50 protein-coding genes, 1 other RNA gene and 2 pseudogenes (1 of these 53 running past the window's edge) are annotated in these 57,444 nt (G+C 58.0%); 26 read left to right on the top strand and 27 right to left on the bottom strand.

Translation table 11 applies throughout. The features are described 5' to 3' along the window. The 4 genes from IF199_RS03830 to IF199_RS03845 all read left to right on the top strand — a co-directional run. Positions 1 to 776, top strand: the 3' portion of a protein-coding gene (locus IF199_RS03830; RefSeq protein WP_192559726.1) for a phospholipase C/P1 nuclease family protein. The gene continues 514 nt to the left of window position 1, outside the view; the window shows 776 of its 1,290 coding nt (coding positions 515-1,290); its start codon lies off the left edge, out of view; it ends in the stop codon at positions 774 to 776. 45 nt (positions 777 to 821) lie between these two features. Then, positions 822 to 2,780 carry a DUF1302 domain-containing protein gene (locus tag IF199_RS03835; protein WP_096818761.1) on the top strand — a complete coding sequence of 653 codons (1,959 nt, stop codon included), beginning with the start codon at positions 822 to 824 and terminating at the stop codon, positions 2,778 to 2,780. A 31-nt stretch (positions 2,781 to 2,811) separates the two neighbouring features. Next, positions 2,812 to 4,185, top strand: coding sequence for a DUF1329 domain-containing protein (locus tag IF199_RS03840; protein WP_192559727.1), 1,374 nt, complete (start codon positions 2,812 to 2,814; stop codon positions 4,183 to 4,185). 488 nt (positions 4,186 to 4,673) lie between these two features. Then, positions 4,674 to 4,868: a FitA-like ribbon-helix-helix domain-containing protein gene (locus IF199_RS03845; RefSeq protein WP_192560904.1), complete on the top strand. Its 195-nt coding sequence runs from the start codon at positions 4,674 to 4,676 to the stop codon at positions 4,866 to 4,868. A 107-nt stretch (positions 4,869 to 4,975) separates the two neighbouring features. On the opposite strand, the gene IF199_RS03850 is transcribed toward IF199_RS03845, so the two are convergent. The 3 genes and pseudogenes from IF199_RS03850 to IF199_RS30565 form a co-directional block, all read right to left on the bottom strand. Continuing rightward, a complete protein-coding gene (locus IF199_RS03850; protein WP_192559728.1) occupies positions 4,976 to 5,359 on the bottom strand; it encodes a DUF6124 family protein in 384 nt (127 codons plus the stop codon). A 465-nt stretch (positions 5,360 to 5,824) separates the two neighbouring features. Beyond that, entirely contained in the window at positions 5,825 to 6,688 is an 864-nt protein-coding gene (locus IF199_RS30560; RefSeq protein WP_371858302.1) for a methyl-accepting chemotaxis protein, read from the bottom strand. 42 nt (positions 6,689 to 6,730) lie between these two features. Further along, positions 6,731 to 7,744: pseudogene (locus IF199_RS30565) on the bottom strand (methyl-accepting chemotaxis protein); the annotation flags it as partial. Between the two features lie 253 nt (positions 7,745 to 7,997). On the opposite strand from IF199_RS30565, the gene pmrG reads away from it, so the two are divergent. Then, positions 7,998 to 8,669, top strand: a complete 672-nt coding sequence (gene pmrG, locus IF199_RS03860) for a lipopolysaccharide core heptose(II)-phosphate phosphatase PmrG (protein WP_192559729.1) — start codon at positions 7,998 to 8,000, stop codon at positions 8,667 to 8,669. Continuing rightward, complete coding sequence (locus tag IF199_RS03865; protein ID WP_192559730.1) at positions 8,666 to 9,487, top strand: phosphatase PAP2 family protein; 822 nt, start codon at positions 8,666 to 8,668, stop codon at positions 9,485 to 9,487. Before pmrG ends, IF199_RS03865 begins: the two co-directional genes overlap by 4 nt. 65 nt (positions 9,488 to 9,552) lie before the next feature. Here the strand turns inward: IF199_RS03865 and IF199_RS03870 are convergent, their stop codons facing one another. Together IF199_RS03870 and rimJ are read right to left on the bottom strand one after the other, a co-directional pair. Next, on the bottom strand, positions 9,553 to 11,028 hold the full coding sequence (locus IF199_RS03870) for an ArnT family glycosyltransferase (protein ID WP_425220353.1): 1,476 nt from the start codon (positions 11,026 to 11,028) through the stop codon (positions 9,553 to 9,555). A 30-nt stretch (positions 11,029 to 11,058) separates the two neighbouring features. Beyond that, entirely contained in the window at positions 11,059 to 11,646 is a 588-nt protein-coding gene (gene rimJ / locus IF199_RS03875) for a ribosomal protein S5-alanine N-acetyltransferase (protein ID WP_192559732.1), read from the bottom strand. 156 nt (positions 11,647 to 11,802) lie between these two features. On the opposite strand from rimJ, the gene IF199_RS03880 reads away from it, so the two are divergent. Then, positions 11,803 to 12,381, top strand: a complete 579-nt coding sequence (locus IF199_RS03880) for a GNAT family N-acetyltransferase (RefSeq protein WP_192559733.1) — start codon at positions 11,803 to 11,805, stop codon at positions 12,379 to 12,381. Between the two features lie 95 nt (positions 12,382 to 12,476). On the opposite strand, the gene IF199_RS03885 is transcribed toward IF199_RS03880, so the two are convergent. From IF199_RS03885 to IF199_RS03965, 18 genes and pseudogenes are all read right to left on the bottom strand, one after another. Beyond that, the gene (locus IF199_RS03885) at positions 12,477 to 12,845 is read right to left on the bottom strand and encodes a DUF6124 family protein (protein ID WP_192559734.1); all 369 of its coding nucleotides are present in this window, start codon (positions 12,843 to 12,845) and stop codon (positions 12,477 to 12,479) included. A 138-nt stretch (positions 12,846 to 12,983) separates the two neighbouring features. Beyond that, a pseudogene (locus tag IF199_RS03890) lies at positions 12,984 to 13,467 on the bottom strand (isochorismatase family protein). A 446-nt stretch (positions 13,468 to 13,913) separates the two neighbouring features. After that, positions 13,914 to 16,496, bottom strand: coding sequence for a nucleoside triphosphate pyrophosphohydrolase (locus IF199_RS03895; protein WP_192559735.1), 2,583 nt, complete (start codon positions 16,494 to 16,496; stop codon positions 13,914 to 13,916). 19 nt (positions 16,497 to 16,515) lie between these two features. Further along, positions 16,516 to 17,238: a hypothetical protein gene (locus IF199_RS03900; protein WP_192559736.1), complete on the bottom strand. Its 723-nt coding sequence runs from the start codon at positions 17,236 to 17,238 to the stop codon at positions 16,516 to 16,518. A 16-nt stretch (positions 17,239 to 17,254) separates the two neighbouring features. Beyond that, positions 17,255 to 17,935 carry an HIT family protein gene (locus tag IF199_RS03905; RefSeq protein ID WP_192559737.1) on the bottom strand — a complete coding sequence of 227 codons (681 nt, stop codon included), beginning with the start codon at positions 17,933 to 17,935 and terminating at the stop codon, positions 17,255 to 17,257. A gap of 124 nt (positions 17,936 to 18,059) precedes the next feature. Then, the gene (locus tag IF199_RS03910) at positions 18,060 to 19,013 is read right to left on the bottom strand and encodes a DNA adenine methylase (RefSeq protein WP_192559738.1); all 954 of its coding nucleotides are present in this window, start codon (positions 19,011 to 19,013) and stop codon (positions 18,060 to 18,062) included. Between the two features lie 485 nt (positions 19,014 to 19,498). Further along, on the bottom strand, positions 19,499 to 19,780 hold the full coding sequence (locus IF199_RS30315) for a hypothetical protein (RefSeq protein WP_244142439.1): 282 nt from the start codon (positions 19,778 to 19,780) through the stop codon (positions 19,499 to 19,501). Next, the gene (locus IF199_RS03915; RefSeq protein ID WP_192559739.1) at positions 19,777 to 20,757 is read right to left on the bottom strand and encodes an integrase domain-containing protein; all 981 of its coding nucleotides are present in this window, start codon (positions 20,755 to 20,757) and stop codon (positions 19,777 to 19,779) included. The genes IF199_RS30315 and IF199_RS03915 overlap by 4 nt, the downstream gene beginning before the upstream one ends. After that, positions 20,735 to 21,094: a hypothetical protein gene (locus tag IF199_RS03920; RefSeq protein ID WP_192559740.1), complete on the bottom strand. Its 360-nt coding sequence runs from the start codon at positions 21,092 to 21,094 to the stop codon at positions 20,735 to 20,737. The genes IF199_RS03915 and IF199_RS03920 overlap by 23 nt, the downstream gene beginning before the upstream one ends. Further along, entirely contained in the window at positions 21,078 to 22,478 is a 1,401-nt protein-coding gene (locus IF199_RS03925; RefSeq protein WP_192559741.1) for a YfjI family protein, read from the bottom strand. The genes IF199_RS03920 and IF199_RS03925 overlap by 17 nt, the downstream gene beginning before the upstream one ends. Positions 22,479 to 23,507: 1,029 nt before the next feature. Beyond that, positions 23,508 to 24,764, bottom strand: a complete 1,257-nt coding sequence (locus IF199_RS03930; RefSeq protein ID WP_192559742.1) for an integrase domain-containing protein — start codon at positions 24,762 to 24,764, stop codon at positions 23,508 to 23,510. 187 nt (positions 24,765 to 24,951) lie between these two features. Then, positions 24,952 to 25,341, bottom strand: a transfer-messenger RNA (tmRNA) gene (gene ssrA / locus IF199_RS03935). 96 nt (positions 25,342 to 25,437) lie between these two features. Next, positions 25,438 to 25,716 carry a hypothetical protein gene (locus tag IF199_RS03940; RefSeq protein ID WP_192559743.1) on the bottom strand — a complete coding sequence of 93 codons (279 nt, stop codon included), beginning with the start codon at positions 25,714 to 25,716 and terminating at the stop codon, positions 25,438 to 25,440. Between the two features lie 127 nt (positions 25,717 to 25,843). After that, a complete protein-coding gene (locus tag IF199_RS03945; RefSeq protein ID WP_192559744.1) occupies positions 25,844 to 28,666 on the bottom strand; it encodes an FAD-binding and (Fe-S)-binding domain-containing protein in 2,823 nt (940 codons plus the stop codon). Continuing rightward, entirely contained in the window at positions 28,663 to 29,334 is a 672-nt protein-coding gene (locus tag IF199_RS03950) for a LutC/YkgG family protein (RefSeq protein WP_102687340.1), read from the bottom strand. The genes IF199_RS03945 and IF199_RS03950 overlap by 4 nt, the downstream gene beginning before the upstream one ends. Next, a complete protein-coding gene (locus tag IF199_RS03955; RefSeq protein ID WP_192559745.1) occupies positions 29,334 to 30,788 on the bottom strand; it encodes a LutB/LldF family L-lactate oxidation iron-sulfur protein in 1,455 nt (484 codons plus the stop codon). Before IF199_RS03955 ends, IF199_RS03950 begins: the two co-directional genes overlap by 1 nt. Then, positions 30,785 to 31,609: a (Fe-S)-binding protein gene (locus tag IF199_RS03960; RefSeq protein WP_192559746.1), complete on the bottom strand. Its 825-nt coding sequence runs from the start codon at positions 31,607 to 31,609 to the stop codon at positions 30,785 to 30,787. Before IF199_RS03960 ends, IF199_RS03955 begins: the two co-directional genes overlap by 4 nt. 151 nt (positions 31,610 to 31,760) lie before the next feature. After that, positions 31,761 to 33,455: a lactate permease LctP family transporter gene (locus IF199_RS03965; protein WP_192559747.1), complete on the bottom strand. Its 1,695-nt coding sequence runs from the start codon at positions 33,453 to 33,455 to the stop codon at positions 31,761 to 31,763. Between the two features lie 261 nt (positions 33,456 to 33,716). Between IF199_RS03965 and IF199_RS03970 the strand changes: the two genes are divergently transcribed. Next, the gene (locus IF199_RS03970) at positions 33,717 to 34,484 is read left to right on the top strand and encodes an FCD domain-containing protein (RefSeq protein ID WP_096818803.1); all 768 of its coding nucleotides are present in this window, start codon (positions 33,717 to 33,719) and stop codon (positions 34,482 to 34,484) included. A gap of 56 nt (positions 34,485 to 34,540) precedes the next feature. Here the strand turns inward: IF199_RS03970 and smpB are convergent, their stop codons facing one another. Further along, positions 34,541 to 35,023 carry an SsrA-binding protein SmpB gene (gene smpB / locus IF199_RS03975; protein WP_007915208.1) on the bottom strand — a complete coding sequence of 161 codons (483 nt, stop codon included), beginning with the start codon at positions 35,021 to 35,023 and terminating at the stop codon, positions 34,541 to 34,543. Positions 35,024 to 35,142: 119 nt separating this feature from the next. On the opposite strand from smpB, the gene IF199_RS03980 reads away from it, so the two are divergent. From IF199_RS03980 to IF199_RS03990, 3 genes are read left to right on the top strand one after another with little or no spacing between them, the layout of a single operon-like run. Continuing rightward, the gene (locus IF199_RS03980) at positions 35,143 to 36,546 is read left to right on the top strand and encodes a sodium-dependent transporter (RefSeq protein ID WP_192559748.1); all 1,404 of its coding nucleotides are present in this window, start codon (positions 35,143 to 35,145) and stop codon (positions 36,544 to 36,546) included. 7 nt (positions 36,547 to 36,553) lie between these two features. Then, positions 36,554 to 36,988, top strand: a complete 435-nt coding sequence (locus IF199_RS03985; protein ID WP_003221509.1) for a type II toxin-antitoxin system RatA family toxin — start codon at positions 36,554 to 36,556, stop codon at positions 36,986 to 36,988. After that, on the top strand, positions 36,981 to 37,295 hold the full coding sequence (locus IF199_RS03990; protein WP_192559749.1) for an RnfH family protein: 315 nt from the start codon (positions 36,981 to 36,983) through the stop codon (positions 37,293 to 37,295). The genes IF199_RS03985 and IF199_RS03990 overlap by 8 nt, the downstream gene beginning before the upstream one ends. A gap of 60 nt (positions 37,296 to 37,355) precedes the next feature. Here the strand turns inward: IF199_RS03990 and IF199_RS03995 are convergent, their stop codons facing one another. Continuing rightward, positions 37,356 to 37,883, bottom strand: a complete 528-nt coding sequence (locus IF199_RS03995; RefSeq protein ID WP_096818809.1) for an outer membrane protein assembly factor BamE — start codon at positions 37,881 to 37,883, stop codon at positions 37,356 to 37,358. Positions 37,884 to 37,980: 97 nt separating this feature from the next. Between IF199_RS03995 and fur the strand changes: the two genes are divergently transcribed. Next, positions 37,981 to 38,385, top strand: a complete 405-nt coding sequence (fur, locus tag IF199_RS04000; protein WP_064119476.1) for a ferric iron uptake transcriptional regulator — start codon at positions 37,981 to 37,983, stop codon at positions 38,383 to 38,385. A gap of 75 nt (positions 38,386 to 38,460) precedes the next feature. Here fur and recN read toward each other — a convergent pair whose 3' ends face one another. Beyond that, positions 38,461 to 40,134, bottom strand: coding sequence for a DNA repair protein RecN (gene recN, locus IF199_RS04005; RefSeq protein ID WP_096818812.1), 1,674 nt, complete (start codon positions 40,132 to 40,134; stop codon positions 38,461 to 38,463). Between the two features lie 240 nt (positions 40,135 to 40,374). On the opposite strand from recN, the gene grpE reads away from it, so the two are divergent. The 8 genes from grpE to IF199_RS04045 all read left to right on the top strand — a co-directional run bounded on the left by grpE (position 40,375) and on the right by IF199_RS04045 (position 50,854). Next, the gene (gene grpE, locus IF199_RS04010) at positions 40,375 to 40,944 is read left to right on the top strand and encodes a nucleotide exchange factor GrpE (protein ID WP_096818814.1); all 570 of its coding nucleotides are present in this window, start codon (positions 40,375 to 40,377) and stop codon (positions 40,942 to 40,944) included. A gap of 102 nt (positions 40,945 to 41,046) precedes the next feature. Further along, on the top strand, positions 41,047 to 42,963 hold the full coding sequence (gene dnaK / locus IF199_RS04015) for a molecular chaperone DnaK (RefSeq protein WP_096818817.1): 1,917 nt from the start codon (positions 41,047 to 41,049) through the stop codon (positions 42,961 to 42,963). Between the two features lie 296 nt (positions 42,964 to 43,259). Next, positions 43,260 to 44,384 (top strand): molecular chaperone DnaJ, encoded by a 1,125-nt coding sequence (dnaJ, locus tag IF199_RS04020; RefSeq protein ID WP_085711856.1) that lies wholly within the window; start codon positions 43,260 to 43,262, stop codon positions 44,382 to 44,384. 9 nt (positions 44,385 to 44,393) lie between these two features. After that, positions 44,394 to 45,200 (top strand): 4-hydroxy-tetrahydrodipicolinate reductase, encoded by an 807-nt coding sequence (gene dapB, locus IF199_RS04025; protein WP_085729543.1) that lies wholly within the window; start codon positions 44,394 to 44,396, stop codon positions 45,198 to 45,200. A 257-nt stretch (positions 45,201 to 45,457) separates the two neighbouring features. Next, entirely contained in the window at positions 45,458 to 46,594 is a 1,137-nt protein-coding gene (gene carA / locus IF199_RS04030) for a glutamine-hydrolyzing carbamoyl-phosphate synthase small subunit (RefSeq protein WP_096818820.1), read from the top strand. 126 nt (positions 46,595 to 46,720) lie between these two features. Beyond that, a complete protein-coding gene (gene carB, locus IF199_RS04035) occupies positions 46,721 to 49,942 on the top strand; it encodes a carbamoyl-phosphate synthase large subunit (protein WP_096818824.1) in 3,222 nt (1,073 codons plus the stop codon). A 2-nt stretch (positions 49,943 to 49,944) separates the two neighbouring features. Then, positions 49,945 to 50,421: a transcription elongation factor GreA gene (gene greA, locus IF199_RS04040; protein ID WP_096819323.1), complete on the top strand. Its 477-nt coding sequence runs from the start codon at positions 49,945 to 49,947 to the stop codon at positions 50,419 to 50,421. 28 nt (positions 50,422 to 50,449) lie between these two features. Then, a complete protein-coding gene (locus IF199_RS04045) occupies positions 50,450 to 50,854 on the top strand; it encodes an MFS transporter (protein WP_192559750.1) in 405 nt (134 codons plus the stop codon). A 9-nt stretch (positions 50,855 to 50,863) separates the two neighbouring features. Here IF199_RS04045 and IF199_RS04050 read toward each other — a convergent pair whose 3' ends face one another. Further along, positions 50,864 to 51,172, bottom strand: coding sequence for a YhbY family RNA-binding protein (locus IF199_RS04050; protein WP_085698388.1), 309 nt, complete (start codon positions 51,170 to 51,172; stop codon positions 50,864 to 50,866). 101 nt (positions 51,173 to 51,273) lie between these two features. Between IF199_RS04050 and rlmE the strand changes: the two genes are divergently transcribed. From rlmE to secG, 6 genes are all read left to right on the top strand, one after another. Beyond that, a complete protein-coding gene (gene rlmE, locus IF199_RS04055) occupies positions 51,274 to 51,903 on the top strand; it encodes a 23S rRNA (uridine(2552)-2'-O)-methyltransferase RlmE (RefSeq protein WP_102619397.1) in 630 nt (209 codons plus the stop codon). 202 nt (positions 51,904 to 52,105) lie between these two features. Next, positions 52,106 to 54,016: an ATP-dependent zinc metalloprotease FtsH gene (ftsH, locus tag IF199_RS04060; RefSeq protein WP_085711849.1), complete on the top strand. Its 1,911-nt coding sequence runs from the start codon at positions 52,106 to 52,108 to the stop codon at positions 54,014 to 54,016. A gap of 8 nt (positions 54,017 to 54,024) precedes the next feature. Next, positions 54,025 to 54,876 (top strand): dihydropteroate synthase, encoded by an 852-nt coding sequence (gene folP, locus IF199_RS04065; protein WP_192559751.1) that lies wholly within the window; start codon positions 54,025 to 54,027, stop codon positions 54,874 to 54,876. A 16-nt stretch (positions 54,877 to 54,892) separates the two neighbouring features. Then, positions 54,893 to 56,230 carry a phosphoglucosamine mutase gene (gene glmM, locus IF199_RS04070; protein WP_102619399.1) on the top strand — a complete coding sequence of 446 codons (1,338 nt, stop codon included), beginning with the start codon at positions 54,893 to 54,895 and terminating at the stop codon, positions 56,228 to 56,230. Between the two features lie 65 nt (positions 56,231 to 56,295). Beyond that, positions 56,296 to 57,051: a triose-phosphate isomerase gene (gene tpiA / locus IF199_RS04075; RefSeq protein WP_192559752.1), complete on the top strand. Its 756-nt coding sequence runs from the start codon at positions 56,296 to 56,298 to the stop codon at positions 57,049 to 57,051. A gap of 4 nt (positions 57,052 to 57,055) precedes the next feature. Next, positions 57,056 to 57,439 carry a preprotein translocase subunit SecG gene (secG, locus tag IF199_RS04080; RefSeq protein ID WP_057398830.1) on the top strand — a complete coding sequence of 128 codons (384 nt, stop codon included), beginning with the start codon at positions 57,056 to 57,058 and terminating at the stop codon, positions 57,437 to 57,439. The last annotated feature ends 5 nt before the right edge of the window (positions 57,440 to 57,444 follow it).

Raw genomic sequence — 57,444 nt, forward strand, 5'->3', positions numbered from 1 at the left:
GCCACGACATCAATCTGTTCAGCGACAACCCCGGTGAAGTCGCCGCGATGTACGGCTTCGGCCCGCAGCCGTTTGGCGATGCGCGCTTCCAGTACAGCTCCCAGGCACCGTTCCACATGGGCTTCTTCCATGAGAGCCCGGTGGTGTACGCGGCCGCCGGATTTCTCGAGCGCAGTTGGCCGGACTGGCGCGCCTATCAATATATGGGGTTGGCGCGACTGGCGTTTGCCAGCGGCCATCCTTACTGGGGTTATCGCTTTCTCGGTTGGGGCCTGCACCACGTTCAGGACCTGACCCAGCCGTATCACGCCAAGCCATTGCCGGGCGTCGAACTGCCAAGCCTTCTGCTGCTGGAGGGTAAGGCGCTGGCCGGTTTTGCGGATGACAAACAGGCGTCCATCGAACGCGTCGCGACCCGCCACATGGAGGTCGAGAAATACCAGTCGACCTGGCTGCGCCGTGTGCTGCGCGCCGGTCAGCCGCATCCGATGCTCGACGCCTACGCCGATGCCGTCGGGGACGCGCATTACCCGCCGTACTCCGTGGACTACCTGCGCGAAGTGGTGAGCGCCGAGTCCGTCGACGACTCTGCCGCCTTCGATGAAGCCATCGGCCAGTGGCTGGAAACGGCGCCGGTCACCAGCGATTTCAGCGCGGGCAATCAGTTGCAGCGCGAGACCTTCGAGCACCCGGAACTCAATCGGCAATTGCTCAAATTGCTCGGCCATTTCGGCGCCCACAGCCGGATTTATGTTCGTGCGGGGCTGGCGCCCTAAGCATCGCGGCAACACACAACAATAAGAACAGGGAAGGAGGAACAGATGATCAACACTCGATTGCGCCTGTCTGGCGTAGCGCTCCCCGGTGTCGGTTTGGCAGGGCTGCTGCAACTCTGCGCAGTCGACGCGGTGCAGGCCGCCGAGTTCAGCGTGCTGGACAATCAGGTCACCGGCTCGCTCGACACGACCTTGTCCTATGGCCGCTTGTGGCGGGTGCAGGGCCGGGACAAGAACAACGATGACGTCAACACCAACGACGGCAATCGCAACTTCGACACCGGGCTGGTTTCCGAGGTGTACAAGATCACTTCGGAGCTGGAAGCCAACTACCAGAACTACGGGATGTTCCTGCGCGGCACCGCGTTCTACGACACCCAGTTGATGGACAAGCGTAACGACTACTACCACAACAACAGCCCGTCGCAGCCGAGCCAGAGTTATCCCCAGGACGACCGTTTCACCAGCCAGACCCGCGACATCGCCGGCAGCCGGATCGAGATGCTCGACGCCTACGTCCATGGCAGCTGGGACGTCGCGCAAATGCCGGTCACCGCGCGAGTGGGGCGTCAGGTGTTCAACTGGGGCGAGGGGATTTTCTATCGCGGCGGGGTCAACACCACCAACCCGGTGGACGCCGCCAAGTACCGCTTGCCCGGCGCCGAGGTCAAGGAAGTGCTGATGCCGGTGGAGGCGGTCAGTTTCAACATCGGCCTGACCGACAGCCTGACGATGGAGAGCTTCTACCAGACCAACTGGAAAGAAACCCGCATCGATCCGGTCGGCACGTTCTACTCGCAGACCGACCTGTTCGCCGACGGCGGCAACACCGCTTACAACAACTTCAGCGGCACCGCACTTGATACGCCGGTGCCGGGGTTTGGCAATGTCATCGGTCTGTACAGCGCACTGGGCAACAACCCGTTGCTCGGCCCGGCGCTGAAGTCCACCGGCCTCTACGCCAACGGCGTGACCCCGGCCTACGGCAACACCCTCAAGGTGGCGTCGATCGGCAAGGACTACAACGCGCGCAATGACGGCCAGTTCGGCTTTGCCTTTCGCTACATCGCCGAAGAGCTCAACAGCACCGAGTTCGGCTTGTACATGGTCAACTACCACGCCAAGGAGCCGACCATCGCCGCTGACCTTGGCGGTTACAAGGGCATCGACATGAATGCTCTGACCAACATGCTCTCCAGCGTTGCCGGCAGTCAGGCCGGGGCTCTCGCCAACGGTCTGGCGACCGCCGATGTGATGGGCAACATCCAGGCCCATCGGCGGTATGCCGAAGACATCCGCATGTACGGTTTCAGCTTCAACACCACGCTGGGCAATGCCTCGGTGTTCGGTGAAGTGGCCTATCGACCGAACCTGCCCATCGGCGTCGCGGCCACCAACGATCTGATCGGCGATCTGGCCAACGGTGCTGCCGCAGCAGTGTCCGGCAAGACCATCAACGTCGGCGGGCAAATGGTCACCCTCGACAGCCAGATCAACAACGCCGAGCGGGTGGAAGCGTTCAACACTTCGCTGGGCAGCATCTACAACTTCGGCCCGACGCTGTCGTTCGACTCGATGTTCGGCATCTTCGAACTGGCCTCCGAGCATCTGCGCGGCAGCAGCCTGCAATACACCGCCTACGATGGCAGCACCCGTTACTACGCCGGCACCGGCAACACTTCGTACGTGTCCGGCGGTGATCGCGACGATCAGGTCAACCGCAATTCCTACAGCTACACGGTGATGTTCAACGGTACCTGGAACGACGTGTACGCCGGGATCAACGTCTCGCCCTACGTCGTCTACAAGGACGATTTCAAGGGCAACAGCTACCAGGCCGGCAATGCCATCGAAGGTCGCAAGGCCTACACGCTGGGGGTCAAGGCCAACTACCAGAACAAGCTCGAAGCCGAACTGCAGTACACCGAGTTCTGGGGTGGCGGGCAGAACAACGGCATTCGCGACCGCGACAACGTCGGTTTCAACCTCAAGTATTTCTTGTGAGCCCACAGGTTTTTGAATTCGGAGAACGAACATGTTTCCTGCATCACGACTGACCAAGACCACACTGGCGTTGCTTTTGAGTTTGACCGCTGCAAGTACGCTGGCCGCCATCTCGCCCCAGCAGGCCGAACAACTGAAAACCTCGCTGACCCCCATGGGCGCGGAGCGCGCCGGTAACGCGGCCGGCACCATCCCGGCCTGGACCGGCGGCATCACCCAGGCGCCGGCCGGCTACAAGCCCGGCCAGCATCACCCCGATCCGTACGCGGCGGACAAACCGCTGTTCACCATCACCAAGGCCAATCTCGACCAGTACAAGGCGCACCTCAGCCCCGGCCAGATCGCGCTGTTCAACAGCTACCCCGACACCTTCCAGATGCCGGTCTATCCCTCGCGCCGATCCGGTTCGGCGCCGCAGTGGCTGTATGACAACACCCTGAAGAATGCGACCTCGGCCAAGTTGCTGGAGGGCGGCAGCGGGTTCGCCGATGCCTATGGCGGCGTACCGTTCCCGGTACCCAAGGATGGTGTCGAAGTGCTGTGGAATCACATCACTCGCTATCGCGGCATCTACGTGGTCCGCCGCGCCTCCGAAGCACCTGTGCAGCGCAACGGCAGCTTCGCGCTGGTGACCTCGCAGCAAGAGGGCTTCTTCAATTACTACCGCCCGGGCGGTCAATTCGCCGATCTGAAAAACATCCTGTTCTACTACCTCGCCTTCGTGAAAAGCCCGGCACGCCTCGCCGGTGGTGCAGCGTTGGTGCACGAGACACTGGACCAGCTCAAAGACGCCCGTCAGGCCTGGATCTACGACGCCGGCCAACGCCGCGTCCGCCGCGCACCGAACCTCGCCTACGACACGCCGATCGCCTCCTCCGATGGCCTGCGCACCGCAGACGACACCGACCTGTTCAACGGCTCGCCGGACCGCTTCGACTGGAAGCTCAAAGGCAAACAGGAAATCTACATCCCCTACAACAACTACAAAGTCGGCAGTCCCGACGTGAAATACGCCCAACTGCTCACCCCCGGCCACCTCAACCCGCAATACACCCGCTACGAGCTGCACCGGGTCTGGGTGGTGGAAGGCACACTCAAACCAGGTGCACGGCATATCTACTCCAAACGCGTGCTGTTCCTGGACGAAGACAGCTGGGGCGCCGCACTCGTGGATCAATACGACGGGCGAGGGGAGTTGTGGCGCGTGTCGATGGCCTACCTGAAAAACTTCTACGACCTGCCCACCACCTGGAGCGCACTCGACGTCTTCCACGACTTGCAGGCCCGTCGGTACTACGTGCAGAACCTGGATAACGAAGAGGCCTCGACCGTCGACTTCTCGCAACCGGTGCCGGAGGATTCGTACTTCATGCCGTCGGCGTTGCGGCAGCGGGGGACGCGGTAAACGACGGGAATCAGCTCCCTTTCTCCCTCACCCTTTCGAGAGTGGGCGGAGTGAGGGAGTAGCTCTTTGCGGAGCCAGCGCGCCGATGATTCAGTCATCGGTTAACTGCGCAATAAAGTGTGACGAAGTAGCTGCTGAACCCAGAACAGCATCCGAGATAGATTTCGCCCTCGAATAAGAATGAAGGCGAAAGCATGCAGCGCAATATGCCCGAATCAATGGAACCCAATGCCTCCAGAGCTGATATCGCACAGATGATTGGTGAGCTCGGCGATCAGGTAACAAATTTTCAAAACCTGTTATCTGCCTGTCATGACTCGATAAAGAGCGATGCTGACTTGCAAGGGCGAATGGCGCTGATTGATGAGCTCTACTCGCATGCTGACAGTGAAGATCACGCAGCGGCACGATTTGCAGAGTTGGTGGCTGATCGTGTGTATGAGTACGAGACTGAAACCGTTTTGATTCCTTATCCCTCTCCGTCGGAGATGACAGAGCAACTGCGTATCGCTGCCGCCCAAAACGGCCATTCCATGGAAGACGAAGCGCGGCAGATTCTGGAGAACGCGTTGGCTACGGTTGATCGAGCCGGCGGGTTAGGTACTCGGATACACAATCGATTTGGCGACATGGGTGGTGTCGAACTCGATCTGCCATCACGTTCAGAAAACCTCAGCGGCTGATAAACACCGCTCACAAAAAGCCCGCCGCCACACCAAAACCAGTGTGGCGGCGGGCTTTTTACAGGGCGCAAAAAATGGCGAGTGCACCGCACTCGCCACCTCCCGCATCAATCTGTCGGCACGACCTTGTCCAGCGCACGGTTAACGGCCATTTCGGCGATCATCACGATTTGGGCGATGCCTTGCAGGGTTTTGCGGTGGCTGCCCTCGACCAGCGCCACATGATTGTTGAGCATGACGGTGGCGGAGCCGAGGGATTCGCTGGCGTCCACCAGCAGGGATTCAGTGTTGGCTTCGGGGTGAGCCTGATAGAGGGTGTTGGGTTTGTAGGGCGCGGCCATGATGTGGGCGCTGAGTGGGCCCAGGTGATAATCGAGGGCGCGTTCGGCGGCTTCGTTGAAGCGTTTCGAACCGGGGCATTCGTAGGGGGATGCAGGATCCGGGATGATTGTGGGTTCGGTGAGCGGTGGGTTTGGCGTTACCTTGAACATGGATGTTTACCTTTTATGAGGCTGCATCCATTTCGCCGCTAAGCAAAAGGGAGGCAGCTGTGCGCAAGTTAGCGGACCGGTAAGCATCCAAACCCGGTGCATCCGAAGATGCCATGCGCACAGCCACCATCAAGTGCAGGCGAGTGCCTGACTGGATCGTACTTGTACAACCGAGGATACAACCGAGCCGCTAAGCTCGATCACTGGAAATCAGTGACGCAATCAAGTTACGCAGCCAGCCCAAGGCGCACAAGCCGGCGGATTCTGGCGTAGCCGTAGGCAACGGCGCAAGGTTTTGTGGGCTTCGGGACGTATCACCGCGTGTCCTTAAACACCCATCGCCAACCGCGTGTAATTACGTTTCAGAACCCGTCATCCAATTCCTGAAGATGGCAATTTCAGGACAAAAAAGAAGGGCAGCTTGTCAGCTGCCCTTCTTTGTACATCGGCTTTCGTGTGCAGGGTTTACACGCGGAAATGGCTCACCATCTGCTGCAACTGCCCACCCAACCGCGCCAGTTCAACACTGGACTTGGCCGTCTCATCACTCGCCGCTGCCGTCTGCTCCGACACGTCGCGGACGTTGATGATGCTGCGGCTGATTTCTTCGGCCACGGCGCTTTGCTGTTCGGCGGCTGCGGCGATCTGCTGGTTCATCGACTGGATATTCGACACCGTGCGGGTGATGTTTTCCAGGGACGAACCGGCCTTGCGGGTCAGGGCGACGCTGCTGTCGGTCAGGGCGCGGCTGTTGTTCATCACGGCGGAAACCTGTTGCGTGCCGTTCTGCAGACCGGCCACCAGGCCTTCGATTTCCTCGGTGGATTTCTGTGTGCGCTGGGCCAGGCCACGGACTTCGTCGGCGACCACGGCAAAACCACGACCGGCTTCACCGGCACGGGCGGCTTCGATGGCGGCGTTGAGGGCCAGCAGGTTGGTCTGCTCGGCCACGGCCTTGATCACGTCCATGACGCTGCCGATCTTGTCGCTTTCCTGTTGCAGCACGCTCATGGCTTCGGTGGAACGCACCACTTCGCTGGCCAGACGCTCGATCTGGGCGATGGCTTCGTTCACCACCTTGTCGCCTTCGCGGGCTTCGCCGTCAGCGGCGGCTGCGGCTTGCGAGGCTTCCTCGGCGTTGCGCGCGACTTCCTGCACGGTGGCAGTCATCTCGTGCATGGCGGTGGCCACCTGATCGGTCTCGATCTTCTGGCTGTTCACGCCGGCGCTGGTCTGTTCGGTTACGGCCGACAGTTCTTCGGCGGCGCTGGCGATCTGGGTGACGCCGTCGCGGATGCCGCTGATCAGGTCGCGCAGGGTCACGCCCATGCGCGCGATGCCTTGTTGCAGCACGCCGAGTTCGTCGCGGCGGGTGACGATCACGTTGTGGCTCAGGTCGCCGCTGGCGATGCGCTCCACCACGGCCATGGTTTCCTGCAACGGACGGGTGATCTGGCGGGTGATGATGAAGGCAGCGATGACGCCGACCAGCAAGGCCAGCAGGGTGCTGATCAGTTGCAGGGTGCGGGCCTGAGCGCTTTCCATGTCACGACGGTCGAGCTGGATCTGATACATCTGCTCGCTCAGGGTCACGATGGTGGCGCCCTGATCGGTCATTTCCTTGCGTGCCTGCACCGCATCGGTGTTGGCGTTCTTGTAAGCCTGCAACGCGCTGCGGTAGTTGGTCAGGGCGGTTTCCAGCTGACGCAGGGCGTCTTGCTGGGTGTCGGCGAAATGCGCGTTCAGTTGCTTGAGGCTGGCGATGGCCACGTCCAGCTGACCGACGGCTTTCTGCTCGGTCTCGGCGTTGGTGGTGGCGGTGTAGCCGCGCACTTCGTAGCGCGCCAGGATGAAGGCTTCCTTGGCGGCGGTAATGGCCTGGAACTGCTCGAAACGCTGTTCACTCATGGCCATCTGCTGGACGCGGGTGCTGATCGATTCGATCAGGTCGTACGCGGTCTCGGCATTGACGCTCATGGTGTCGCGCGCCGTGTTGCCGGTGCGGTAGGCGTTGCGCATCTTGTTCAGGGACGTCTGGTATTCGGCGATGGTCGCCGCCTGCGCCTTGAGCAACTTGACGTTTTCCGGGCTCTTGAACTTGCCGATCAGCGCCTGCTGTTGCGCAGCGAAACCGTCGAGGGTGGTCTGCACGTTCTGCGCGGCGGTTTCGTCGCCGTTGGTCAGCATGTATTGCAGGCGCACCACGCGCAGCTTGGTCAGGCCAGAGTTGAGCTGGGTGATGTCGCTCATCCAGTTGCTGCGGTCAATCAGGCCGCCCAGGCTGGTCCAGCCCGTCAGGGCCAGAATGCAGGTCAGGGCCAGGACGAGACCGAATCCCAGCCCCAGTTTGAGGTTCACGCTGATGTTGCCGAACCAGCTATTCATCACAATTCCTCCAGAAACGTTGTGCTTCTTGATCGTCGGTTAGGCTGGAAGATTGTTGTTTTTTTGAGCCAGCAAGGGTGTTAGCAGGACTGTATCGGCCGCAAATCCTGGAGCTGAAAGGATTTTGTCCGACGGAATTTGTAACAAGGGATCCCAAGACTTTTTTCACATGACTTTCACTGGCTGCCCACGGGGGCGTCTGTACCTTCGCCGCATCAAATGACAGTGATATACGCTGGCGAGGCGAATTTTTGTGGAATTGAGACTGAGTCTGTTCGGCGTCAAACGCTCGATCGAGCTGAGTGGTTGGGCCCGCTTTCGAAACGCCGGGGTTGTTCTGGCCGTGTCGGCACTGGTGATTCCGCTGACCTTGTGGCTGCTCGCCCCGGCGGCGGTGCCTGACCTCGCCCACGGCAATGTCGCCGGCGCGCAGGCGTTGGCGACCGGCTGGGCCAAGGGCGACATGATCGTGCTGGTGCGCCATGTCGAGCGCTGCGATCACTCCCCGGCGCCGTGCCTGAGCGGCAATGACGGCATCACCGACCGTTCGCGCAGTGTCGCGGTTGCTGTCGGTGCGCAATTCGAGCGCCTGGGCCTGAACAACGCCGACATCTATAACAGCCCGATGACCCGCACCGTGCAGACCGCCGGTTACATGTTCAACCGGGCGACGGCCGGCGAAGACTGGCTGATCAGTTGCAAGGGCCGCATGTTGCAGGACGCGCTCGCGCACAAGGTCCCGGGGCGTAACCTGATTCTGGTTACCCACAGCGAGTGCATGGCGCAGCTGGAAAAAGATCTCAAGGTGCCGGCCTCGACCCTCGGTTATGGTTCTTCGCTGTTCGTTTCCGCTGCCAGCCTGGCGGCTCCAAAGATGCTCGGCTTCGTCGAGGCCTCTGACTGGCGTACGGTGACCACCCGATGACTTCTCGCTTTTACGCTTACAACTTCGGCATCCCGCTGTTTTGTGCGGCGGTGGTGTTCCTGATGTTCGACATGACTCACATCGACATCGCCTTCAGCAACCTGCTGTTCGATCCGCTGACGAACACCTTCCCGCTCGACAAGATTCACTTCTTTGAAAAGCTGACCCACAAGTGGGCGCGGATCATCCCGAACTGGACCGCTGAAATCGCGCTGGTCGGCGCGATGCTGTCGGTGGTCTGGCCGTTGGTCAATCCGCAGAAGCGTCCGCGTCTCGGCGGGTTTCTGGAGCGCTGCAAAGTGGCGCCGGTACTGCGTTTTACCGCTGACCATCGCCGGGACTTTCTGTTTGTGGTGGTGGCTTTTGCGGTGTGTACCGGCGTTATTCACTTCCTCAAGGCCCACACCAGCGTTTACTGCCCGATCGAGACGACACTGTACGGCGGCAAAATGGCTCACATCGAGTGGTACAGCAATTTCCAGCTGTTCCATGAAGCCAGTGACGGTCGTTGCTGGCCGGGTGGGCATGCGTCCGGCGGGTTCACCATGCTGGCGCTGTATTTTGTCGCGCGCCGTTATCAGTGGCGCTTCTCAAGCGCCTTGTTGTGGGGCTCGCTGTTGCTCGGTTTCGTCTACGGCACGACGCGGGTTCTGCAGGGCTGGCACTACATGTCCCACACGTTCTGGGCCGGTATCTTCGTCTGGTTGGCGTGTTTGCTGACGGCGCTGGCGTTTTATGGACGGGCTCGTCTGGAGTTGCCGGTGTTGAGCAAGCGTGAGCGACAGGTGTTCAGTGCACAGCCTGAGGTTTCTCTCTGAAGCGTCGCCACTGAAATGAAAAACCCGCCATCATCGGCGGGTTTTTTGTTGGTGCTACCGAGGCTTCAATAACCTACGAAATAGTACGCCTGGCGCCCGACCATCATGGTCTTGAGCACTTTCAGCGGGGCGGCGGGTTCGCTGTCCCCCGACATCACCGCGATGTTGGAAGGCGAGGCGCTGAGGAAATCCTTCAATTGCGCATCGGTGTCCAGCCCCTTGAGGACGCTCTGGGTGTAGAACACGCTGGCGCCGCCGACCCGTTCGTTGGCCTGGAACAGCGCGACCTGATGGCCGCTGGCTTGCAGGGACTGGATATGTTCGGTCAGTGGCAGGAACGACAATTCCTTGTCTGCGTTTGGCAGGGCCCATTGCGCGGCGCCGAGATAGCAGGCGATCACAACCGTCAGTAAGCCGACCGCGATTGTCTGACGATGACGGGCGATCCATCCGACAAAACCGCTGTTACGTTCCTTCAGCCTCTCGAACAATACGCCCGCATATTCGGCCGCGATCACCGCCGCCGCCGGCGTCATCGACATCAGGTACACCGTGCGTTTGCTCGACGCCAGGGTCAGCATGATGAACTGCGCAACGATCCACAGGCTGAAAAACAGCAGGTAACGATTGGCCTTCAATTGTTTACGGAAGTGCCACAGCCCCAGGTACACCAGAATGTTCCAGGGCAGGAACGCTTCGGGCAGTTTGGCGATGTAGTAGTAAAACGGCTCATAGTGTCCGGCTTCGACGAACGATCCGCTGAAACGCCCGAGACTGTTGGTCAGCAAGACTTCTCTGACTGCCTGGGCGCCGCCGTGCTGATAGAGCACCGCGAGCCAGATCAGCAGCGGAATCAGCCCGACCAATGTCAGCAATCCCGGCCGCAGCCAGTCGGTCAGTTTGAAGCGCTTGTCCATCAGGTTGTCGGCCAGCAGGTAGGCGAAAATCACCACCCCCGGCATCGCCAGTCCGAGTACACCTTTACTCAACGTGGCGATGGCAATCCCGACGGCAAACAGCAACGAATTGCCGAAGGTTGATGCTCGTTGCGCCTGGAAAAACGCCAACAGTGCCGTGGTCACGCCGAGTGCGAGCAAGGCATCCTCGCCAACCCCGCGCACGTTGCTCCAGTAACTGGCCATGGTCGCCAGCAGAATGCCCGCTGTCCACGCGATCGCTTTCGGCCGTTCGAAGCGCCGCAGCATGCCGTACAACAGCATCACGCTGAGCAGGCCAGCCACCGCCGATGCCAGTCGCACCGCCCACGGCGAAACACCGAACACGCGCATGGCGCCGGCGTCCAGCCACAGACTCAGCGGTGGTTTTTCCAGAAACGGTTCGCCGAACAGACGGGGCGTCACCCAGTCATCGTCCAGGTGCATCTCCATGGCGATGCCGGCGACGCGGGCCTCAGTGGAGCCTTGCAATTGATGGTTACCCAGCGCGAAGAAAAACAGCAGGGCGGCAAGCAGGAACAGTGAAATGGCGGCACGCGACGACATAGGTTTCAGATAACCGGAAGGGGCGAGAGGCGTGAGCATACTTCGCCAATGCTTAACAAATTGTGAAACTCACGCAAGGCGACGGGACCAGCGTTGGTCCGGTGCTTCGAATTGCGGATTGACCAGAGCCGTCAGCACATGGTCTTGCCAGCGTCCGGCAATGTTCAGGTAGGCCTTTGCGTAGCCTTCTTTCTTGAACCCCAGGCGCTCAAGCAACCGTGCACTGCGTTCATTGCCGGGAATGTAGTTGGCCATGATCCGGTGCAGGTTCTGGGTCTCGAACATGTAGGCAATGGCGGACTCCAGCGCCTCCTGCATCAGACCCTGACCCTGATGGGCTGCATCGATGTGATAACCCAGATAACACGCCTGGAACGCACCGCGAATAATCCCGCTGAAGTTGCAGGCACCGATCATTTGCTGACCGTCCGGAGTCAGCAGTGCGAGGTGCACGGCCAGCCCGGCATCGAAAGCGCTGGCCTGTATTTCAAGGCGTCGGCGGATCTGTTCGATAGAGAAATAGTCGGTGGTACGAATCGGTGACCACGGGGCGAGATGGCGCAGGTTGCGTTGATAGAAATCGCTTTCCAGAGGCGCCTGATCCGGGTCGAGCACCGCGAGCGTCAGGCGTTGGCAGGGCAGGGTCAACAGCGGCATCGGGCGCTCCGGGTCTCGGAATTGATCACCAGAATTGCCCGGCAGGCAGGAAAATACAAATCGCGGGTGGTTTGATTCGTTCTATAAATTTGCGCCGTTCGCTGCACAGTCAGGTATGGGCTTGTCGTGCGCGAAGGCGTTTTCAAGGAGGATGCGATGGAGTTTGCGTTAAAGGCAGGGGGCGAGGCATTGCTCATCAGATCCCCGGATCCGGCGTTGTACCTTGCGTTTCAGCAAGCGCTGAACGTCAGTTACCCGGAGCATTCGGAGTTTTTGTCGTGGGCCCGTGCGCACACCACCGAGGCGCAGGCCCTGGAGTTCATGCACAAGGCTCGTGATGAGTTCGACAGCGAAACCGGCGAGCGCAGGTTTTTCATCGTTGCTGCCGACGGGGCGGCGATCATCGGTTGCATCGGCTTGAAACCGCGGGGACGTAATCGTTACGTCGTTGGTTATTGGGCCAACACTGAACATTCGGGTAAGGGTTATATGTCTGCCGCGCTGACTCAAGTGCTGGGCCGATTTCCCGATGCCACGTTTTACCTGACCACATCCTCTGCCAACCTGAGCAGTCAGCGTCTGGCCGCTGCTGCAGGTTTCTTGTTGATCCGGGTTCATCCCCAGGCCCGGCATTCGCTGCACCACGGCGTGCAAGACACCTATGTGTATCGCTTCGCCGCCAAATCCCGGGCAAAAAAAAGCCCGCAGGAGAGCGGGCGAACCGTAGTTTCTTGAATGAGCGAGGGCAATGTACACGGCCATCACCGCCGTCGGGGTGAAGAAAAGTTCATGTCGATGAACGACTTGCGTCATCGACGAGCGGTCGTTTTTCAGTGCACGACAGGCTCTGTCGTAGGGGGCACGAGGTTCGCCGGATCCAGGTTCTCCACGGCACGATTGACCAGCATTTCGGTCATGATCGACAGCTGCCGGATCGCCAGCAACCGGCTGCGTTGAGAGCCTGTGAAATCATCGGCGATGTTGGCCGTTACCATGTTGAGCGCCGCCAGGGTTTCGCAGGCATGGGTCAGCAGGGTGGCTGTGTCCACGTCGGTGCGTACGGAGAAAATCTCGTTGAAAGGCAGGGTTCGACGCGGCTTTCTCACGTATTGCTGAGGCTGGTTGAGCACAGCCGGTTCTTTCGATTTGGTTTCGTGAGGCAGTGTTTGATCAGGCAGGCTTCGGGTGTCTTTTTTCATGACGAGACTCCATGGTTTCAGGCTCCCGGCGAATTCCTTTGGTAAACCATCTGCCGGGTTGCAGCGGAGCGCGAAGACTAGCGTTTGGAAGCATCTTGAACCAGTTCATGGAATTCGACGCGTGTTGCGGGAAATTTCCTAGGACGCCTGCAGGCAGGAGCGGAGTTCATCCGATGTCAGCGTGTGCTTGAAGTGATGTTCCCATAACCGCACACCCAGCCCGCCAGAACGATCCAGCGACGAACCCACCGTCAGATCCGTGAGCAGCGTCGGCTGCAAACCGGCATCGAACAGCGCAAACCCGGCGGCGAGGCAGCAGGTTTCGGTTTGCAGGCCGCAGACCAGCACGCGATCCAGATTCAGGCTTTTCAGGTATTCGATTGTGTCCGGGGAGGGCGCGTAGCCGTATTTGATGAAGATGCGGTCTGCGGCGATCAGGCTGTCATCGTCCGCCGCCGGATGTCAGCCGAGCTGACGCTGGAACGGTGTGCTGGTTTCATCATGGCGCTCGACCGTGGCGACGCTTGGCAGTTTGCCGATCAGCGATTGAATGTCGTCGATTAGCCCATTGCGGCGGGGAGAAGCAGGGTTGGACGTCGATGATCAGCAGTGCTTGGCGCATGAGGTCTCCCGGGATGAATCTCCAGATGCGACAAGGCCCGCACTGGGCGGGCCTTGTCGTTGAAAGTTGGTGGGCCGGGGTAATTTGAACGGCTCCCATAACTTTCTGATTTTAAAACTAATTACGTATAGTTATTTTTCGGTGGGATACCACTTGGAATACCGATCAGAAATATAGATGCGAAGTGGTCACTTGCTAGCCCCTGTCGCGCTAGGCAGCTGGAGTCTCTCAGAAGGGTTCACGCTAGGCCCGGAACCTCCCTGAATACCCTAGGCTACCCAAGGGCATCGTGGTCAATGTCGCATCCCGATGCTGCACTCTAAGCATACTCAGTGACCAACCCCTACGAGCGGCCGGTTGCAGGACCGCTATTGTCTAGATCCTGCTCTAGATGGTTGACGGCCACCCGACTGAAATAGTGTGTGGCATGACTAATGGGATGGATATTAGAATTTTAATGCCATCTGGGTTGGAGCATTTATGATGCGTATCTTGCATCGTAAGTCGGCACCCTTTCGCTCCATCTGGAGCTCCAAAATATATTCATGTTTTGATTTGTCTTCAGACTCTAGTGAGAAACTAACGCGGGGCGGACGAAAGTTTTCACCATGCGCGGGAAGTGCTAATGAAAATTGTCGCTCAAACGTTCCCTGGCTATCATATCTTTTGTCTGAATGTATGTCGTGCGGGTAGTATGGGAGTTGCTCTGCCTGGGATACGGTTTTTTCTATATGAGGCTTGGCTAGTGCAAAGGGATCATCATCTCCAGGCATTTGGCTAAGCGATGAGGCCAAGGCTGTTTTTTCAAGCATCAGGCCTTTGTCAAATCCTCCGCGCTTAGAGAACTTTTCTTTTCTTACTTCCTCGATATCCTTCTCGGTGATACCTAAAATTTTAGCAAGAGCTGCGGCGGTTTCTCTAAGATCAGCTAGCTCTTCAATAATATCAATACTGGTTTTGGCATCAAGAACCTCAAGGGCCTCTTCAACTACTTTTCTCTTAAGTGAGGTGATTAAAGCTTCGCCTTCAAGCTTTAAAAGCTTAACCTCTTCTCCGCGTGCATTTATGTTGTCTGGGATTTTGTCTCTGACTAACTTGTTAAACTCCAGTTCGCCTTCTTCTGTAGCATATAAGTCTGCGCATTCGACCCGGCACCCTGAGCTAGTCAGCATATAGTAAGCATGGGACAACACACCGCCGGCAAGCTCGACTACAAAACCTTTTTCATGAGCTAACTCCGCTAGATCCTTAGCGAATCTTTGGTCTCTGACTAGGTCCGGTTCAATCGGGTCTATCAATACACGTGCTATATTTTTACCGGCATGACAAATGCTTATGAGATTATCCCAGTCTGCTTTAGTTCGGAGCGTTACCTCCTCTGAGCTCATAAGTTTTTTTCTAGGAGCAGCTTTTGGAAGTTCGCCTTCATGTTTCCAATCTTCATGGTACCACGGTATAACAGCATGCTTCATTGTGGATTTCGGAATGTCCACAAACCACATGATGACAACTGGCTTGCCGGCTGACTCTGCTATTCTTCGAGATGACCAAGCAATTTCCTCGATCCAATCAGTACGTTTTATACTTCGTTTCCAGTCATAGCCCGCGGCAGTATCGTGTACCACCCATTCGCCATTTTCATCAGGTGCTACGAAGCGGCCCTTATATCTTAGCCTCTCGCGGATGGATAACTTTTTTGGGGTTTTTTTAAGGTTTTTTGTGGAGTTGTAATTTGTGTCGACATCGAAGACGTCGTGGGCGTACCAGTATAGGCCCTCCGGAAGTCCCCAGAGGGATTCGATTCTTACACGACGTTTATCTGGATGGGCTTGGCTCCACGCGGAAGCTGATGCAGGGATGAAGTGGTGAGCGATGAGGCATAGCCCGCTATCAGCTAGATCCAATTCGTTGATTTTATTTCTGAATACGGTTGTTAGCCAGTCTAGCGCACTGGCTAGGCTTCTTAGTTCGTTACTTCTTGGTAACATTTGCTTCTGCGACGCAGGTATGTTAGCTCCATCGGTTCTTATTACGAGCGGACGCTCAGTTAGGCGGAGCAGATCGTCCTTTAAACTCTGGCTGCAGGTGCCGGTACGCAAGATCTGGTCTAGCTCGGATTTTAAGTCCAGGACATAAAATGAAATAGCGGTATAGCCAATTTCTCGGTATAGCTTCGCATTTGCTAATTTTACATATTGCTCATAATCAGTTTCTGTGGCGACCCTGAACACTTTTGGTGCGAAGTTTATGGCCTCCACTGTTTGGGAGGTGGTTAACTTAGTGGGGTCAGCGCCGTGCGCGAAGTCTTCGCATTCATCAGCTTGAACAACATAAATTTGTTTTCCGTTCCAAACCCACTCGAAATGTACCCTGATTGCTCTCGAGTGTGCCCAGTGAGCAATATCTTTAAGGCCCTCTAAGCAGTTGTATCGATATGGGTAGTCTAGTTTTTTTATTTCTAGAGGGCGTGCGTCGCGCCATTTTCGCAGAGGTATTTTATGGAGCTGGGACGGGGTGTTTTCGGTAGCCTCGACTTCTGCGACCCAATCTCTAAGGTGTTCGCTTAAGCGCCGCTCATTTGATAGGTGGCCTTTCAGATGGCTTTGAGCATATACCTGAATAATCCAATGAATATCGGACATATTTATATTCGGGTGTGTATCTCGGATTTTATCGCGTAACGTTTCTATAGTACTTAAAATAGCGGTCGGGGCACATTCTGATGAGTCGAGAGAACCACGGTCATCTATAGATTCGGCGACTCCGCTTGACCTAACAATAACCTGCTCATTGCTTTTAAACTTTACATCGCGGAGCGCTTGATCAACAGCCTCTTCAGAGGCTGTTGATGAGCCACAAATCACAAAAAATGGTAGGGTCCACACCGCTGGGACCGAGCAAAGGCCATATGCTTTCAGGCCTATCATTTCTACAGTGATTTGAGGTGGGGCTAACTCTATGACTTTATTACCGTCGACTAACACAAGCTGCGTTGCTGGAGTTAATGGCATCTTAGAGGGATTGGCCATACACGTCCTATCGAATAGTTTATTTTTTGGGTGAGCTTGGAGATGAGCCGAAAACGGTATCCGCGATCTCTTGCATCTTCCCTAGCGCTTTATCCGCAAAGTATCCGGATATGAATCCCATGGAAAAGTAAAAGGATGTGGTTGAAGACTTTATACTAAGTCCCAATAAGCCAGAGTCAAGTAGTCCGCCGATGGCAAGTGCTGCGCCGCCAGAGAGGAACGGAGAGAATATGCGCCAAAGTCGGCGGTCAATATTCCAAAGTCCCCTTGCTACAACTTGGTACAGGTATTTTAGGCCAAACATAGTTCCGCCCAAGATTCCTCCAAGAAAGAAGAAGGCATATTGATTGAATTTTTCCGGCGCACATGTAGTGCAGCTTCCTACGAAAAACGAATAGGTAGAGCCTCGCCATGTGAAGAGTAGTGCTAATAAAGTTAAAAGAAAAACAACTCCAACGTATATGGCGTCGACTCTTATTTCACATCGTGCCGACTCGTCGTATTTGCTCTTCCAATCCCCTACCGCTCTGTTGTCAGTATTGATATGTTCGCTGAATACAGTTGGCGCTGGTTTGCTTTCAGGTTTTTTATCGTTTTTCATAGCGTCCGCTTCGACACTACTAGCTGCGCCTGGCATCTGGGGTGGCTCTTCTTGAGTGTCACTACTCGCACCAAGCTCAGGTTCTCTATCTGTGGCGGTACTTGGCGACTCGTGTGGAAGCGGACTATGTTCTTTGCTCATTCATTGAGCCCCTGATTTACGCTGAGCGTGTATTTTTTAAGGAATTCCAGCCGTTACTTGAAAGGGTTTCAAAACTTTGCAGAGTAATATCAAGCATCTTTGATTTTTTATAATCATAGCTATCCGGAATGCCAAGTTTTGTAGCAATGACTTTTCGGAAAAATTGTGAGGTCTCCTTTGTGAGAAGACAAATGTTTCCTTGCGTGTGCTCGCCCTGAAAATGATCTGCGACATATAGATATTCAGAGTTTTTGCTTTTTTCAGAGATTTGGCTTGCTAAGCATTTTTCCCAGCGTAGCGTTTTATCAAACGCCTGTGCTTCTTCAAACAGAGAAAACGACAGAGGGACCATGTGAAGATGGGCATGGCCTGTACCGCAACTTGTTTGAGAGTCGAAATTAAACGCTCCATGTTCAAATATCGAGAAGTCACCGTATTGGTCTTTCAGGATCCTAGCGGCGCTTTCAACAAAGTTCCAAAAATCTGTGCGAGTGTAGTCTTCTGTAAGATTGATTTTATGATTTTTAGGGACGATCAAAGACCAACCGGGGACAAGCGCGCCAATAGAAACAAATGCAGCATAACTTGCGCCAAGCAGCCATGGCGTATCCACAGGAGCGTGTTTTGACAGGGGAGTCAAAAAGTCACAAAATCGGCACTCAGTTTCAGAGTGCTTGATGGGTTGGAAGCGGTTCATTTTAGAGCCTCCCTAATTGTACGTAATCACAACTCTTTGTCCCTAGCCGGTCCGTCGTCGTCAGCCGCCGCACACGGTGGGAACCTATAACTACCATACCACGCCGCTAGCTTGGACCCTAGGGCTAGGGGGGCAGCCCAGGTGAATTTTTGCTACCGGCCGGTTTTTTTGTCTTAGGTGAGGAGGAGCGGGCTCCAATCCCCATCGCGCGCTTCGTCCGGGTGCTCGTATGAATCAGTTGTGTCTCAGTCAAAAGGTTCGGAGAAAGGAAAAAAACTTCTCGGCCTCTTCTTTCCACGCTGGCGCTATAGGGAAGCAGGTAAGGTTCTTCGGTTGCATACGCTTTCGAATAGAGTGCTTTGATTTCTGGCACGTCGTCATAAGAAACCATCCAAGGAAGGTTGAGGTTGCCTAAGACATATTCGGATAATTGGCGATGATTTTCTTCGTCGTAGAAGTTTAGGTATAGCTCTTGCCCCTTCACAAAATAAGGAGGGTCTAGATATATAAAACTTTTCGGAGGAAGCTTTGAATCGCAAAGGCGCAAGAAATCAACAGCATCCAAATTGTATAAGTGAATAAAATCTTTCATCTGTGCAATTCTCGAGATTCGAGAAGTCAGATTTTTTTTATTGTAGCGGGCGTCGATTTTCCATTGGCCTTCTTGGTGCTTCCCGCCGATTACGCCAGCATTCAAGATTCCACTGCGATTTGTTCTGTTAAGGAAGAAAGTAGAGAATCCGAGCTCTATTAGGGGGGCGTCATATTTATTTGATTGTATGGCTTTTTGCTTGTGCCATGTATCCATGTCGACCGGCGTCTCGGAGATAAGCTTAAGAAAATCCTCTGTGTTTTCTAATACGCTATGCCAGAACGCATAAATAGATCTGTCTAGGTCATTTAGATGTATGTTGCTGACATAGTTCTGAAGCAGCAGCGAAATCGCTAAGCTCGCGCCGCCGGCGAAAGGTTCTGCGTAGTGCCCATCTCTAAGGTTATTCGCGACTAGAATCGAGTCGACGAACTTTTCTAATCGCCACTTGGCTCCAGGATACCTGAGAGGACTAACTGCATACATCTACATTAACCTTTGGTTCTAAAAATTCTGCTAGAGTACATATCCTTGCGGTTTTACAGATCGCAAATTTATATGCGCCTAGCGGAAGTCTTTGTGATTGGGGTTGGTCATTGGTTTTTGTAACGTTTACGGTTTAAAGGTGCCCTGTAATAATTGCAACTAATCAATATACCATTTTTTCTCAGGAAACCGCTATCGGGGGGGCAACTCTTCGGGCGCATAGGATGTTCTATGAGCGCCACGACGCAATTCGTCTACTCAGGTGGCTAGTACGCTTGGCGTGTAGAAAGCAGGCCCTGTAGGGCTTCTCCGCTTTGTTCTGCCCTGCCGTGCGGCCTTGAAAGAATCTCAATCTGAACGCCTCATGCAATGTTCCGTCAACACGATTACCTCGCGATAGCTGGCAACGTCGGTTGACGCACTCGGAACATGGTGGAAACGGATTTCCCCAGGCTAGGTGGGGTGGGTAGGCCTCAAGGCACCGATTAGCGCTCTACCAGCAAACCTCGTCGGTCCCCTAATCGTTTCCACACCAATTGGGCTGTGAGTCGATAATAATATCGGGTAGCTTCGGAATGATCCTTCAGGTAGTGAACCAGAAACCAGTGCACATGCTTTAGCTGCCAACTCCAAGGATTATCGCGTTGCCATCTCTGCTGGATGGCCGCTTGCATGATCCGCGCCTGTCGCAGGTGTCGTTGCTGCGTGGCCATCGAACCAGTTAAGACTCCGCTCAGAAACAAAGCCATATCATACGGTCTGCTCATGATCGGCCACCAATGTACGCCGATGCCACATCGATCCGGTTGTGTCCGAGCTCATAGCTGATCTGCTGACGCGCCTGCCGATCCAGTTCACGGTCAACGCGATAGCATTGCCCACCGTTGACCGGCGCAGTGTGCCTAGTGATCTGCTCGTAACGTTCGCAAGCGTAGGCGGCTCGAAGCTCATGTAAACCTTTCAACCCATGCACATGCAGGATCTCGCGGGCTGGACGCACGACCTGCCTTAGAAAGGTGGCATAGCTTTCGCCCCGATTCAGTAGGTTGGGGCTCCTGTTCGTTGAGACGCTTAGTGCTGTTTGCAGTGCAGCCTTTACTCCAGTCGTGGCATCGATCCAACGGGGCGCAAAAGCGCCCGAGCGTCCGCCTTTGGTGCCGTCCTGGATGTTGATACGGCCAAAGTGTTCGGCTTCGCGTTGCAATCGTGGCAGGTCAGCCAGGATTGCTTCGCGCAGGCGCATACCGGTTTCTCGCGCCAAAAGGACAATTGCCGCCACCCGCTCGTGTTGCTGTTCGCCAAGCGCCTCAATCACTCGCTGCACTTGTTGGCGGTCTTGGCCATCCGGTGCGCAGGTGCGTACGTTCGAGCGCTTCTGTCCCAACGCCTGACTCGGGCTGGCGATCCTCACGTCCTGATCACCGCGGAGCGCAGCGAGGGTTCGGTTGACGCTGCTCAGGCGGTTCTGCGCGGTGGCGATGCTCAGTTCGCCTTGCTGGATCAGCTGGCGCAGGTAAGCGGCATAGTCCTGTAGCGTCAGTCGATCGATCTCGCGCGCATCGTTGTAACCGGGGCCGTCCTCTGACCGACACCAACGCACGAACGCTTGCCAGCGATCACTATGCGCTTTGACCGTGGCGAAGTGGCCGCCGGCAAACAAATCCTTGAGCGCTTGTGGGCCGGCGTAGCTCAGTTGGCGGCCATAGCCAAAGTTGCGACCATCACGCCGACCGACCAGAGCCATTATCATCACCGTTTTCGTTTGTTTGCAGAAAGAGCAGCAGGGCTTTCCAGTGGGGGCTGAGCCTGTCCACCTGCTGCCAGAGTGTCGGGCGGATCAGTAGGGTGTTCTCGTGGTGTTGCAACAGTGCCCCTTCCTCACGCAGTTGCTCGATCAGAAGGGCTAGATGGGTAGGCTCCAGTGGTGGTGTGGCGACAGCGGCGACAGTGGCGACAACCCGCGTCGTTTCTGGTCTGGCACGTGGCGACAGGGTGGCGACAGAGGCGGCGACACGCCGCGATTCTGGTTGCGATTGATGTTGCGCCTGGTAGCGGCGCACCGCGTCATTGAGGCGAAACATGGCGGACCTCGAAAATTTTTCCGTCGCGGCTGCTCAGCCAGCGATGAGTGATCAGCACGACCAATAGAGAGGCGGTATGGTCAGCGCTCTTGCGGGCAAAACGCGGGCCGTTGCGATTGACATCGCGAAGGGTGAAGTGAGTCCAGCCTTTCTGCACCAGCCAGCGGAGCAGTCGATCCGCCTCTTCGCATCGGCTATTGACCGGCTCCTGTTCGGTCAGGCGCTGGATCTCGGCCAGGTAGTAATCCATCAACGTGGAAGCGCGCTGGATGTGTGCTTCGTCCAACGAACTGGCTTCTTCAACCATGGCCAGCACACCTGCGATGCGCAGTACATTCGCCGCGGCCTTGCCTGCGACAGGCTGGACGCCGGCCAGCTCGCCGAACTCGCCAGACTGACATTCGATGGTGTCGTGAATATCAATCCAGGCACGACGGGCACGGGGAGTCAGCTCCAGTGTGGTGGGATTGAGTGAGCCATCCTTGTGAAGCGACCAGGGCTGTTGCAGCAGGGCGGTGATCCGCTGTTGGTAGCGCTGGACTCTGGCATCCCGGCTCAAGTTGATCGCCTTGTAGAGCCGCTGGCCGGCCAGACGCTCGGGCCAACTGATTAGGCAACGGCCCAGGATGCCTTGGCCATTGATCACCGGGTCTTTGAACAGCTGGTTGGCAAGGTAGGGTTGCAGCATCAGATGCAGACTGAGGCGGCGGTCATAGGCCCGCAGGCTTTCTCCTGCCATGGAGCGCGCCCGGTCGATCGGGCTGCCATCCCACAGTGCCGACAAGGTGGTGATTGCCTTGAGCAGATTCTCTTTGCTCATGGTGCTGCTGCCCAAGAACTGGCCACCTTCATCATTGAACAAGCCCATGCTGGGCAAGCCATAGCACAGACTTTTGACCAGGGCCTCAATGGTGGGCTCGGCAATGATCAGTCTCGGCGCTACCGGCTCGGACAGCTCACCGCCTTTCGCCTCAGCACGCTCCGTTGAGGTTTTGGGTTTGGCCGTGATGCTGGTAGCGGCGCGATAGGCTCTGAGCTTTTCCGCATACAGAGTCCACTGCTGTCGTTCCCAGTCGCGCGCCGCCTTCAATGCCAGATGATCCACCGCGCTTTTGCGATCACCCGAAGACGCCACCGTCAGTAGGTAGAGGGACAATGGATAGGTTCGGCCATCGAGTTCGACATTGGCATGACCCTGGCTCACCAGGGCAGCGCTGGCCAGCACCGATTGCGCGGCCATGGCGCAGGGCACGCGGATCACCTCGGCCAGTCGTTCGACCGCAGGACCCAACAGATCCCCCAGTGCTTCGACCGGGTAGGGCAGTGGTGTCTGCTGGTATTCCAGCAATGGTTGTGGTGGTTCGAACGTTTCGCACAGTTGCATCGCAATTCTCCTGAGATTATCGACTTCGTCCTCACTCATCCCGCCACGGTTGTTGAGTGTTATCAGGGATCAAGGCCCCTGCGGCCTGTGAGGGTTGTCCACTCACGCGGGACTGACGGCTCCTTCCGGCCGGGAGCTTGGGCATCTCAGGGTCTGGCCTCCTGAACACCGAGAGCGGTGGGCGGGTGGAGGCTGCACTGGCTGACGAGACCGGTGCTGCGAAATCCTGAGTCAGGTGAAGGCAGTGAGGCGATGACCGGGGCATGCCTGACTGTCAGTCAGGTGCAGTCCATTCCTTGGGCTGCGGCACCATCATCGGCATCGCTGTGGCGAGTGAGCATTCGGTGTTTGTCACGCCGATTGTCACGAGGGGGAAAGCAGCAAAGCCCCATGCGAGCAGGGCTGCAGCAGTGTGAGATGCGCCCGTCTCTTTAGGGGGCAAAGAGACGGGCCACAGGTTGGCGCAAGAAATGGCCAAGCGGATAAGTTGCTGCAGAGCAGCCAGGAGAAGGCCTGAGTTGCCGCAGTGGGCATTCTGGAAGAGTGGGCATCCATCACATCGCGGTGACCGTGCGAGCCGCCGGACGCTAATCGCACTTGGGGGTGAACCACCACGGAGTGGCGTAGCCTTGAAGGTTCTGGCTACCTGGGTGCTGTCGAGGACAGCGCTTGTGCGGTTCTGGTTTAGCGCTCGTTCTGCTAGCGGTCAACAGTATTTTGAGGGTGACTCTTGCGCCAATTGGTAGCGCTGGAAGACCTTGGAGGCCGGTGGTTTTCTATGGCTGGGTGGTCGTTGGTCGGTTTTTAATGTGAGCCCATGCGAGTGGGAATGCGGAGCCTTCCCGCTCGCGTGGGCTTGGTCGTGAAAGTCCCAAGAGAGAGGCTTGCAGCGGCGACAGTCGCCACCTCTGTCGCCATGCTGCAGACCAGGTATTACACGGGTTGTCGCCAGTGTCGCCGCTGTCGCCAAATCAACCATCACTCCATCTGGGGAGTCATTTTCGGTTACCGGTGGCGTTCGGTGAGCACTCACCGTATCGGCACGACATTGCAGTTCCTGGTGTCATTGATGGCAGTTGCCGACAGACTGCCCGTTGCTGCTTTTTGGATGTGCTCACTCCACCAAGCCATCATCGGACGCCGACGTTCAATGTAGTCAGCTCGGTTGTAAGCGCTTCGGACTTCGTCCTTGTCGACATGCGCCAGCGCGACTTCGATCAGCTCCGGATCCCACCCATGCTCGTTCAGGATGGTGCTGGCCATGGAACGCATGCCGTGGCTGACCAAGCGGTCCTGGAAGCCCATGCGTTTCAACGCCATGTTGGCGGTCTGGCTGTTGGCGTGGGTGCGCGGATTCCTATCTGCCGGGAACACGTACTCTCTGTGGCCGCTGTGGGGCTTGAGCGTCTCCAGTAAAGCGAGTGCCTGTTCGGTCAGCGGGATGGTGTGCGGGCGACGCTTTTTCATGCGCTCCGGCGGGATGGTCCAAATGCGTTTGTCAAAGTCGATGTCTACCCATCGGGTGGTAGCCGCTTCGGCAGGACGGGTCATTGTGTGCAGTTGCCATTCGATCAGGCAGCGGGTGATCCGCTTGATGCTGGCGTTCGCGATTTCGATCATGAGCTCGGATAGCTCTTCGGGTCGTAGCGCGGCCATGTTCTCTTTCTTGGGCTTCTTGAAGACCGCTCGAATGCCGCTGAGGGGGTTAGCGAAAATCAGTCCAGAGTTCACCCCGTAAGTCATGATCTCGTTGAGCCGTTGGCTCAACCGCTTCACTGTCTCGAGACTGCCTTTGGCTTCGATTGGGCGAAGGAGCTTGATGATTATTGGAGCGGTGATTTGCGAGAGAGGCGTTGTTTTCAGGCTTGGTAAAACATGCAGCGTGAGTGACCTCCAGATGTCTTCCGCGTACGCCGGCGTGACAGAGTCTTTCTTCAACTCAAACCAGGCGGTGGCTACGTTCTCGAATGTGTGTTCGGTCTCGGCGAGTCTGGCTTGCTTAAGCTCATTGCGTTGAGCTTTGGGGTCGATGCCTTGTGCCAGCAGCTCGCGGGCTTCAACCGCTTTCTTTCTGGCGTTTGCCAATGAGAGTTCAGGATACGGACCCAAGGCCATATTGATGCGGTTTTTGGTCACCGGCTTGCGGTAATTGAAGTTCCACATCATCGAGCCGCTGGCCCTGACCCGGAGCTGAAGGCCACCGCCATCGCTGAGGACGAAGTCCTTGCCGGTTGCCTTGATCGCCTTTAGCTGGCGATCGGAGAGACGGGTTGCTTGAGTAGGCATGGGAGCTACCTCTGGCACCGTTTTGGTATCCTGAAAATAGCACCAGGTAGCCCGGGATACCACCTGGAATACCAAAACGTCTGGAACTCAAAAAACCATTGTGAACCACAGAAGCGCTGGAAACCCTTGATTTCACTGGATTTCAGGCACAAAAAAAGACGTCCGTGGACGTCTTTAGATGTTGAAGTGGTGGAGCCGGGGGGATTTGAACCCCCGTCCGCCAGTACTCCGCTGTCGGTACTACATGCGTAGCCGTGTCTATTAAGTTAACCCTCAGCGACCCGACGGGCAGGGTGCTTTGGGCGAGTTGTGTAAGTTTTAGCCGCTTCGTCCACAACGTACTGCACGGCGATTCTGTTCTATATGACAATCATTTTGGGTTTACAGACATCCCCTGATGATTGCTGGACCCGAAGGTACCAGGAGTGCATGTCAGCTGCAATTAAGCAGCGAGAGCAGCACCGTATTGGTCGTCATTGGCAACTATAAGTAGTTGCAACAGTGGATTTACGACTTCTGTTACCAAGTCGGCATGCACCTAAAGTTTCGCAACCGGCGTCGAATCCTAAACGGCCCCGAGCCTGATGCTCTGTACATCTCGAAGAGCAGCAAGCCCGAGCAGTGTACGCCAATCGGCCGTCAAGGCCAACCCGAAGGTTGGCCGGGCCTTCGATCAATTGTTGGTGCCGGTGGATTTGCGCAGCTCCAGAATGGTTTGCTGGGTTTCTGCAACGCAATCGTCGATCTTGCCTTGGGCCTTGAGCGCCTGTGCCTTCTGCACACTGGCCTCGGCACGCTGACTCAATTCGGGCGACGATGACAGCTGCCCCTTGGCATTGTTGATGGTCTGGATATTGGTATCGCACAGGCTGGCAGGCTTGTCAGCGGCAAACGAAGTAGACGCCATCATCGAGGCAGTAACGAACAGACCTAACAGTACAGAACGTTTCATATGAATCTCCTTGAACTGAGGATCCAGACTTCGCTGGCCGTCAGGACGGGCAACCGAATGGAGGAAAAGCCCCGTCAGCGGGGCTTGTTCTGTGGACTGTGGTCGCTCGCAAGGGTTCTATTTTTCTTCAGATGATGGTTTCTCGGGGTTTGGCTCGGGTCACTCGATCCACCAGATACACCAGGCCGTGGTAGTCGATGCCTCCATGTTGTGTCAGACCGATCTCACAGGTGCGGCTGGTGGAAATCCCTTCGCTGCAATGCTGCACCGCATCCTTGAGAGTGCGCAGGGAATGGCCGTTGAGTTCCGGTGTGGTGAAGCCCTTGTCGCCGGCAAATCCGCAGCAATGAATGCCTTCGGGAATAACCACGGTTTTACTGCACTTGCGCGCCAGATCGATCAACGCCTGGCTTTCCCCCAGATGCTGCGTGCTGCACGTCACATGAACGGCAATCGGTGCTTCCTGCGGGGTGAACTCCAGCCGATCGATCAGATGCGTACGGATAAAACGCACAGGGTCATACAGATCAAGGCGAACATTTCCCACATCCTGCACCAGTCGCAATGTGCAGGGGCTGGTGTCGCAATAGATCGGATCGAGCCCACCTCGGCTGGCGTGGAGCAAGGCGCCGATCAACTCCTGACGCTTGTGCTCGGCCTGTTCGGCATAGCCTTTGGAGGCGAAAGGCTGGCCACAGCAGAGGTTGTCCAGATTGTCCGGGAGCACCACCTGATAACCGGCCTTTTCCAGCAGGCCACGGGTTTTGTCGTACAGCGACATCTGCTCCTTGTCGCCCGCTGCGGGGCCCATCACCCGCGACACGCAGGCCGCCAGATACACCACGCGCGGGCGTTCGTCTGAGATTGTCGGACTGAGGCGAATGGCTCTTTCCGGCTGCGGCACCGCGTTGCTCCACTGTGGCACCTGGCCCTTGGACAAACGCGTCAGCGTTGCCGAAAACTTCGCCAGACGCGGTGCTCCCAGCAACATCCGCGCACCGTTGGCCACGTGCAGGGTGAAGCGCGCTCCTTGCAGGGTGGTGGCGAAATTTCCTTCGATCCAGTTGGCCGTTTTCGTGTGCGTGGCGTGACGGCTGCGCAGCTTTTTCACCAGCTCACCGGTATTGATGCCTACAGGGCAACGCTGCGCGCACAAACCGGTCGCGGCGCAGGTGTCGATGCCCTGGTATTCGTAGGCTTTTTCCAGTTCGGTGGTGTCGATCCCGGCGCGTTTTCGCGCCTGAATGTCGCGCCAGATCACGATGCGCTGGCGGGGGCTCAGGGTCAGGCCCTTCGATGGACAAACCGGCTCACAGAAACCGCACTCGATGCACTTATCCACAATCTCTTCGGCGGCAGGCAGCGGCTTCAGGTGCTTGAGGTGGATCTGCGGATCTTCGCTGAGCACCACGTCCGGATTGAGAATGCCCTGAGGATCAAGCAAACGCTTGAGCTGCCACATCAACTGATAGGCATCGCTGCCCCATTCCAGTTCGACAAATGGCGCCATGTTGCGCCCGGTGCCGTGTTCGGCCTTCAGCGAACCGCCGAACTCCACGGCCACCAGTTGCGCCACGTCGTCCATGAACGCCTGATAGCGTGCGACTTCTTCCGGGCTGTTGAAGCCTTGGGTGAAGACGAAGTGCAGATTGCCTTCCAGCGCGTGTCCGAAAAGGATCGCTTCGTCGTAGTGATGTTTGTCGAACAGCTCGATCAGACGGTTCACGCCAATCGCCAGTTGTTCCACCGGGAAGGTGACGTCTTCGATGATCACCGTGGTGCCGGTCTTGCGCACCGCACCGACGGCGGGGAAGGTGTCCTTGCGGATCGCCCAGAGGCGGGCGTTCTCAATCGGGTCTTCGGTGAAATCGACCTGTTTTTCCACCGGGAAATCGCTGAGCGAGGCCATGATCTGCGCCAGTTGCTCTTGCAGCAACGCGGAAGAGGCGGCGCGGGATTCGATCAGTAGCGCGCAAGCATTGTTCGACAGCTGCTGTACGAAATCGGGCATCCCGGGTTTGTCCTGCACCGAGCGCAAGCTGCGGCGGTCGAGCAGTTCCACAGCGGACACCGGTTGGCTTTTCAGGACGGTGACGGCGTTGCAGCAGGTTTCCACGTCGGGGAAGACGATCAGCGCCGACGCCTTGTTCGGGTGGTCGATCACCGTGTCGTAAGTCACCGCGCTGATAAAGCCGAGGGTGCCTTCGGAGCCCACCAGCAAGTGACTCAAGATATCCACAGGCTCATCGAAATCCACCAGGGCATTGAGTGACAGGCCGGTGGTATTTTTCAGACGGTATTTGTGGCGGATTCGCGCAGCCAGTTCGGCATTGGCGCGGGTCTCGCGGCCCAATGTTGCCAGGCGTTCCAGCAACTCACTGTGGCTTGCGCGAAACGCCGCGACGCTGGCGGTATCTTCGGTGTCGAGACGTGTGCCGTCGGCCAGCACCAGACGAATCCCGGCCAGCGTGTGGTAGGTGTTTTGCGCGGTGCCGCAGCACATGCCGCTGGCATTGTTGGCAACGATACCGCCGATCTTGCAGGCATTGATCGAGGCCGGATCCGGGCCGATCTTGCGCCCGAATGGCGCCAGCCAAGCGTTGGCCTGGGCGCCGATCACCCCCGGTTGCAGGCGGATCTGCGTGCCTTGCCCTCGGATCTCACGGGCGTTCCAGTTATCCCCAAGCACGATCAGCACCGAATCGCTGATCGCCTGGCCGGACAGGCTGGTGCCGGCGGCGCGAAAGGTCACCGGGACCTGGTCACGCTGGGCCAGTTTCAGCAGCGCCACCACTTCATCTTCAGACTCGACGCGGATCACCAGTTGCGGAATCAACCGGTAGAAACTGGCGTCGGTGCCGAAGGCCAGTGTCGACAACGGATCGTCGAAACGCCGTTCGGCCGGAATCAGTTGCTGCGCATCGCGCAGGAAAGTCGCCGGTAAGGTCATTGGTCCTCCAGGATCAACACCACCAGGTCTTTCGGGCCGTGGGCGCCGTAGGCCAGCACTTGTTCAATGTCGGCGGTTTTCGACGGGCCGGACACCAGCAACGCGTTGGTCGGCATGCCTTGGGCCCACTCGAATTCCTGCTGGACCTGATAGAAGTTGTCGCGGATCTGGCTGGCCTTGAGCAGCGCAAAATGGACTGGCGGCACCAGGCTCATCAGCCGTGGCTCTTCGCGGGTCGGCCAGAGAATCAGGCTGCCGGTGGCAGCGATGGCACCGAGGGTGCCGGTGAGGCTGGCCGGGGTGTCGTTGAACAGCTCGGCTTTCCATTCTTCCATCGGCCGGTCGTAGGATTTCAGTGCCGGCAGATCAGGATTGTTCGCCCAGTGCTGTGTGATGCGCTGCCCGTGAGGCGTAGTCGGTGCGATCAGCAGGCTCGGCAACTGACGGTCGCGCAACAATTGCGCCAGCAGCGCCGGCCACGCATCAGCAGACGTCAGGTGGATTTCGGTGTGCACCGCTTCCATCAGTTTGCGCAATTGCGGGATACGTTGTTCGGCGCTGTAGGTGTAAGGCTGTGTCACCAGATCGACGTCAAAGTTGTCGGCAATCGGTGTGGTGCCGGTCAGACTTTTGCGTAACTTGCCGAGGATGTTTTGCTTGGCGCTCATCAACGTTCTCCTTGTTTGGCCAGATGCTCGCGAGCCATGTCATGCAGTGAGCGGGCGGCGGGTTTCGGAGCGCTGTGGTTCTGCGTCCACGGGCCGACGTTGTTCGGCGCCAGGGCGCGCAGTCGAGTGGCGAAAAACGCAAACAGTCGATACAAAGTCGGTGAGCTGTTGAGCTTCGCCCAGGCGTTCCAGATGAAACGTTCCTTGCGCGAATATTTGCTGCCCTGGCCGCGCATCACCTGATGAGGACTGTCGGGGGCTTTGACATTCTCTTCGCGTAGGCGGCGCAGCAGTGCAGGAATAGGAATTTTTACCGGGCACACTTCACCGCAGGCGCCGCACAACGAAGACGCACTCGGGTGATCCGGGACTTTCGCCAAACCGACCATGTGCGGAGTGATGATTTTGCCGATCGGGCCGGGGTAAACCTCGCCATAGGTATGGCCGCCGACACGGGTGTAGACCGGGCAATGATTCATGCAGGCGCCGCAGCGGATGCAGTTCAGGGTCTGGCGCAGTTCGCTGTCGGCAAACGCCTGGCTGCGACCGTTGTCGAGCAGCACCAGATGCACTTCCTGCGGGCCGTCGAGTTCGTGTTCCTTACGCGGGCCGGAAATCATGTTGACGTAGGTGGTGATCGGAATGCCCAGTGCCGAGCGGGTCAGCAACGACAACAGCGGCGCCACGTCGCGCAGGTTTTCCACGACTTTTTCGATGCCGGTAACGGCGATGTGCACCGGTGGCACGGTGGTGGTCATGCGGCCGTTGCCTTCGTTTTCCACCAGCAGCAGGGTGCCGGTTTCGGCCACGGCGAAGTTGACACCGGAGACGCCGATGTCCGCTTCGAAGAATTTCTGCCGCAGGACCCTGCGACCGATCTGAATGAGTTGGTCAACGTCCTTGGTGTATTCCACGCCAAGTTTGTCGTGGAACAAGGACGCGACCTGACCGGCATTCTTGTGGATTGCCGGCATGATTATGTGAGAAGGCTTCTCGTGGTCGAGCTGGACGATGTACTCCCCCATGTCGGACTCCAGACATTCAATGTCCCGAGCCTCGAGGAAATGGTTCATCTCCATCTCTTCGCTGACCATCGATTTGCCCTTGATCACTTGCCGAGCCTCGTGAGCGCGGATGATCGAAAGGACGATGCCATTGGCCTCGTCCACCGTTTCCGCCCAGTGCACTGTCACACCGTTGCGGGTCAGGTTCTGTTCCAGTTGCTCGAGCAGGTCGGGCAACTTGGAGAGCGCGCGGGCACGGATTGCATTGCCCAGTTCACGCAGGTGTTCTCTTTCGTGGGCATCGCTGAAAGCAGCTGCCCGCTTGGTCATCAGTGAATCCATCGCAGTGCGGAAGTTGTTCCGTAACTGCGAGTCGCCCAGGGCGTTGTGCGCCCGGGTGCGGAAATCTTCTTCTACGGCAACCGTAGGAATAATCGTGGAAGTGCTCATCGGGCACCTCCGGTTCGTTGCCAGAGGAAGCTCGCCAGGTGTTGCCCGCGCAGCGCTTCCTTCTGTTTTTCCAGCGAGCCGTTGATGTTCATCAAGCATCCGCAGTCGGCACTGAGTACCTGATGCGCGCCGGATTCCTTCAACGCTCGGGTCTTGTCAGCCACCATCGCGCCGGAAATGTCTGGCATACGGACGCTGAATGTCCCACCGAAGCCACAGCATTCGCTTTCGTGATCGTGATTGACCCGTTCCACGTTGCTCAACTGCGCCAACAACTCGCGGCCGTGCAGGTGGGTATTCATTTCCCGTCGCGCCGAACACGAGGTGTGCAGCGCCACTTTGACCGGCTCGCCGCTGTCCTTGAGCTGCACCTTGCAGACGAACAGCAGGAACTCGGCCAATTCATAGGTGCGGGCCGCGAGGGCCTGAACCTGTTTCAACGTTTCCGGCTCGTCCTTGAACAAGTCGGCGTAATGCTCGCGCAGCATTCCTGCGCAGGAACCCGACGGTACCACCACCGGATAATCGCCGGCGAACAGCGCCAGTTGCGAGCGAGCCACCGTCCGTGCCTGCTCGGTGTAACCCGAGGTGTAGGCCGGTTGTCCGCAGCAGCTCTGCCCTTGCGGGTAGTCGACCCGAATGCCCTCGCGTTCCAGCAAATGGATCGCGTCCATCCCGGCTTCCGGGTAGAACAGGTCGACCACGCACGTGCCGAACAGGTAGACCCGCGACGGTTTCTCGCTCGGGTATTGCCGGGGCTCGGGCAGTGGCGGTGCAACGCGAGTGGCGTTGGGCACAGCGTTGTAAAAAAGCTCGCTCATCAGGCGTGTCTCCGGGTGGGCCCGGTTATCCGTCTGTTGAGGCTGCCGAATATAAAGCGCGTTGCTTTCAGCAGCCTTACAGACCGGGTTGTGAATTGCTGACGCCGGAATCACGAACCGGCGTCGGTTATTTCCATGCTTCTTGTAGGTATCAGTGCACCAGCATGCCGGTGAACCAGTAGGCCTGGGCCAGGGTGATCAGGCCGACAATCGTTGCAAAGAATAGGCTGTGCTTGAGGGTGAAGCGGAACAGATCGGATTCCTTGCCCACCAGCCCGGTCGCGGCGCAGGCCACGGCAATCGACTGTGGCGAAATCATCTTGCCGGTCACGCCGCCGCTGGTATTGGCCGCTACCAGCAAGGTGTCGTTGACCCCGATCTGGTGCGCGGTGGTCGCTTGCAGCGAACTGAACAGCGCGTTGGACGAGGTATCGGAACCGGTGAGGAACACGCCCAGCCAACCCAGGAACGGCGAGAAGAACGGGAACGCCGCGCCGGTCGCTGCCAGCACCAGGGCCATGGTCGAAGACATGCCGGAATAGTTGGTGACGAAGGCGAATGCCAGCACCATGCCGATCGACAGAATTGGCCAGCGCAGTTCGTAGAAAGTTTCTTTCAGAGTGGTAAGACCAATTTTGAAATTGATCTTCAGGATGATCATCGAGATCAGCGCCGAGAAGAAAATCGCCGTGCCGGTAGCGGAAATCGGGTCAAGTTTGAACACGGCCGGAATAGCTGTCGGCGTCGCGACGATCGGTGCGGTCTTGATCACCAGTTGATCCAGGTGCGGGATCGCGAAGTTGAACACCCAGGCGTACATCGAGCCGCCAGCGGCGAACATGGCCTTGAACGGTTTGAGCGTCCAGATGGTGACCAGCACGGTGAGGATCAGGAATGGCGACCAGGCCTTGAAAATTTCCCCGAGGCTGTAGGGCGAAGCGATGGTGGTGCGTTTCTGGCCGAAACCGCCGACGCTGGCAGTGACCGCCACGTTCGGGGTGGCACCGGCGATCTGTGCGCCCGCAGTGCGTTTTGGCTGCCAGACTTTCAGGAACAGGGTCAGCGAGATCAGGCTGGCCAGGGCCGAGGTGATGTCCGGCAGTTCCGGGCCGATGAAGTTCGAGGTGAAGTACTGGGTCACGGCGAAACTCAGGCCGGCAACCAGTGCGGCTGGCCAGGTTTCGCGAACGCCGCGCAGGCCGTCCATCATGAACACCAACCAGAACGGCACGAACAGCGACAGTAGCGGCAGTTGGCGGCCGGTCATGGCGCCAATCTTGAACGCGTCGATACCGGTGACTTGGCCGGCGACGATGATCGGAATCCCCAAGGCACCGAACGCGACCGGCGCGGTGTTGGCAATCAGGCACAGCCCGGCGGCGTACAGCGGGTTGAAGCCCAGCCCTACGAGGAGCGCAGCGGTAATCGCCACGGGCGCGCCGAAACCGGCTGCACCTTCGAGGAAGGCGCCGAAGCAGAAACCGATCAGCAGCACCTGCAAGCGCTGGTCATCGGTGATCGACAGCACCGAGCTGCGGATGACTTCGAACTGACCGCTCTTGACCGTCAGTTTGTACAGGAACACCGCCGCGACAATGATCCAGGCAATCGGCCACAGACCATAGGCGAAACCATAACCCGCGGCGGCGAACGCCATGTCGACCGGCATCTGGAACGCAAAGATCGCCACAAGAATCGCCAGGGCCAGCGTGATGCTGCCGGCGACATGGCCTTTGAGGCGGAACACCGCCAGGGCGAGGAAGAAGAAAACGATGGGGATGACGGCCGCGAGTGCGGACACGCCGAGACTGCCGAGCGGGCTGTAGAGCTGTTGCCAGGTTTGCATATGGGGTGGCCCCTAATTGTTGTTGGTCAGGCACTGTCAGCGTTCTTGGTTAATTGGTAAGACCAATTTACAATCGCTGTTGGCTAGGGTAAAAGCCTTGATGTCGGTGTGTCAATTTGCCGCCCTAAAACTTTTGTCGAATGACCGGTGCAGGCTCGATCTGATCCGGTCCGGGGCGTTTCATCTGGCAGGTGTCGACAAGGCGCCGATAGGCCAGAATAGAGAGCCCGGCGAGTGGTCGGGATCGTGGAGAATTGAGTGATGGGGTTTGATCAGATACGTCAGCGCCGTTTGTCTGACGATATTGTCGAGCGGCTTGAGGGGATGATCCTCGAGGGGACATTGAAGTCCGGCGAGCGCCTGCCGGCCGAGCGCACATTGGCGGAGCAGTTCGGTGTGTCCCGGCCTTCGTTGCGCGAGGCAATCCAGAAGCTGGCGGCCAAGGGGCTGCTGGTCAGCAAGCAGGGCGGCGGCAATTACGTGGTGGAAAGCCTGGGCTCGACCTTCAGCGACCCATTGCTGCAACTGCTGGAAAGTAATCCCGAGGCCCAGCGCGATCTGCTGGAATTTCGCCACACGCTGGAGGCATCGTGTGCCTATTACGCGGCATTGCGCGCCACCGATGTGGATCGCGAGCGGCTGACCGCGGCGTTCGAAGAACTACAGGATTGCTACTCGCGCCATGACGAAGTGAGTCGGGCGGAGGAGGGGGCGGCGGACGCGAAGTTTCACTTGGCTATCGCCGAGGCCAGCCATAACGCGGTGTTGCTGCACACCATTCGCGGGCTGTTCGACCTGCTCAAGCGCAATGTGGTGACCAACATCGGCGGCATGTACAAGCAGCGCACGGAAACCCGCGACATGCTGATCACTCAGCACCGGGAACTGTACCAGGCGATTATCGAAGGACGTGCGGAGCAGGCGCGAGAGGTTTCCAGCCGACACATTTTGTATGTGCAGGAAGTACTGGAAGAGGTACGCCAGGAAGTTCAGCGCGTGGCTCGGGCCGAGCGGCGCAAAGGGATGTAGGTTCAGGCATGACCGTTCCCGCGCAGAACGCGGGAATGGTCATTCAGGCAGAAGAATCAGTCTTCCTTGCCCTTGTTGCGCACCGCACGCTGCAACTCGCGACCGGCATCGCGTTCGCGCTCGGTATCACGCTTGTCGTATTCCTTCTTGCCCTTGCCCAGAGCGATCTCGCACTTGACCATGTGCTTGCTCCAGTACCAGGACAGGCATACGCAGGCATAACCCTTCTGCTGCACAGCGGCGGCCAGCTTTTCCAGCTCGCGCCGGTTGAGCAGCAGCTTCCGGGTGCGGACGGGGTCAGCGATGACGTGGGTGCTGGCGGTCATCAGAGGCGTGATGTGGCTGCCAAGCAGCCAGGCTTCGCCATCCTTGAGCAGGACGTAACTGTCGACCAGTTGCAGCTTGCTTGCCCGCAGACTTTTTACTTCCCAGCCGGCCAGGACCAGACCAGCCTCGAACTTGTGCTCGATGAAGTAATCGTGTCGCGCCTTTTTGTTCTGCGCGATGGTCCCTGTTGGGTGTTTCTTCTGTTTAGCCATAGGGGCGGCATTATATGGAGATAAACGGCTGTCGGCTACGGTGATGCTGCGTGCTTGAGCAGGTTGAGTGAATCCCGGACAATGCGGCCTCTTTTTCTAACGCTTGGGCGTGATAAACGATGTCGACAGACAAGGTTTCTGTCCACGGCAGTTGGGCTAGCCGCTGGGTTTTCATATTCGCCGCGACCGGTTCGGCCGTGGGATTGGGCAGCATCTGGAAGTTCCCCTACATGGTCGGGGTCTACGGTGGCGGCGCCTTTGTGCTGATGTTTCTGGCCTGCATCGCGCTGATCGGCATTCCGGTGATGCTCGCGGAAACCCTGATCGGCCGGCGTGCGCGGCTGAGTCCGGCCAACGCCCTCAAGGTGCTGGCGATCGAAGCCGGGCATTCGGGCAAGTGGTCGTGGGGCGCGTTCGCCGGGATGATCACGGCGTTGCTGATCCTGTCTTTCTATAGTGTGGTCGGCGGCTGGTCGCTGGATTACATCATCGATATGGGGCGCGGGGATTTCCAGGGGGCGACGGCCGATCAGGTCGGTGCCTATTTCGGCAATGTCATCGCCGACCCTTGGCGTATCACGCTGTGGCACACGGTTTTCATGCTGCTGTCGGCGGTGGTGATCGCAAAGGGCGTGGTCGCCGGGCTTGAGCGAAGCCTGCGGATCATGATGCCGCTGTTGTTTGTGATGGTCCTCGTCCTGCTGGGCTATAGCATGACCACCGGGCATTTCATGGAAGGCGTGCATTTCATGTTCGACTTCCACCCGGAGAAAGTCCTCGATGGCTTGCTGCCGGCCATGGGGCACGCCTTTTTCTCCCTGAGCGTGGGCGTGGGCTCGATCATGATCTACGGCGCCTACATGACGAAGGAAGCCTCGCTGTCCGGCACCGTTGTGGGTGTGGCGCTGCTCGATACCTTCGTTTCGCTGGTGGCCGGTCTGGCATTGTTTCCGATTGTGTTCGCTGGCGGTTTGAACCCTAGCGAAGGGCCTGGCTTGATGTTCGTCAGCCTGCCATTTGCTTTTGGTAACGTGCTTTTCGGCCAGTTGATGGGCGTGGTGTTCTTCGTTCTGGTAGCCATTGCTGCCTGGAGTTCGGCGATTTCCCTGCTGGAGCCGATGGTCGCCTATCTGGTCGAGCGGACTAAAATCAGTCGTGCATGGGTGACATTCTGGTTGGCGTTCATCTGCTGGTTTGTCGGTCTGGGTACGGTGTTTTCCTTCAATATCTGGAAGGAAGCGAAATTTTTCGTGAACGAAGGCGGAATGTTCCATCTCTACCAATGGGGTGCCGCAGGCGGTCTGGACTTCTTTGGTGTGATCGACTTCTTCACCTCGCGGATCATGCTGCCGCTTGGCGGATTGTGCTTTGTACTGTTTGCCGGATGGGTGATGGGGCGTGACGCGGTGCGCGACGAATTGTCGATTCGCAGCCCGGCGCTATTCGCCTTGTCTCTGTTCTTGATGCGCTATGTGGCGCCCATCGGCATTCTTGTAGTGTTTGCCACCCAGCTCTGGAAGTGACGCTTACATGACGACACATATTCAACGATCAGCGCTGCTGCCTTACCCGGCGCAATTTCTCTATGACCTGGTCAATGACGTGGCGCGTTATCCGGAGTTCTTGCCGTGGTGCTCGTCAGCAGAGGTTCTGGAAAGCTCGCCTGAACACATGCGCGCCAGCGTCGGTGTGGCCAAGGGTGGCCTCAGTCAGCACTTCGTGACACGCAATACCCTGGTGCCGGGACAATCGATCGAAATGAATCTCGAGGAAGGTCCGTTCAATCAGTTGCACGGTGTCTGGGTGTTCAAGGCGTTGAACGAGAAAGCCTGCAAGATCAGCCTCGATCTGTCCTTCGATTATGCCGGCCCGTTGGTGCGCGCCACGCTCGGGCCGCTGTTCAATCAGGCTGCCAACACGCTGGTGGATGCATTCTGCCAGCGCGCCAAGCAGATGCATGGTTGAGCCGGTGATCGAAATAGAAGTGGTGTACGCGGCGGTTGATCGTCAGGTGTTGCGCACGATCAGCGTGGCAGAGGGGGCGACGGTGCGTACTGCGCTGTTGGCCAGTGGCATTGATAGCGAGTTTCCGGAACTGGATCTGGCCGGTTGCCCGGTCGGGATTTTCGGCAAAGTGGTTGCCGATCCGGATGTGCGGGTTGTTCAGGCGGGGGATCGCCTCGAAATCTACCGACCACTGCTGGCTGATCCGAAAGAGGTGCGCCGATTGCGGGCCGCCAAGGTTGCCGAGGCCAAAGCCAGAAATCAGTGATGCGCCAATCTGCAGGCAATAAAAAACCCGGAATTTCCGGGTTTTTTATTGCGTCGCAAATTATTGCGGCGAGGTGTCCAGCGGCTCTGGTGTTGGAACCGGAACGGTTTCCACACCATCGACGTCCTTCTGGATCTGATCCAGCAAGGAACCTGGCTTGACCGGTTTTTCCGGTTTTGGCTTCTCGGCGTTTTCAGCAGGAGCGGTCACGTTAGTGCCACTTTCCTTGCCGAGAATGGCTTCGTCACGGCTCACGCCCGGCATGAAGTCACCGGACAGGCTGACAAGGCGGTCGTTTGAGTCGAAAATGACACTCATGCGTTCCTGCTGGCGTTCACCGCCACCAGGTTGCAGGCTGTACAGATAATCCCAGCGATTGGCATGGAACGTGTCGACAAGCAGAGGGTTGCCCATGATAAACCGTACTTGCGGCCGGGTCATTCCCGGGCGTAACTGGTCTATCATGTCCTGCGTGACGACATTGCCCTGCTGGATGTCGATTTTGTAAACCCCGGGGAATGAACAACCGGCGAGTGCGAGCAGTCCCACAAAGGTGAAACTGGTTAGCAAGAGCTTGGTGTTTTGCATCGGTGGGCGACTTCCACTATCTTGGCTGGGACAACGTAAACGCCGATCATACCCGCATTAAGAGAAGCTGCGAAGCAGCATCGCGAGAAAGCTGACCATGGTTGAAAATAGCGAACTACGCAAAGCCGGCCTCAAAGTGACCCTGCCACGGGTCAAGATCCTGCAAATGCTCGACTCTACCGAGCAGCGTCACATGAGTGCCGAGGACGTCTACAAGGCGTTGATGGAAGCTGGCGAGGACGTCGGTCTGGCCACGGTTTACCGTGTTCTGACCCAGTTCGAAGCGGCTGGCCTCGTGGTCCGTCATAACTTCGATGGCGGTCACGCGGTATTCGAATTGGCCGACGGTGGCCACCACGACCATATGGTCAACGTGGAAACCGGTGAGGTTGTCGAATTCGTCAGCATCGAAATCGAAAAGCTCCAGAAGGCAATTGCCGAAGAGCACGGTGTCGAGTTGGTAGATCACAACCTGGTGCTGTACGTCCGCAAGAAAAAGTAAGCATGTCGCGCGAATTTCAGGTTCGCGAAACGAACGAAGGCGACCCAAGGGTCGCCTTCGTGCTTTCTGTCGTGCTTAAACCTTTGCGGTAACGACCATCTTCTTGGCGTGCGCCAGAGACTCTTTGGTCAGATCAATGCCGCCGAGCATCCTTGCGACTTCTTCTATGCGGTCATTTTTGCTCAGCTTCGAGACGGCGGTGTGCGTCGCCTGCTCGCCTCGCACCTTGTGCACGAACAGATGCTGATGACCCTGTGCGGCCACTTGCGGCAAGTGCGTAACGGTCAGTACTTGTCCGCGTTCGCCCAGGCGCCGCAATAGCTGGCCGACAATCTCGGCTGTCGGACCTCCGATGCCCACGTCCACTTCGTCGAATACCAGGGTCGGCACGCGCGAGGTCTGGGCGGTGATGACCTGAATCGCCAGGCTGATCCGAGAGAGTTCGCCGCCGGATGCCACTTTGGCCAAGGCCTTCAAGGGTTGGCCGGGGTTGGCGCTGACCAGCAGTTCGACTTGTTCGAGGCCGTTGGGCAGGAGTTCGCCGCTGGCGTTGGGACGCAGCTCTATGGTGAAGCGTCCGCCAGGCATGCCGAGGCGTTGAATCTCCTGTTCGACCGCGCTGGCCAGACTGCCTGCAGCCTGATGGCGCAGATCACTCAGTTCGCGGGCCTTTTCCTGGTAGTGGCGGGCGTACGAAGCAAGTTCTTCGCCCAGGCGCTCGATGGATTCGTCGTTGGCATTGAGGGTTTCAATTTCATCCAGCAGTTTTTGCTGCATCTCGGCGACTTCCGTCGGCTGGATCCGGTGCTTGCGTGCCAGGGTGTAAATGGCGTCCAGACGTTCTTCCAGATACTGCAGGCGCGCCGGATCGGCGTCGAAGTTGTCGAGGAAGCGGTTGAGCTCGCCGACAGCCTCTTCGACCTGGATCTGCGCACTGGTCAGCAAGCTGCTGGCTTCGCCCAGGGCGCCGATCGAGTTGTTCACGCTCGACAGGCGATTGAGGCTGGCGGTCAGTGCATTCAGCACATTGCCGGAATCACTTTCACTGCACTGCTCGACCACTTGCCGGCAGATGCCCAGCAGGGTTTCGGCGTTGGTCAGGTTCTTGTGTTCCTGCTCCAGATCTTCCAGTTCGTTCTCGCCGAGACCGAGGTTCTCCAGTTCTTCGAGCTGATAGCTGAGCAGTTGATGACGGGCGCGCTGTTCGTCACCGGAGTTGGACAGGCGCTCCAGCTCCAGGCGGGTCTGGCGCCAGCGCTGGGCGGCCAGTTGTACCTGGCGGGCCAGATCGGTGGCGCCGGCGTATTCGTCGAGCAGGCGACGGTGGGTATCCGTCTTGAGCAGGGATTGGTGTTCGTGCTGGCTGTGGATGTCGATCAGCAGCTCGCCGAGGGCCTTGAGGTCGCCGAGCGGGCAGGGCGTGCCGTTGATATAGCCACGGGAGCGGCCTTCCGAGGTGATGACCCGGCGAAGGATGCACGGGCCGTCGATTTCCAGGTCGCGCTCGGCCAGCCAGGCGCTGGCTTCGGGAATGTCGGCCAGGTCGAAGGTCGCCAGGATATCGGCCTTGTCGGCGCCCGGGCGAACCACGCCGCTGTCGGCGCGATCGCCAAGGGTCAGGCCCAGCGCGTCGAGCATGATCGACTTGCCGGCGCCGGTTTCCCCGGTAATCACGCTCATCCCGCGATCGAGTTCGAGATCGAGATGTTCAACGATGGCGTAGTTGTGTACGGACAGGTGCACCAGCATAAAGGCCGCTCCCAGGCTTTAGGTCTGGTTATTTATACAGTGTTTTGTTTCGGCCTGACAATGCCCTCGCTTAGCTCGATTGGCTTGATCCGATCAAATGCTTATCGCGCCCGGGAATGACAATGCAGCACTTTTTTGTAGGGTTAATCATTGTCAGCCCTTGAAGCCTGATTTTGCGGCCCCATATACCGGGGCAGAAGCGCGAGTCGAGCTCGCGGACGTTATTGAAAGGAGAATTCTATGGCTGACGAACAGACAGTAGATACGCAAAAAGCAGAAGCCAATCAGGCGCCCGAGACTGCGGGTGATGACCTGGCGACCCGTGTACAAGTGCTCGAAGAGCAATTGGCCGCCGCGCAGGATCAATCTCTGCGCGTAGCTGCCGATCTGCAGAACGTCCGCCGCCGTGCCGAGCAGGACGTCGAAAAGGCTCACAAGTTTGCGCTGGAAAAATTCGCCGGCGACCTGCTGCCGATCGTCGACAGTCTGGAGCGCGGCCTCGAGCTGTCGAATCCGGACGACGAAAGCATCCGTCCGATGCGCGAAGGCATCGAGCTGACCCTGAAAATGTTTCACGACACCCTCGCGCGTTATCAGCTTGTAGCTGTCAGCCCGCAGGAAGGCGAGCCGTTCAACGCAGTGGAACATCAGGCAATGGCCATGCAGGAAAGTGCTGATCTGGAGCCGAACAGCATTCTGAAGGTGTTCCAGAAGGGCTACCAGCTCAACGGTCGTCTGCTGCGTCCGGCAATGGTCGTGGTCAGCAAGGCGCCAGCACCCGTTTCGCCTTCGATTGACGAGAAGGCTTGAAATTAGCCGCAAGGCCCCCATTTAGAAGTCAAGCGTTTAAGTGCTACCGCAGTTGGCCACAACCGCTGCGGCAACCAAATCCAAAGTTTCGGGAGAGTTAACATGGGCAAAATTATCGGTATCGACCTGGGGACTACCAACTCCTGCGTCTCCATTCTTGAAAACGGCCAGGCCAAAGTTATCGAGAACGCCGAAGGCGCGCGTACCACGCCTTCGATCATCGCTTACGCCAACGATGGCGAAATCCTGGTCGGCCAGTCCGCCAAGCGTCAGGCCGTGACCAACCCGCACAACACCCTGTACGCGGTAAAGCGTCTGATCGGTCGTCGCTTCGAAGAAGAAGTCGTACAGAAAGACATTCAGATGGTGCCTTACAAAATCGCCAAGGCTGACAACGGCGACGCGTGGGTTGAAGTGAACGGCCAGAAAATGGCGCCGCCACAAATCTCGGCTGAAATTCTGAAGAAGATGAAGAAGACCGCCGAAGACTACCTCGGCGAAGCTGTGACCGAAGCGGTGATCACCGTTCCGGCCTACTTCAACGACAGTCAGCGCCAGGCGACCAAAGACGCCGGCCGCATCGCCGGTCTGGACGTAAAACGTATCATCAACGAACCAACCGCAGCCGCTCTGGCTTACGGCATGGACAAGGCCAAGGGCGATCACACCGTGATCGTTTACGACCTGGGTGGCGGTACTTTCGACGTATCCGTGATCGAGATCGCTGAAGTTGATGGCGAGCACCAGTTCGAAGTGTTGGCCACCAACGGTGACACTTTCCTGGGCGGTGAAGACTTCGACATTCGTCTGATCGATTACCTCGTTGACGAATTCAAGAAAGAAAGCGGCATGAACCTCAAGGGTGACCCGCTGGCCATGCAGCGCCTGAAAGAAGCCGCTGAAAAAGCCAAGATCGAGCTGTCGTCCGCTCAGTCGACCGACGTGAACCTGCCGTACATCACTGCAGACGCCACCGGTCCTAAGCACCTGAACGTGAAAATCTCGCGTGCCAAGCTCGAAGCACTGGTTGAAGACCTGGTTCAGCGCACCATCGAGCCTTGCCGCATCGCCATGAAAGACGCCGGTATCGACGTTGGCGCGATCAACGACGTGATCCTGGTCGGCGGTCAGACCCGTATGCCGCTGGTACAGAAGCTGGTGACCGATTTCTTCGGTAAAGAAGCTCGTAAAGACGTCAACCCGGACGAAGCCGTTGCCATGGGTGCTGCGATCCAGGGCGCCGTTCTGGCCGGTGACGTGAAAGACGTTCTGCTGCTCGACGTCAGCCCGCTGACCCTGGGTATCGAAACCATGGGTGGCGTGATGACTGCGCTGATCGAGAAAAACACCACGATTCCTACCAAGAAATCGCAAGTGTTCTCGACTGCCGACGACAACCAGGGCGCCGTGACCATTCACGTGCTGCAAGGCGAGCGCAAGCAAGCCGCACAGAACAAGTCCCTGGGCAAGTTCGACCTGGCCGAGATTCCACCAGCGCCACGTGGTGTGCCACAGATCGAAGTGACCTTCGACATCGACGCCAACGGCATCCTGCACGTCGGCGCGAAAGACAAGGCGACCGGCAAAGAGCAGAAGATCACCATCAAGGCCAACTCCGGTCTGTCGGATGAAGAAATCCAGAAGATGGTCCGCGACGCCGAGCTGAACGCTGAGGAAGACCGCAAGTTCGAAGAACTGGCCGGTGCCCGTAACCAGGGTGACGCGCTGGTTCACTCGACTCGCAAAATGGTCACCGACGCTGGCGACAAAGTGACTGCAGAAGAGAAAACTGCAATCGAAGCGGCCGTGGTTGCCCTGGAAGCTGCTGTCAAAGGCGACGACAAGGCTGCCATCGAAGCGAAGATTGAAGAGCTGTCGAAAGTCTCCGCGCCGGTTGCCCAGAAGATGTACGCCGAACAGGCTCAGCCTGCCGAAGGCGCGGCTCCGCACGCAGAGAAAGCTGAAAAGGCTGACGATGTTGTCGATGCCGAGTTCGAAGAAGTCAAAGACCACAAGTAAGTTGTTGGTCGGCCGGTTGACTGCCTTTGGGCACTGACTGGTAGGATGTCGCCGCGCGGGAGCTTGCTCCCGCGTTGGCGTATCTGGAATACGCGAATTTTTACAGCATGCGACAAGCTTCGTGTGTTGGTGGCATGGCCGGAAATGCTCCTGCTTTTCGAGCTGAAAGTGCCGCATGAATCAAAGACCAGGATCGTTGAATTGACGTGAGTTGGGTCCGGGCCTGTATTGGGGCTCAACGAGTTTGGCGAAGCTCAGGAGGGGTTTGCCGAACGTCCTTAAGAGTGCAAAGACTTATGGCAAAGCGTGACTATTACGAAGTGTTGGGTGTTGAGCGCGGCTCAAGCGAAGCAGACCTGAAAAAGGCCTATCGCCGTCTGGCGATGAAGCATCACCCGGACCGTAATCCCGATGACAAAGCGTCGGAAGAACTGTTCAAGGAGGCCAACGAGGCCTACGAAGTATTGTCCGATTCCAGCAAGCGTGCGGCGTACGATCAGTACGGCCATGCCGGCGTCGACCCGAGCATGGGCGGCGGCGGTGCAGGCTTTGGCGGTCAGAACTTCTCTGACATCTTCGGCGATGTCTTCAGTGACTTCTTCGGTGGCGGTCGCGGCGGTTCCCGTGGCGGCGCCCAGCGCGGTAGCGATTTGCGCTACACCCTGGAGCTGAACCTGGAAGAAGCGGTGCGCGGTACAACCGTGAATATCCGCGTTCCGACGCTGGTCAACTGCAAGCCGTGCGATGGTTCGGGCGCCAAGAAAGGTTCGTCGCCATCGACGTGCCCGACGTGCGGCGGCATCGGCCAGGTGCGCATGCAGCAGGGCTTCTTCTCCGTGCAGCAGACCTGCCCGCGCTGCCATGGTCAGGGCAAGATCATTTCCGACCCGTGCGACTCCTGCCACGGTGACGGTCGCGTCGAAGAGTACAAAACCCTCTCCGTCAAAGTGCCGGCCGGTGTCGACACCGGTGACCGCATTCGTCTGTCCGGCGAAGGCGAGGCGGGTACTCAGGGTGGGCCGACTGGCGACCTGTACGTGGTGATCAACGTGCGCGAGCACGCGATCTTCCAGCGTGACGGCAAGCACCTGTTCTGCGAAGTGCCGATCAGCTTTGTCGATGCGGCGCTGGGTGGCGAGCTGGAAATCCCGACCCTCGACGGTCGCGTCAAGCTGAAGATCCCCGAGGGGACTCAGACCGGCAAGCAATTCCGTGTGCGTGGCAAAGGTGTGGCGCCGGTGCGTGGTGGCGGTGCAGGTGATCTGATGTGCCGTGTAGCGGTCGAGACCCCGGTCAACCTGAATCGTCGTCAGCGTGAGTTGCTCGAAGAATTCCGCAGCTCCCTGGCGGACGACAACAGCCACTCGCCGAAAACCACCGGTTGGTTCGATGGCGTGAAGCGCTTCTTCGGCGATCTGTAAGGAGTCGGCATGCGACGTATAGCTGTGATGGGCGCTGCTGGGCGCATGGGCAAGATTCTGGTCGAGGCCGTGCAGCAGCGCGCGCCGCTGACCGGTTTGACGGCCGCCATTGTCCGCCCTGGCAGTACGCTGATCGGGGTGGATGCCGGTGAGCTGGCTTCGCTCGGCCGAATCGGCGTGCCGCTGTCCGGTAACCTGGAGTCGGTAGCGGAAGAGTTCGATGTGTTGATCGACTTCACGCTGCCGGAAGTCATGCTGAAAAACCTGGCGTTCTGCCGTAAGGCCGGTAAAGCCATGGTGATCGGCACCACCGGTCTGGATGCTGCCCAGAAGCAGTTGCTGGCCGAGGCGGGCAAGGATATTCCGATCGTGTTTGCTGCCAATTTCAGTGTTGGCGTCAACCTGTCGCTGAAACTGCTCGACATGGCAGCCCGTGTGCTGGGTGATGACGCGGACATCGAAATCATCGAGGCTCATCACCGTCACAAGATCGATGCGCCGTCGGGCACCGCCCTGCGCATGGGTGAGGTGATCGCCAGTGCGCTGGATCGTGATCTGCAGAAGGTTGCGGTCTATGGTCGTGAAGGTCATACCGGTGTGCGTGAGCGTGAAACCATCGGTTTCGCCACTGTTCGCGGTGGTGATGTCGTGGGCGATCACACGGTGCTGTTCGCTTGTGAAGGCGAGCGTCTGGAGATCACTCATAAGGCTTCGAGCCGCATGACGTTCGCCAAGGGTGCCGTGCGTGCGGCGCTGTGGCTGGATGCTCGCGAGCCCGGTCTTTATGACATGCAGGACGTGCTCGACTTGCGTTGAGCCTTGCTTGAACCCGGCGCAAACGCCCTGTTTGCGCCGGTTTTACTCCGCCCGGCGACGCCCTGTCGCATTCTCCGGCCTTTCAGGCTCATTGGCGGTAGACCAAAAATCCCTTTTTCTGTAAGCTACAGCTTTAGTGTGTCCACTAAAAGCGCGCAGAATAATTCAGTGAAGAAGCGGGGTGACGTGTCCATACGTCACTCCGCTTTTTTACAACCTGCGATTGCCCTTTCATGCGTTATTTACGGGAGGTCTTCTTGACTAAGCCAGCCATACTCGCCCTTGCTGATGGCAGCATTTTTCGCGGCGAAGCCATTGGAGCCGACGGTCAGACCGTTGGTGAGGTGGTGTTCAACACCGCAATGACCGGCTATCAGGAAATCCTTACCGATCCTTCCTACGCCCAACAGATCGTTACCCTGACTTACCCGCACATCGGCAACACCGGCACCACGCCGGAAGACGCCGAGTCCGACCGCGTCTGGTCCGCTGGCCTGGTCATCCGTGACCTGCCGCTGGTAGCGAGCAACTGGCGTAACACGATGTCCCTGTCCGACTACCTGAAAGCCAACAATGTTGTGGCGATCGCTGGTATCGACACCCGTCGCCTGACTCGCATCCTGCGTGAAAAAGGCGCACAGAACGGCTGCATCATGGCCGGCGACAACATCTCCGAAGCCGCTGCCATTGCTGCCGCACAAGGCTTCCCGGGCCTGAAGGGCATGGACCTGGCGAAAGTCGTCAGCACCAAGACCCAATACGAGTGGCGCTCCACTGTCTGGGATCTGAAAACCGACAGCCACGCGACCATCGAAGCCTCCGAGTTGCCTTACCACGTGGTTGCCTACGACTACGGCGTCAAGGTCAACATCCTGCGCATGCTGGTCGAGCGCGGCTGCCGCGTCACCGTAGTGCCGGCGCAAACCCCGGCTGCCGACGTACTGGCCCTGAAGCCGGACGGCGTGTTCCTGTCCAACGGCCCTGGTGACCCGGAGCCTTGCGACTATGCGATCAAGGCAATCAAGGAAGTGCTGGAAACCGAAATTCCGGTCTTCGGTATCTGCCTCGGCCACCAGCTGCTGGCTCTGGCCTCCGGCGCCAAGACCCTGAAAATGGGCCACGGCCACCACGGTGCCAACCACCCGGTACAGGATCTGGACACGGGCGTCGTGATGATCACCAGCCAGAACCACGGTTTTGCGGTTGACGAAGCGACCCTGCCAGCCAACGTTCGCGCGATCCACAAATCGCTGTTCGACGGCACCCTGCAAGGCATCGAGCGCACCGACAAGAGCGCGTTCAGCTTCCAGGGTCACCCTGAAGCGAGCCCGGGCCCGAACGATGTGGCGCCACTGTTTGACCGCTTCATCAACGAGATGGCCAAGCGACGCTAAGCGTTCGCCTTGAGACTGTAGCGAGAAGCCCCTCGAGGGCGGCCCCGAAACCGGCGGCCCCCTCGGGACTTCAGAAATCGATCAAGACGGCTTGCCGACTGACCTGCGGATTTGAGTGACAAACCCATGCCAAAACGTACAGACATTAAAAGCATCCTGATTCTCGGCGCTGGCCCGATCGTTATCGGCCAGGCCTGCGAATTCGACTACTCCGGCGCCCAGGCTTGCAAAGCCCTGCGCGAAGAGGGTTACCGCGTCATCCTGGTGAACTCCAACCCGGCCACCATCATGACCGACCCGGACATGGCCGACGCCACCTACATCGAGCCGATCAAGTGGCAGACTGTTGCCAAGATCATCGAAAAAGAGCGTCCGGATGCGGTGCTGCCAACCATGGGCGGCCAGACTGCTCTGAACTGCGCCCTGGACCTGGAGCGCGAAGGCGTTCTGGAGAAGTTCGGCGTGGAAATGATCGGCGCCAACGCCGACACCATCGACAAGGCTGAAGACCGTTCGCGTTTCGACAAGGCGATGAAGTCCATCGGCCTGGAATGCCCGCGTTCCGGTATCGCCCACAGCATGGAAGAAGCCAACGCGGTGCTTGAGCGCCTGGGCTTCCCGTGCATCATCCGTCCGTCCTTCACCATGGGCGGCACCGGTGGCGGTATCGCTTACAACCGTGAAGAGTTCGAAGAAATCTGCGCCCGTGGTCTGGACCTGTCGCCGACCAAGGAACTGCTGATCGACGAATCGCTGATCGGCTGGAAAGAATATGAAATGGAAGTTGTCCGCGACAAAAAGGACAACTGCATCATCGTCTGCTCGATCGAAAACTTCGACCCGATGGGCGTGCACACCGGTGACTCGATCACCGTGGCTCCAGCCCAGACCCTGACCGACAAGGAATACCAGATCCTGCGTAACGCCTCGCTGGCGGTACTGCGCGAGATCGGCGTCGAGACCGGCGGTTCCAACGTTCAGTTCGGCATCTGCCCGGACACCGGCCGCATGGTCGTGATCGAAATGAACCCGCGTGTATCGCGTTCGTCGGCCCTGGCTTCGAAAGCCACCGGTTTCCCGATCGCCAAGGTCGCAGCCAAACTGGCAGTCGGCTACACCCTCGACGAGCTGTCGAACGACATCACCGGCGGCAAGACCCCGGCGTCCTTCGAGCCGTCCATTGACTACGTCGTGACCAAGCTGCCGCGCTTCGCCTTCGAGAAGTTCGCCAACGCTGACGCTCGCCTGACCACTCAAATGAAGTCGGTAGGCGAAGTCATGGCCATCGGCCGTACCTTCCAGGAATCCCTGCAGAAAGCCCTGCGCGGTCTGGAAGTGGGCGTTTGCGGTCTGGACGAGAAAGTCGACCTGAGCAATCCGGAAAGCATGAGCGTGCTCAAGCGCGAGCTGACCGTTCCGGGTGCCGAGCGTATCTGGTACGTGGCGGACGCTTTCCGCGCCGGCATGACCGTCGAAGAAATCTTCGGCATGAACATGATCGACCCGTGGTTCCTGGTGCAGATCGAAGATCTGATCAAGGACGAAGAGAAGGTCAAGACCCTCGGTCTGTCCGCTATCGACCGCGACCTGATGTTCAAGCTCAAGCGCAAAGGCTTCTCCGATCAGCGTCTGGCCAAGCTGCTGGGCGTCACTGAGAAGAACCTGCGCACTCACCGTCAAAAACTGGAAGTGTTCCCGGTCTACAAGCGCGTCGACACCTGCGCCGCCGAGTTCGCCACCGACACCGCTTACCTGTACTCGACTTACGAGGAAGAGTGCGAAGCAGCGCCGTCCGGTCGCGACAAGATCATGATTCTGGGTGGTGGTCCGAACCGTATCGGCCAGGGCATCGAGTTTGACTACTGCTGCGTACACGCCGCTCTCGCCCTGCGCGAAGACGGCTACGAAACCATCATGGTCAACTGCAACCCGGAAACCGTGTCCACTGACTACGACACTTCCGACCGTCTGTACTTCGAACCGGTGACCCTGGAAGACGTGCTGGAAATCTGCCGCGTCGAGAAGCCGAAAGGCGTGATCGTCCAGTACGGTGGCCAGACGCCTCTGAAACTGGCTCGCGCACTTGAAGCGGCCGGCGTGCCGATCATCGGCACCAGCCCTGACGCCATCGACCGTGCCGAAGACCGTGAGCGCTTCCAGCAGATGGTTGAGCGCCTGAACCTGCGTCAGCCGCCAAACGCTACCGTGCGCAGCGAAGACGAAGCCGTCCGCGCTGCCGCGAAGATCGGTTACCCGCTGGTGGTGCGTCCGTCCTACGTACTGGGCGGCCGGGCGATGGAAATCGTCTACAAGGAAGAAGAACTCAAGCGTTACCTGCGTGACGCGGTGCAAGTGTCGAACGACAGCCCAGTGCTGCTCGACCACTTCCTCAACTGCGCCATCGAGATGGACGTGGATGCGGTCTGCGACGGCAAGGATGTAGTGATCGGCGCGATCATGCAGCACATCGAACAGGCGGGCGTTCACTCCGGTGACTCCGCGTGCTCGCTGCCGCCGTACTCGCTGCCGGCGCACATCCAGGACGAGATGCGCGAACAGGTCAAGAAAATGGCCCTGGAACTGGGCGTGGTCGGCCTGATGAACGTTCAGTTGGCGCTGCAAGGCGAAGACATCTACGTCATCGAAGTCAACCCGCGTGCTTCCCGTACCGTGCCGTTCGTATCGAAGTGCATCGGTGTTTCCCTGGCGATGATTGCTGCCCGCGTAATGGCCGGCAAGACCCTGAAGGAAATCGGCTTCACCAAGGAAATCATCCCGAACTTCTACAGCGTGAAAGAGGCGGTGTTCCCGTTCGCCAAATTCCCTGGCGTTGACCCGATCCTCGGCCCAGAGATGAAGTCCACCGGTGAAGTGATGGGCGTCGGCGACACCTTCGGCGAAGCCTTTGCCAAAGCCCAGATGGGCGCGAGCGAAGTGCTGCCGACCGGCGGTACCGCATTCATTAGCGTACGTGATGACGACAAGCCGCTGGTTGCGGGCGTGGCCCGTGATCTGATCAACTTGGGCTTCGAAGTGGTCGCCACTGCCGGCACTGCCAAGCTGATTGAAGCCGCAGGTCTGAAAGTGCGTCGCGTGAACAAGGTGACCGAGGGTCGTCCGCACGTGGTCGACATGATCAAGAATGACGAAGTCACCCTGATCATCAACACCACCGAAGGTCGTCAGTCGATCGCCGACTCTTATTCCATTCGCCGCAACGCCCTGCAGCACAAGATTTACTGCACCACCACCATTGCTGCTGGCGAAGCTATCTGCGAAGCGCTGAAGTTCGGTCCCGAGAAGACCGTACGCCGCTTGCAGGATCTACACGCAGGATTGAAGGCATGAGCATAACCAAGTACCCGATGACTGTTCAGGGCGCTCGCGCCCTGGAAGAAGAACATACTCACCTGACCAAGGTCGTTCGTCCGAAGCTCAGCCAGGACATCGGTACGGCCCGCGAGTTGGGTGACTTGAAGGAAAACGCTGAATACCATGCTGCCCGCGAACAGCAGGGCATGGTCGAGGCGCGCATCCGTGACATCGAAGGCCGGATCCAGAATCAGGTCGTGATTGATGTCACGACCATTCCTCACACGGGCAAAGTGATTTTCGGCACCACCGTTGAAATCGCCAACGTCGAGACTGATGAGAGCGTCACTTACCACATCGTTGGTGAGGATGAAGCAGACTTCAAACTCGGCAAGATTTCGGTCGGTTCGCCTCTGGCCCGTGCCCTGATCGGCAAGGAAGAGGGCGACGTCGTTGCCGTGAAAACGCCTGGTGGCGTTATCGAGTACGAGATTGTCGAAGTCCGTCACATCTGAAACAGGGCGCCCGCTGCATGCGGGCGCCATGCTCTGGCAGTTGACCCAGATGTTGTGGGTCGGCGGATTATGGCTGGTGCACCTTGGTCTGCGGCCGGTGCTGGGCAAGATTGGCCTGGCGCCGCTGCTGATCGACGAAGTCGCCAGTGCGTTTGAAGTGCCGGTGGTGGGTTTCGCCGCCGCGTGCGTGATTTTTCAGGCTTTGGTGCTGGTTCAGGCCGAAGGCCTTGCCAGTCTATGGCGGGATTTTCGCGGGCAAGTGCTGTTGATGGCGTTGTATGCGAGTGCGATGTATATCGCAGTGCGTGTCGGCTGGCCGGATGCGCAGCGCTGGCAGGTGTTCAGCTATCTTGTTCTGGGGTTTTCCGGGCTGGTGCTGGTGTTGCAGCCGGTGCCGGGATGGAGTGGCAGGGTGCGCGAAGCACACCCTTGACCCTTGCCATCACTTGAAGCGATGGACGTTCGACAGCTGCTTGTTGACGCTGAAGTTCTTGCGGTAAATCAGTGCCATCTTGCCGATGACCTGAACCAGATCGGCCTTGCCGACCTTGCACAGCTCTGCAATGGACGCCAGGCGTGCTTCGCGATCGAGGATGTTGAGCTTGATCTTGATCAGCTCGTGATCCGCCAATGCGCGTTCGAGTTCGGCTAAAACACCCTCAGTCAAACCGTTGTCAGCCACAGTCAAAACTGGTTTCAGGTGGTGACCGATGGATTTGTACTGTTTCTTCTGCTCTGGAGTGAGCGGCATAATCTGACCCTTTCGTCTGGATTCTGTAAAATGGCGGCCATTTTACCCGAGGGCTCGTGGATCCGCCCAATTAATCACGACCCTAATCAACGAGGTGCCCAATGGCGCGTTCCAAGACAAGCCTTGGTTGGCTGAAACGACATGTCAACGATCCCTATGTGAAGCAAGCGCAGAAGGATGGCTACCGCTCGCGTGCGAGTTACAAACTTCTGGAGATCCAGGAGAAATACAAGCTGATCCGTCCGGGCATGAGCGTCGTCGACCTCGGCGCGGCGCCTGGTGGCTGGTCGCAGGTCACCAGTCGGCTGATCGGTGGTCAGGGGCGACTGATCGCCTCGGACATCCTGGAAATGGACAGCATTCCGGACGTGACCTTTATCCAGGGTGACTTCACCGAGGACGCAGTGCTCGCTCAGATCCTTGAGGCCGTGGGTAATTCGCAGGTGGACCTTGTGATTTCCGATATGGCCCCCAATATGAGTGGTACGCCTGAAGTGGATATGCCAAAAGCCATGTTTCTTTGCGAACTGGCGCTTGATCTGGCGGAGCGGATACTCAAGCCGGGTGGCAATTTCGTGATCAAGATTTTTCAGGGCGAAGGGTTTGATGTTTACCTGAAGGATGCTCGTCGGAAATTCGACAAGATCCAGATGATCAAGCCGGACTCTTCCCGTGGCAGCTCCCGAGAGCAATATATGCTGGCTTGGGGTTATCGCGGTCGTAGCGAGTAAAACGAGGTTTTTTGGCGGGGTGATAGGTTTTTCGTATTTCGCCCCGCGCGCATAAGCGAATATTGTGTAGAAAGTGTTTCACAAAGGGTTACAGACGGCGCCTGCCAGAGCTGTAGGTAATGTAGTAAGTTAGGCCGGTGAATATCATGCGAAGCGCGCGCCAGTAGCGGAGCTTGCTTCAGAGGGTAGTTAATTGAACGATATGGCAAAGAATCTGATCCTGTGGTTGATCATCGCGGCTGTCCTGGTGACGGTGATGAACAACTTCTCCAGCCCTAACGAGCCGCAGACCCTCAACTATTCCGACTTCATCCAGCAGGTCAAGGATGGCAAGGTCGAGCGCGTGGCCGTCGACGGCTACGTGATTACCGGCAAGCGCAACGATGGCGACAGCTTCAAGACCATTCGTCCGGCAATTCAGGACAATGGCCTGATCGGCGACCTGGTCGACAACCACGTCGTGGTCGAAGGCAAGCAGCCTGAGCAGCAAAGCATCTGGACCCAGCTTCTGGTGGCCAGTTTCCCGATCCTGGTGATCATCGCGGTGTTCATGTTCTTCATGCGCCAGATGCAGGGCGGTGCCGGTGGCAAGGGTGGGCCGATGAGCTTTGGCAAAAGCAAGGCGCGCCTGCTGTCCGAAGACCAGGTGAAAACCACCCTGGCTGACGTTGCCGGTTGCGACGAAGCCAAGGAAGAGGTCGGCGAGCTCGTCGAGTTCCTGCGTGATCCGGGCAAGTTCCAGCGTCTGGGTGGCCGTATTCCTCGCGGTGTACTGATGGTCGGTCCTCCGGGTACCGGTAAAACCTTGCTGGCCAAGGCGATTGCCGGCGAAGCCAAAGTGCCGTTCTTCACCATTTCCGGTTCCGACTTCGTCGAAATGTTCGTCGGTGTCGGTGCAAGCCGCGTTCGCGATATGTTCGAACAGGCCAAGAAACACGCACCTTGCATTATCTTCATCGACGAGATCGACGCCGTTGGTCGCCATCGTGGCGCTGGCATGGGCGGCGGTCACGACGAGCGTGAGCAGACTCTCAACCAGTTGCTGGTCGAGATGGACGGCTTCGAAATGAATGACGGCATCATCGTCATCGCGGCAACCAACCGTCCTGACGTACTGGACCCTGCTTTGCTGCGTCCGGGTCGTTTCGACCGTCAGGTGGTGGTCGGTCTGCCGGATATCCGTGGTCGCGAACAAATCCTCAAAGTGCACATGCGTAAAGTGCCAATGGGTGACGACGTTGCTCCAGCTGTTATCGCTCGTGGTACTCCAGGCTTCTCCGGTGCTGACCTTGCGAACCTGGTCAACGAGGCTTCGCTGTTCGCTGCCCGTGCTGGCAAGCGCATTGTCGAGATGAAGGAATTCGAACTGGCCAAAGACAAGATCATGATGGGTGCCGAGCGCAAATCCATGGTCATGTCCGAGAAAGAGAAGCAGAACACGGCTTATCACGAAGCCGGCCACGCCATTGTCGGTCGCGTCGTGCCTGAGCATGATCCGGTCTACAAGGTGTCGATCATCCCGCGCGGTCGTGCGCTGGGTGTGACCATGTTCCTGCCGGAAGAAGATCGCTACAGTCTGTCCAAGCGTGCGTTGATCAGTCAGATCTGCTCGCTGTACGGCGGTCGTATCGCTGAAGAAATGACCCTGGGCTTCGACGGTGTGACGACCGGCGCCTCCAACGACATCATGCGTGCCAGTCAGATTGCGCGGAACATGGTGACCAAGTGGGGCCTGTCTGAAAAACTCGGTCCGTTGATGTATGCGGAAGAGGAGGGCGAGGTGTTCCTGGGTCGTGGCGGCGGTGGTCAGAACGCCAGCTTCTCGGGTGAAACCGCGAAGTTGATCGACTCGGAAGTGCGCAGCATCATCGATCAGTGCTACGGCACCGCCAAACAGATCCTTACGGACAACCGTGACAAGCTCGATGCCATGGCTGATGCCCTGATGAAGTACGAGACGATCGATGCCGAACAGATCGACGACATCATGGCGGGTCGCACGCCACGCGAACCTCGCGACTGGTCGGGTGGCACCGGCACTGGCACGCCTCCTCCGGTGGTTCAGGATGAGCGTCCGGAAACACCGATTGGCGGTCCGGCTGCTGACGTTTAAGGTTTGAAATGACTTCTGTACAGTCCCTGACCCGGTTGCCTTGCGGCAACCGGGTTCTTGATTTGGCCCGGACGCATGTCATGGGCATTCTCAATGTCACTCCCGATTCCTTCTCCGATGGTGGCCGATACAGCCAGCTTGATGCGGCCTTGCGTCATGCCGAGGCGATGGTGTTGGCTGGCGCGACGCTGATTGATGTCGGCGGAGAGTCAACGCGGCCTGGTGCGCGAGCGGTTTCACCGCTTGAGGAACTGGAGCGTGTGGCGCCAATCGTGGAACTGATCAATCGTGAGCTGGATGTGATCATCTCTGTCGATACGTCGACTCCAGCCGTCATGCGGGAAACCGCACGCCTGGGTGCCGGGTTGATCAACGACGTGCGGTCGCTTCGGCGTGACGGTGCGCTGGATGCCGCTGCGGCCACGGGGTTGCCGGTCTGTCTGATGCATATGCTGGGTGAGCCTGGTGACATGCAGGACAACCCGCAATATCAGGATGTCACCCGGGAAGTGGGTGAGTTTCTCGCCGAGCGTATGGAGCGATGCGCGTCGGCTGGCATACCTGCGGAGCGGATCATTCTCGATCCTGGCTTCGGTTTCGCCAAAACCCTGCAGCACAATCTAAGCTTGTTCAGGCATATGGATGCCCTTCATGCATTGGGGCGACCTCTGTTGGTCGGCGTCTCGCGAAAAAGCATGATCGGGCAGGCACTGAATCGCCCTGTGGGCGAGCGCCTGTATGGTGGTTTGGCCCTGGCTGCACTGGCGTCCGTCAAGGGCGCGCGTATATTGCGCGTCCATGATGTGGCAGAGACGGTGGATGTCGTGCGGATGATCGCGGCCGTGGAATCAGCCGAATAAGAATGATGGAGCACTTATGAGCAAGAAATACTTTGGTACCGACGGTATTCGTGGTCGCGTCGGTGAGTACCCGATTACTCCGGATTTCATGCTCAAGCTTGGCTGGGCAGCAGGGATGGCATTCCGAAAAATGGGCGCCTGCAAGGTGCTCGTTGGCAAGGACACACGAATTTCCGGTTATATGTTCGAGTCGGCTCTGGAAGCCGGTCTCACATCGGCAGGTGCCGACGTGATGCTGCTCGGGCCGATGCCGACGCCTGCTATCGCTTACCTGTCGCGCACATTCCAGGCTGAGGCCGGTATCGTGATCAGTGCTTCGCACAATCCTCACGACGATAACGGCATCAAGTTTTTCTCCGGTCGCGGCACCAAGTTGCCGGATGAGCTGGAGCTGATGATCGAAGAGCTGCTCGATACTCCAATGACAGTCGTCGAGTCGAGCAAGATCGGCAAGGTCTCGCGAATCAACGATGCGTCCGGTCGATACATCGAGTTCTGCAAGAGCAGCGTGCCGACCAACACCAGTTTTGCCGGTCTCAAGATCGTGATCGACTGCGCGCACGGAGCAACCTACAAGGTCGCGCCGAGCGTCTTCCGTGAGTTGGGCGCCGAGGTTGTGGTGTTGTCCGCCCAGCCCAACGGCTTGAACATCAACGACAACTGTGGCTCGACGCACATGGGGCCGTTGCAGGCGGCGGTGCTTTCCGAACACGCCGACCTGGGTATCGCTTTCGATGGCGATGGTGATCGGGTGTTGATGGTTGATCACACCGGTGCGGTTGTTGATGGCGATGAGCTGATTTTCATCATCGCGCGCGATCTGCATGAGCGCGGCAAGTTGCAGGGCGGCGTGGTCGGTACGCTGATGAGCAACTTGGGTCTGGAGTTGGCCCTGGCGGATCTGGGTATTCCTTTTGTGCGCGCAAATGTCGGCGACCGTTATGTGATTGCCGAGTTGCTGGAGCGTGATTGGCTGGTCGGTGGTGAGAACTCCGGGCATGTCGTCTGCTTCAATCACACCACAACGGGTGATGCGATCATCGCGGCGTTGCAGGTGTTGATGGCATTGAAAACCCGCAACGAAGGTCTGGCGCAAACCCGCCAGGCGCTGCGCAAGTGTCCTCAGGTGTTGATCAATGTGCGTTTTGGCGGCGGCGACAGTCCGCTCGACCACCCGGCTGTCAAGGAAGCCAGCAAGCGTGTAACCGAGGCGATGGCGGGTCGTGGCCGTGTGCTTCTGCGCAAGTCCGGGACAGAGCCTCTGGTGCGTGTCATGGTCGAAGGCGAGGATGAAGCACAGGTTCGCAGCTATGCCGAAGAACTGGCAAAACTGGTAACTGAAGTTTCTGCCTGATACGGCTTGCCAGCCATGATTGTGTTGGGTAACATCTGCGCCCACTTTGACCGACGAGGTACAGCATGCGTCGCCCTATGGTAGCTGGTAACTGGAAGATGCACGGTACCCGCGCCAGCGTCGCTGAGCTGATCAACGGCCTTCGTCATCTGGCCTTGCCAAGCGGTGTTGATGTCGCGGTATTCCCGCCTTGTCTGCATATCAATCAAGTGATTGATGGCTTGAAAGGAAAGTCGATTTCGGTCGGCGCGCAGAACTCTGCGGTGGAATCGATGCAAGGTGCATTGACCGGTGAAGTTGCACCGAGTCAGTTGGTGGATGCAGGTTGTTCCCTGGTGCTTGTCGGGCACTCCGAACGCCGCCAGATCATGGGCGAGCGAGATGGGATGCTGAATCGCAAGTTCGCAGCGGCGCAGGCATGTGGCTTGATTCCGGTGTTGTGTGTAGGGGAGACCCTGGAGCAACGCGAAGCTGGAAAAACTCTTGAGGTTGTCGGGCGTCAGCTGGGCTGTATCATAGAGGAGCTGGGTGTCGGTGCTTTTGCCAATGCAGTGATCGCTTACGAGCCGGTCTGGGCCATTGGTACCGGGCTGACTGCAACGCCGCAACAGGCTCAGGATGTGCATAAGGCCATTCGCGAGCAGTTGGCGGCAGAGAATTCTGAAGTCGCACGAGGTGTGCGGCTTCTATACGGCGGCAGCGTGAAGGCGGCCAATGCGGTCGAACTGTTCGGCATGCCGGATATCGATGGGGGGCTCATTGGTGGAGCTTCCCTGAATGCAGATGAGTTCGGTGCGATCTGTCGCGCCGCGGGAAACTGAAAAAATGCTGGAAACAGTCGTAGTCGTTTTTCATCTGCTGGGTGCATTGGGCGTAGTTGCTCTGGTTTTGCTGCAGCAGGGTAAGGGTGCGGACGCTGGCGCGTCTTTCGGAGCAGGTGCTTCAAATACTGTGTTCGGAAGCCAAGGTTCCTCTACCTTTCTTAGTAAGTTTACTGCTATACTTGCCGCCGGTTTCTTCATGACCAGCTTGGGGTTAGGATACTTTGCTAAAGAGAAGGCTCATCAGCTGACTCAGGCAGGTTTGCCAAACCCGGCAGTGTTGGAAGTTCCAAAGCAACAACCGGCTTCTGATGATGTCCCGGTGCTTCAAGAGCAAAAGTCGGCTACTCCAGCGACTGACGTACCTCCAGCTCAAGAGCAGAAGTAAGAAGG

The organism is Pseudomonas allokribbensis, assembly GCF_014863605.1.
GTDB classification, from domain to species: Bacteria; Pseudomonadota; Gammaproteobacteria; order Pseudomonadales; family Pseudomonadaceae; genus Aquipseudomonas; species Aquipseudomonas allokribbensis.

Coding starts and splice junctions, on each gene's coding strand:
- IF199_RS03835 (WP_096818761.1), top strand. CDS start 822: ATGATCAACACTCGATTGCGCCTGTCTGGCGTAGCGCTCCCCGGTGTC.
- IF199_RS03840 (WP_192559727.1), top strand. CDS start 2,812: ATGTTTCCTGCATCACGACTGACCAAGACCACACTGGCGTTGCTTTTG.
- IF199_RS03845 (WP_192560904.1), top strand. CDS start 4,674: ATGACAGAGCAACTGCGTATCGCTGCCGCCCAAAACGGCCATTCCATG.
- IF199_RS03850 (WP_192559728.1), bottom strand. CDS start 5,359: ATGTTCAAGGTAACGCCAAACCCACCGCTCACCGAACCCACAATCATC.
- IF199_RS30560 (WP_371858302.1), bottom strand. CDS start 6,688: ATGGGCGTGACCCTGCGCGACCTGATCAGCGGCATCCGCGACGGCGTC.
- IF199_RS03865 (WP_192559730.1), top strand. CDS start 8,666: ATGACTTCTCGCTTTTACGCTTACAACTTCGGCATCCCGCTGTTTTGT.
- IF199_RS03870 (WP_425220353.1), bottom strand. CDS start 11,028: ATGCTCACGCCTCTCGCCCCTTCCGGTTATCTGAAACCTATGTCGTCG.
- rimJ (WP_192559732.1), bottom strand. CDS start 11,646: ATGCCGCTGTTGACCCTGCCCTGCCAACGCCTGACGCTCGCGGTGCTC.
- IF199_RS03880 (WP_192559733.1), top strand. CDS start 11,803: ATGGAGTTTGCGTTAAAGGCAGGGGGCGAGGCATTGCTCATCAGATCC.
- IF199_RS03885 (WP_192559734.1), bottom strand. CDS start 12,845: ATGAAAAAAGACACCCGAAGCCTGCCTGATCAAACACTGCCTCACGAA.
- IF199_RS03895 (WP_192559735.1), bottom strand. CDS start 16,496: ATGGCCAATCCCTCTAAGATGCCATTAACTCCAGCAACGCAGCTTGTG.
- IF199_RS03900 (WP_192559736.1), bottom strand. CDS start 17,238: ATGAGCAAAGAACATAGTCCGCTTCCACACGAGTCGCCAAGTACCGCC.
- IF199_RS03905 (WP_192559737.1), bottom strand. CDS start 17,935: ATGAACCGCTTCCAACCCATCAAGCACTCTGAAACTGAGTGCCGATTT.
- IF199_RS03910 (WP_192559738.1), bottom strand. CDS start 19,013: ATGTATGCAGTTAGTCCTCTCAGGTATCCTGGAGCCAAGTGGCGATTA.
- IF199_RS30315 (WP_244142439.1), bottom strand. CDS start 19,780: ATGAGCAGACCGTATGATATGGCTTTGTTTCTGAGCGGAGTCTTAACT.
- IF199_RS03915 (WP_192559739.1), bottom strand. CDS start 20,757: ATGGCTCTGGTCGGTCGGCGTGATGGTCGCAACTTTGGCTATGGCCGC.
- IF199_RS03920 (WP_192559740.1), bottom strand. CDS start 21,094: ATGTTTCGCCTCAATGACGCGGTGCGCCGCTACCAGGCGCAACATCAA.
- IF199_RS03925 (WP_192559741.1), bottom strand. CDS start 22,478: ATGCAACTGTGCGAAACGTTCGAACCACCACAACCATTGCTGGAATAC.
- IF199_RS03930 (WP_192559742.1), bottom strand. CDS start 24,764: ATGCCTACTCAAGCAACCCGTCTCTCCGATCGCCAGCTAAAGGCGATC.
- IF199_RS03940 (WP_192559743.1), bottom strand. CDS start 25,716: ATGAAACGTTCTGTACTGTTAGGTCTGTTCGTTACTGCCTCGATGATG.
- IF199_RS03945 (WP_192559744.1), bottom strand. CDS start 28,666: ATGACCTTACCGGCGACTTTCCTGCGCGATGCGCAGCAACTGATTCCG.
- IF199_RS03950 (WP_102687340.1), bottom strand. CDS start 29,334: ATGAGCGCCAAGCAAAACATCCTCGGCAAGTTACGCAAAAGTCTGACC.
- IF199_RS03955 (WP_192559745.1), bottom strand. CDS start 30,788: ATGAGCACTTCCACGATTATTCCTACGGTTGCCGTAGAAGAAGATTTC.
- IF199_RS03960 (WP_192559746.1), bottom strand. CDS start 31,609: ATGAGCGAGCTTTTTTACAACGCTGTGCCCAACGCCACTCGCGTTGCA.
- IF199_RS03965 (WP_192559747.1), bottom strand. CDS start 33,455: ATGCAAACCTGGCAACAGCTCTACAGCCCGCTCGGCAGTCTCGGCGTG.
- IF199_RS03970 (WP_096818803.1), top strand. CDS start 33,717: ATGGGGTTTGATCAGATACGTCAGCGCCGTTTGTCTGACGATATTGTC.
- smpB (WP_007915208.1), bottom strand. CDS start 35,023: ATGGCTAAACAGAAGAAACACCCAACAGGGACCATCGCGCAGAACAAA.
- IF199_RS03980 (WP_192559748.1), top strand. CDS start 35,143: ATGTCGACAGACAAGGTTTCTGTCCACGGCAGTTGGGCTAGCCGCTGG.
- IF199_RS03985 (WP_003221509.1), top strand. CDS start 36,554: ATGACGACACATATTCAACGATCAGCGCTGCTGCCTTACCCGGCGCAA.
- IF199_RS03990 (WP_192559749.1), top strand. CDS start 36,981: ATGGTTGAGCCGGTGATCGAAATAGAAGTGGTGTACGCGGCGGTTGAT.
- IF199_RS03995 (WP_096818809.1), bottom strand. CDS start 37,883: ATGCAAAACACCAAGCTCTTGCTAACCAGTTTCACCTTTGTGGGACTG.
- fur (WP_064119476.1), top strand. CDS start 37,981: ATGGTTGAAAATAGCGAACTACGCAAAGCCGGCCTCAAAGTGACCCTG.
- recN (WP_096818812.1), bottom strand. CDS start 40,134: ATGCTGGTGCACCTGTCCGTACACAACTACGCCATCGTTGAACATCTC.
- grpE (WP_096818814.1), top strand. CDS start 40,375: ATGGCTGACGAACAGACAGTAGATACGCAAAAAGCAGAAGCCAATCAG.
- dnaK (WP_096818817.1), top strand. CDS start 41,047: ATGGGCAAAATTATCGGTATCGACCTGGGGACTACCAACTCCTGCGTC.
- dnaJ (WP_085711856.1), top strand. CDS start 43,260: ATGGCAAAGCGTGACTATTACGAAGTGTTGGGTGTTGAGCGCGGCTCA.
- dapB (WP_085729543.1), top strand. CDS start 44,394: ATGCGACGTATAGCTGTGATGGGCGCTGCTGGGCGCATGGGCAAGATT.
- carB (WP_096818824.1), top strand. CDS start 46,721: ATGCCAAAACGTACAGACATTAAAAGCATCCTGATTCTCGGCGCTGGC.
- IF199_RS04045 (WP_192559750.1), top strand. CDS start 50,450: ATGCTCTGGCAGTTGACCCAGATGTTGTGGGTCGGCGGATTATGGCTG.
- IF199_RS04050 (WP_085698388.1), bottom strand. CDS start 51,172: ATGCCGCTCACTCCAGAGCAGAAGAAACAGTACAAATCCATCGGTCAC.
- rlmE (WP_102619397.1), top strand. CDS start 51,274: ATGGCGCGTTCCAAGACAAGCCTTGGTTGGCTGAAACGACATGTCAAC.
- ftsH (WP_085711849.1), top strand. CDS start 52,106: ATGGCAAAGAATCTGATCCTGTGGTTGATCATCGCGGCTGTCCTGGTG.
- folP (WP_192559751.1), top strand. CDS start 54,025: ATGACTTCTGTACAGTCCCTGACCCGGTTGCCTTGCGGCAACCGGGTT.
- glmM (WP_102619399.1), top strand. CDS start 54,893: ATGAGCAAGAAATACTTTGGTACCGACGGTATTCGTGGTCGCGTCGGT.
- tpiA (WP_192559752.1), top strand. CDS start 56,296: ATGCGTCGCCCTATGGTAGCTGGTAACTGGAAGATGCACGGTACCCGC.
- secG (WP_057398830.1), top strand. CDS start 57,056: ATGCTGGAAACAGTCGTAGTCGTTTTTCATCTGCTGGGTGCATTGGGC.